The sequence below is a fragment of the Paraburkholderia nemoris genome (genome assembly GCF_905221015.1).
GTDB lineage: Bacteria > Pseudomonadota > Gammaproteobacteria > Burkholderiales > Burkholderiaceae > Paraburkholderia > Paraburkholderia nemoris.
The window spans coordinates 285475-343145 of record NZ_CAJNBO010000006.1 but is presented as its reverse complement, the minus strand read 5'-3'; the positions used below and the strand labels follow the sequence as shown (position 1 = coordinate 343145).

At 59.6% G+C, this 57671-nt stretch carries 49 protein-coding genes and 6 pseudogenes (1 of these 55 running past the window's edge); 22 read left to right on the top strand and 33 right to left on the bottom strand.

Features of this window, described 5'->3' with window-relative positions; genetic code table 11:
* Both KHO33_RS12285 and KHO33_RS12280 read right to left on the bottom strand, forming a co-directional pair.
* On the bottom strand, positions 1-369 hold the 5' portion of the coding sequence (locus KHO33_RS12285; protein WP_200567854.1) for a hypothetical protein. 135 nt of this gene lie to the left of the window's left edge; the window shows 369 of its 504 coding nt (coding positions 1-369); its start codon is at positions 367-369; its stop codon lies off the left edge, out of view.
* A 271-nt stretch (positions 370-640) separates the two neighbouring features.
* On the bottom strand, positions 641-1267 hold the full coding sequence (locus KHO33_RS12280; RefSeq protein WP_200567853.1) for a tyrosine-type recombinase/integrase: 627 nt from the start codon (positions 1265-1267) through the stop codon (positions 641-643).
* A gap of 64 nt (positions 1268-1331) precedes the next feature.
* Here KHO33_RS12280 and KHO33_RS12275 point away from each other — a divergent pair, with 64 nt between their 5' ends.
* The gene (locus tag KHO33_RS12275) at positions 1332-1721 is read left to right on the top strand and encodes a DUF6881 domain-containing protein (protein ID WP_200567852.1); all 390 of its coding nucleotides are present in this window, start codon (positions 1332-1334) and stop codon (positions 1719-1721) included.
* Between the two features lie 727 nt (positions 1722-2448).
* On the opposite strand, the gene KHO33_RS12270 is transcribed toward KHO33_RS12275, so the two are convergent.
* Complete coding sequence (locus tag KHO33_RS12270; RefSeq protein ID WP_266208853.1) at positions 2449-3120, bottom strand: DUF4336 domain-containing protein; 672 nt, start codon at positions 3118-3120, stop codon at positions 2449-2451.
* 314 nt (positions 3121-3434) lie between these two features.
* On the opposite strand from KHO33_RS12270, the gene KHO33_RS12265 reads away from it, so the two are divergent.
* Together KHO33_RS12265 and KHO33_RS12260 are read left to right on the top strand one after the other, a co-directional pair.
* Positions 3435-3932 (top strand): RidA family protein, encoded by a 498-nt coding sequence (locus KHO33_RS12265; protein WP_200567850.1) that lies wholly within the window; start codon positions 3435-3437, stop codon positions 3930-3932.
* 236 nt (positions 3933-4168) lie between these two features.
* Entirely contained in the window at positions 4169-5596 is a 1428-nt protein-coding gene (locus tag KHO33_RS12260) for a cytochrome P450 (protein ID WP_200567849.1), read from the top strand.
* 145 nt (positions 5597-5741) lie between these two features.
* Here KHO33_RS12260 and KHO33_RS12255 read toward each other — a convergent pair whose 3' ends face one another.
* The 5 genes and pseudogenes from KHO33_RS12255 to KHO33_RS42050 form a co-directional block, all read right to left on the bottom strand.
* Positions 5742-6008 (bottom strand): hypothetical protein, encoded by a 267-nt coding sequence (locus KHO33_RS12255; RefSeq protein WP_200567848.1) that lies wholly within the window; start codon positions 6006-6008, stop codon positions 5742-5744.
* Positions 6009-6409: 401 nt separating this feature from the next.
* Positions 6410-7357 carry a pseudouridine-5'-phosphate glycosidase gene (locus tag KHO33_RS12250; RefSeq protein ID WP_200567867.1) on the bottom strand — a complete coding sequence of 316 codons (948 nt, stop codon included), beginning with the start codon at positions 7355-7357 and terminating at the stop codon, positions 6410-6412.
* A gap of 106 nt (positions 7358-7463) precedes the next feature.
* Positions 7464-7664 (bottom strand): hypothetical protein, encoded by a 201-nt coding sequence (locus KHO33_RS12245; protein ID WP_200567847.1) that lies wholly within the window; start codon positions 7662-7664, stop codon positions 7464-7466.
* Positions 7665-7800: 136 nt separating this feature from the next.
* The gene (locus KHO33_RS12240; RefSeq protein ID WP_200567846.1) at positions 7801-9066 is read right to left on the bottom strand and encodes a leucine-rich repeat domain-containing protein; all 1266 of its coding nucleotides are present in this window, start codon (positions 9064-9066) and stop codon (positions 7801-7803) included.
* Positions 9067-9146: 80 nt separating this feature from the next.
* Positions 9147-9305: pseudogene (locus KHO33_RS42050) on the bottom strand (NAD(P)/FAD-dependent oxidoreductase); the annotation flags it as partial.
* 378 nt (positions 9306-9683) lie between these two features.
* Between KHO33_RS42050 and KHO33_RS12235 the strand changes: the two are divergent.
* Together KHO33_RS12235 and KHO33_RS12230 are read left to right on the top strand one after the other, a co-directional pair.
* Positions 9684-10649, top strand: coding sequence for a tetratricopeptide repeat protein (locus KHO33_RS12235; RefSeq protein WP_200567845.1), 966 nt, complete (start codon positions 9684-9686; stop codon positions 10647-10649).
* Positions 10650-11851: 1202 nt separating this feature from the next.
* Positions 11852-13531, top strand: coding sequence for an ABC-F family ATP-binding cassette domain-containing protein (locus KHO33_RS12230; RefSeq protein ID WP_200567844.1), 1680 nt, complete (start codon positions 11852-11854; stop codon positions 13529-13531).
* 176 nt (positions 13532-13707) lie between these two features.
* Here the strand turns inward: KHO33_RS12230 and KHO33_RS12225 are convergent, their stop codons facing one another.
* Positions 13708-14436: a formylglycine-generating enzyme family protein gene (locus KHO33_RS12225; RefSeq protein ID WP_234477152.1), complete on the bottom strand. Its 729-nt coding sequence runs from the start codon at positions 14434-14436 to the stop codon at positions 13708-13710.
* A 105-nt stretch (positions 14437-14541) separates the two neighbouring features.
* Here KHO33_RS12225 and KHO33_RS42045 point away from each other — a divergent pair.
* Positions 14542-14637: pseudogene (locus KHO33_RS42045) on the top strand (SDR family oxidoreductase); the annotation flags it as partial.
* A 73-nt stretch (positions 14638-14710) separates the two neighbouring features.
* Complete coding sequence (locus tag KHO33_RS12220; protein WP_200567843.1) at positions 14711-15502, top strand: SDR family NAD(P)-dependent oxidoreductase; 792 nt, start codon at positions 14711-14713, stop codon at positions 15500-15502.
* Positions 15503-15840: 338 nt separating this feature from the next.
* Here the strand turns inward: KHO33_RS12220 and xylB are convergent, their stop codons facing one another.
* From xylB to KHO33_RS12185, 7 genes are all read right to left on the bottom strand, one after another.
* Entirely contained in the window at positions 15841-17301 is a 1461-nt protein-coding gene (gene xylB, locus KHO33_RS12215; RefSeq protein WP_200567842.1) for a xylulokinase, read from the bottom strand.
* A 49-nt stretch (positions 17302-17350) separates the two neighbouring features.
* Positions 17351-18229: an AraC family transcriptional regulator gene (locus KHO33_RS12210; RefSeq protein ID WP_200567841.1), complete on the bottom strand. Its 879-nt coding sequence runs from the start codon at positions 18227-18229 to the stop codon at positions 17351-17353.
* A 44-nt stretch (positions 18230-18273) separates the two neighbouring features.
* Positions 18274-19449 carry an ABC transporter ATP-binding protein gene (locus KHO33_RS12205; RefSeq protein ID WP_200567840.1) on the bottom strand — a complete coding sequence of 392 codons (1176 nt, stop codon included), beginning with the start codon at positions 19447-19449 and terminating at the stop codon, positions 18274-18276.
* Positions 19450-19452: 3 nt separating this feature from the next.
* Positions 19453-20487, bottom strand: a complete 1035-nt coding sequence (locus tag KHO33_RS12200; RefSeq protein WP_200567839.1) for an NAD(P)-dependent alcohol dehydrogenase — start codon at positions 20485-20487, stop codon at positions 19453-19455.
* 10 nt (positions 20488-20497) lie between these two features.
* On the bottom strand, positions 20498-21310 hold the full coding sequence (locus KHO33_RS12195) for a carbohydrate ABC transporter permease (protein ID WP_054035632.1): 813 nt from the start codon (positions 21308-21310) through the stop codon (positions 20498-20500).
* Positions 21298-22176 carry a carbohydrate ABC transporter permease gene (locus KHO33_RS12190; RefSeq protein ID WP_200567838.1) on the bottom strand — a complete coding sequence of 293 codons (879 nt, stop codon included), beginning with the start codon at positions 22174-22176 and terminating at the stop codon, positions 21298-21300. The genes KHO33_RS12195 and KHO33_RS12190 overlap by 13 nt, the downstream gene beginning before the upstream one ends.
* Before the next feature lie 107 nt (positions 22177-22283).
* Positions 22284-23504, bottom strand: a complete 1221-nt coding sequence (locus KHO33_RS12185) for an ABC transporter substrate-binding protein (protein ID WP_200567865.1) — start codon at positions 23502-23504, stop codon at positions 22284-22286.
* Between the two features lie 387 nt (positions 23505-23891).
* Between KHO33_RS12185 and KHO33_RS12180 the strand changes: the two genes are divergently transcribed.
* Positions 23892-25712, top strand: a complete 1821-nt coding sequence (locus KHO33_RS12180; RefSeq protein WP_328822799.1) for a DUF4153 domain-containing protein — start codon at positions 23892-23894, stop codon at positions 25710-25712.
* Between the two features lie 179 nt (positions 25713-25891).
* Here the strand turns inward: KHO33_RS12180 and KHO33_RS42910 are convergent.
* The 3 pseudogenes from KHO33_RS42910 to KHO33_RS12170 all read right to left on the bottom strand — a co-directional run.
* A pseudogene (locus tag KHO33_RS42910) lies at positions 25892-26203 on the bottom strand (transposase); the annotation flags it as partial.
* Positions 26199-26429 (bottom strand): annotated as a pseudogene (locus KHO33_RS42905) (transposase); the annotation flags it as partial. The pseudogenes KHO33_RS42905 and KHO33_RS42910, both read right to left, overlap by 5 nt.
* Positions 26430-26724: 295 nt before the next feature.
* Positions 26725-28020 (bottom strand): annotated as a pseudogene (locus KHO33_RS12170) (collagen-like triple helix repeat-containing protein); the annotation flags it as partial.
* 1099 nt (positions 28021-29119) lie between these two features.
* On the opposite strand from KHO33_RS12170, the gene KHO33_RS12165 reads away from it, so the two are divergent.
* Both KHO33_RS12165 and KHO33_RS12160 read left to right on the top strand, forming a co-directional pair.
* On the top strand, positions 29120-29524 hold the full coding sequence (locus KHO33_RS12165) for a hypothetical protein (protein ID WP_200564997.1): 405 nt from the start codon (positions 29120-29122) through the stop codon (positions 29522-29524).
* 173 nt (positions 29525-29697) lie between these two features.
* Positions 29698-30276, top strand: coding sequence for a class I SAM-dependent methyltransferase (locus KHO33_RS12160; RefSeq protein WP_200564998.1), 579 nt, complete (start codon positions 29698-29700; stop codon positions 30274-30276).
* Positions 30277-30539: 263 nt separating this feature from the next.
* On the opposite strand, the gene KHO33_RS12155 is transcribed toward KHO33_RS12160, so the two are convergent.
* On the bottom strand, positions 30540-30992 hold the full coding sequence (locus tag KHO33_RS12155; RefSeq protein WP_200564999.1) for a cupin domain-containing protein: 453 nt from the start codon (positions 30990-30992) through the stop codon (positions 30540-30542).
* Between the two features lie 534 nt (positions 30993-31526).
* On the opposite strand from KHO33_RS12155, the gene KHO33_RS12150 reads away from it, so the two are divergent.
* Complete coding sequence (locus KHO33_RS12150; protein ID WP_236074667.1) at positions 31527-32228, top strand: SH3 domain-containing protein; 702 nt, start codon at positions 31527-31529, stop codon at positions 32226-32228.
* 200 nt (positions 32229-32428) lie between these two features.
* On the opposite strand, the gene KHO33_RS12145 is transcribed toward KHO33_RS12150, so the two are convergent.
* The 5 genes and pseudogenes from KHO33_RS12145 to KHO33_RS12125 form a co-directional block, all read right to left on the bottom strand.
* Positions 32429-33163 carry an LrgB family protein gene (locus KHO33_RS12145; RefSeq protein ID WP_054033403.1) on the bottom strand — a complete coding sequence of 245 codons (735 nt, stop codon included), beginning with the start codon at positions 33161-33163 and terminating at the stop codon, positions 32429-32431.
* A gap of 122 nt (positions 33164-33285) precedes the next feature.
* Positions 33286-33609 (bottom strand): annotated as a pseudogene (locus KHO33_RS12140) (CidA/LrgA family protein); the annotation flags it as partial.
* A 149-nt stretch (positions 33610-33758) separates the two neighbouring features.
* On the bottom strand, positions 33759-34109 hold the full coding sequence (locus KHO33_RS12135) for a DUF4148 domain-containing protein (RefSeq protein ID WP_200565001.1): 351 nt from the start codon (positions 34107-34109) through the stop codon (positions 33759-33761).
* 316 nt (positions 34110-34425) lie between these two features.
* Positions 34426-35091: a response regulator gene (locus KHO33_RS12130; RefSeq protein WP_200565002.1), complete on the bottom strand. Its 666-nt coding sequence runs from the start codon at positions 35089-35091 to the stop codon at positions 34426-34428.
* On the bottom strand, positions 35072-36742 hold the full coding sequence (locus KHO33_RS12125; RefSeq protein WP_200565003.1) for an MASE1 domain-containing protein: 1671 nt from the start codon (positions 36740-36742) through the stop codon (positions 35072-35074). The genes KHO33_RS12130 and KHO33_RS12125 overlap by 20 nt, the downstream gene beginning before the upstream one ends.
* Before the next feature lie 235 nt (positions 36743-36977).
* On the opposite strand from KHO33_RS12125, the gene KHO33_RS12120 reads away from it, so the two are divergent.
* Positions 36978-38006: an NHL repeat-containing protein gene (locus KHO33_RS12120; protein WP_200565004.1), complete on the top strand. Its 1029-nt coding sequence runs from the start codon at positions 36978-36980 to the stop codon at positions 38004-38006.
* 35 nt (positions 38007-38041) lie between these two features.
* Here KHO33_RS12120 and KHO33_RS42600 read toward each other — a convergent pair whose 3' ends face one another.
* A complete protein-coding gene (locus tag KHO33_RS42600; protein ID WP_267914229.1) occupies positions 38042-38491 on the bottom strand; it encodes a pseudouridine-5'-phosphate glycosidase in 450 nt (149 codons plus the stop codon).
* Between KHO33_RS42600 and KHO33_RS12110 the strand changes: the two genes are divergently transcribed.
* Entirely contained in the window at positions 38435-41188 is a 2754-nt protein-coding gene (locus KHO33_RS12110; RefSeq protein ID WP_200565005.1) for an MGH1-like glycoside hydrolase domain-containing protein, read from the top strand. The genes KHO33_RS42600 and KHO33_RS12110 overlap by 57 nt on opposite strands.
* A 44-nt stretch (positions 41189-41232) precedes the next feature.
* Here KHO33_RS12110 and KHO33_RS12105 read toward each other — a convergent pair whose 3' ends face one another.
* Together KHO33_RS12105 and KHO33_RS12100 are read right to left on the bottom strand one after the other, a co-directional pair.
* Complete coding sequence (locus tag KHO33_RS12105) at positions 41233-41652, bottom strand: c-type cytochrome (RefSeq protein ID WP_200565006.1); 420 nt, start codon at positions 41650-41652, stop codon at positions 41233-41235.
* Positions 41645-43237, bottom strand: coding sequence for a flavin monoamine oxidase family protein (locus tag KHO33_RS12100; protein WP_200565007.1), 1593 nt, complete (start codon positions 43235-43237; stop codon positions 41645-41647). Before KHO33_RS12100 ends, KHO33_RS12105 begins: the two co-directional genes overlap by 8 nt.
* A 106-nt stretch (positions 43238-43343) precedes the next feature.
* On the opposite strand from KHO33_RS12100, the gene KHO33_RS12095 reads away from it, so the two are divergent.
* The 6 genes from KHO33_RS12095 to KHO33_RS12070 all read left to right on the top strand — a co-directional run bounded on the left by KHO33_RS12095 (position 43344) and on the right by KHO33_RS12070 (position 47861).
* Positions 43344-44717, top strand: a complete 1374-nt coding sequence (locus tag KHO33_RS12095; protein ID WP_054034212.1) for a M14 family metallopeptidase — start codon at positions 43344-43346, stop codon at positions 44715-44717.
* A gap of 239 nt (positions 44718-44956) precedes the next feature.
* A complete protein-coding gene (locus tag KHO33_RS12090; RefSeq protein WP_200565008.1) occupies positions 44957-45400 on the top strand; it encodes a PH domain-containing protein in 444 nt (147 codons plus the stop codon).
* 267 nt (positions 45401-45667) lie between these two features.
* A complete protein-coding gene (locus tag KHO33_RS12085; protein WP_200565009.1) occupies positions 45668-45964 on the top strand; it encodes a hypothetical protein in 297 nt (98 codons plus the stop codon).
* A gap of 158 nt (positions 45965-46122) precedes the next feature.
* Positions 46123-46407: a hypothetical protein gene (locus tag KHO33_RS12080; protein ID WP_234480554.1), complete on the top strand. Its 285-nt coding sequence runs from the start codon at positions 46123-46125 to the stop codon at positions 46405-46407.
* Positions 46408-46414: 7 nt separating this feature from the next.
* Positions 46415-46684 (top strand): hypothetical protein, encoded by a 270-nt coding sequence (locus tag KHO33_RS12075; RefSeq protein ID WP_128575958.1) that lies wholly within the window; start codon positions 46415-46417, stop codon positions 46682-46684.
* Between the two features lie 448 nt (positions 46685-47132).
* Positions 47133-47861 (top strand): OmpW/AlkL family protein, encoded by a 729-nt coding sequence (locus KHO33_RS12070; RefSeq protein WP_200565010.1) that lies wholly within the window; start codon positions 47133-47135, stop codon positions 47859-47861.
* A gap of 63 nt (positions 47862-47924) precedes the next feature.
* Here KHO33_RS12070 and KHO33_RS12065 read toward each other — a convergent pair whose 3' ends face one another.
* Positions 47925-48131, bottom strand: a complete 207-nt coding sequence (locus tag KHO33_RS12065; RefSeq protein WP_200565011.1) for a hypothetical protein — start codon at positions 48129-48131, stop codon at positions 47925-47927.
* Positions 48132-48331: 200 nt separating this feature from the next.
* Entirely contained in the window at positions 48332-50764 is a 2433-nt protein-coding gene (locus tag KHO33_RS12060; protein WP_200565012.1) for a DNA-binding protein, read from the bottom strand.
* 76 nt (positions 50765-50840) lie between these two features.
* Here KHO33_RS12060 and KHO33_RS12055 point away from each other — a divergent pair, with 76 nt between their 5' ends.
* Positions 50841-51008, top strand: coding sequence for a hypothetical protein (locus KHO33_RS12055; protein WP_172737564.1), 168 nt, complete (start codon positions 50841-50843; stop codon positions 51006-51008).
* Positions 51009-51161: 153 nt separating this feature from the next.
* Here the strand turns inward: KHO33_RS12055 and KHO33_RS12050 are convergent, their stop codons facing one another.
* Both KHO33_RS12050 and KHO33_RS12045 read right to left on the bottom strand, forming a co-directional pair.
* On the bottom strand, positions 51162-51911 hold the full coding sequence (locus KHO33_RS12050; protein WP_234475231.1) for a maleate cis-trans isomerase family protein: 750 nt from the start codon (positions 51909-51911) through the stop codon (positions 51162-51164).
* A gap of 46 nt (positions 51912-51957) precedes the next feature.
* The gene (locus KHO33_RS12045) at positions 51958-53310 is read right to left on the bottom strand and encodes an MFS transporter (RefSeq protein WP_200565013.1); all 1353 of its coding nucleotides are present in this window, start codon (positions 53308-53310) and stop codon (positions 51958-51960) included.
* A gap of 294 nt (positions 53311-53604) precedes the next feature.
* Between KHO33_RS12045 and KHO33_RS12040 the strand changes: the two genes are divergently transcribed.
* A complete protein-coding gene (locus KHO33_RS12040; RefSeq protein WP_234480555.1) occupies positions 53605-54531 on the top strand; it encodes a LysR family transcriptional regulator in 927 nt (308 codons plus the stop codon).
* A gap of 132 nt (positions 54532-54663) precedes the next feature.
* Positions 54664-55623, top strand: coding sequence for a D-2-hydroxyacid dehydrogenase family protein (locus tag KHO33_RS12035; RefSeq protein WP_200565014.1), 960 nt, complete (start codon positions 54664-54666; stop codon positions 55621-55623).
* 9 nt (positions 55624-55632) lie between these two features.
* On the opposite strand, the gene KHO33_RS12030 is transcribed toward KHO33_RS12035, so the two are convergent.
* A complete protein-coding gene (locus KHO33_RS12030) occupies positions 55633-57402 on the bottom strand; it encodes an ABC transporter ATP-binding protein/permease (protein WP_200565015.1) in 1770 nt (589 codons plus the stop codon).
* Positions 57403-57671: the final 269 nt, after the last annotated feature.

Genomic DNA, 57671 nt, shown 5'->3' with positions numbered 1-57671 from the left:
CAGCGCATCGTCGTCGAAGGCGACGCCGTATGGGCAGTTCTTCCAGCCGCCGGTCACTTCGTAGGGCACCCGCTCGGTCCGCACCTGCGTGGAGGTCTGGCGGGTCAGCAGGTCGAGCGACAGGCTCACGATCGCGTAACCCGCAATGGCCCCCAGCGCGACGTTCGTGAGCAAGCGGGCCAGCGGCCCGTCTCGGCGCGACGGGACTTTGCGCAGCAGCCAGCAGGCCGCCGGCCCGCCGACCAACGCGCCGGCTACCTTCAGCGCGGTCGCGAGCGGGCCCGGTGTGTGATAGGCGCCGCGCACCAGCCAGCCCAGCGCGAACAGCGCGAGCAGCGGAATGAGCCAGATCGCGAGGATCTTAACCACGGGTCCCCATGCGCGGCGGGGCACCGACAGGGCGACGGGGCGGTGCAACCAGGGCATGCAATCAGTGCCGGGCGGCCGGATAGACGAAATCGGCGTCCGGGCTGAACGCGCAGGGTGTTGGATCGTAGCATTCTGTTTTCATAGGAGCGTGCTGCGACGGAATGTGCAGGACTGCAAGTTTCGACGGACCGATTGTCGGCGATCTACGCGACGTTGTCGACCGACTGAAAATGGCCGGACAGTGTCCCCTTACTGTCCGGCCGATGGTGGCTTAAGCCTCCGTCTGTTCTGCCATCTCCAGCGCATCGTCGACCTCGATACCGAGATATCGCACTGTACTTTCCAATTTCGTGTGACCAAGTAGCAGCTGTACCGCTCGCAAGTTTTTCGTGCGGCGGTAAATTAGCGACGCTTTCGTTCGCCGCATGGTGTGCGTCCCGTATGCCGTATCGTCAAGCCCGATCGACCCTATCCAGCGATGCACCAGGCGGGCGTATTGACGCGTCGAAAGGTGCGGCGAACCGTGAATGCGACTCGGGAACAAGAAATCGGAAGGCGACAGTCTCGCTAACTTGATCCAAGCTTCCGCGCTATCTCGGGTTAACTCGGTGATTTCGAACTGAACCGGCCGTTGCGTCTTCTGCTGCATGACCGTTGCCCGTGAAGCAACGCGCTGACCAAGGCAGATATCACGCACTCGCAGTTTGGTCAGATCGCACGCTCTCAACTTGCTGTCGATGGCCAGATTGAACATCGCAAGATCGCGCGTTCTTGCCGCCAGCTGCAGACGGATCCGGATCGCCCAGATCTCTTTCAGTTTCAGCGGTGGCTTCTGCCCCGTCAACTTGCCTTTATTCCAGGGCACACGCGCCCCACTGAGAACGGTAGTCGCGTCCATGACAATCTCCTTTCAAGTGAAGGGAGTGCCAGTCTGCGCCGATCACCGAGGACGATAACCGGCCATGAACGGACCTTCGACGCCACCGCACGAATCGTCGACAATGACGGTATCGAAACAAGCCGGAGCAGGCGCACGGGGAGAAAAGATGGGCGAGGCATCTCGGTCAATATTTATCGATGTTGCATGGAGACATGATTTCGAGGGGGAGCCAATTCGACTGGTCTCGCAGCTCGACAACGAACGTTATGAAGTTCGCAAACTAGAGTTCTTCCGCGACGGCCGGGTTGGATACGCTGACGATCACAAGTCGGCAATGGGAACTCAGCTTGGAAAGCTACCTGTCCCGCCATTGGCCGAGATAAATTCGGATAACCAGTTCGACGCACGCGTCATTGAGTCAACGCTCTTCAACCGCCGGTGGTCACAACACGCATCGGGTACTGAGGGATAAGGCGCAATTCGGCCACAAGCAGTCAATCGACGTCATCGCTCGAATCGTTGACGATGCAAGATCGGCTTCAGCCTGCACACATCTCTTGCTATCCACATTACTAATGCTACTTTCAATAAGTTCTATCAACAGGTTGCGTAATCTAGGGTTGCGATTGCCCAATGAGCCGTTCTTCTCGCCCGATCACCGCGCGTACCCTTCGGGTTATCTGGTTATGAAGCCAACCAGCGTCCGTGGGAACTCGCTTCCCAGCCTTCGTAATGCTTATAAAGATGGGCATACGCGCGACGACACCGACGCTCCCGTTCCAGTGGTCTGGCATGCTTCTGATGGTTGGTACGTGTCAGTTTGGGATTGGGCGCCTGGCCCGGGACCCGGTGACTTCGTGAAGCACTTCGTGGATGAGGACGCCGCAATTAACTTCATCGAGCAATATTTCTTTCAAAAGACCCCTGAATTCTCCGCGCGACTTGCTTACGAGGATCAACAGAAACCGATATAGAACCAGACTCGACGTGTGGTTTGTGTGGCAGCTGTGTTATCGATGCTCCCGCAAACACAGCGAGATGGACTGGAGAAGTTTGGCAATTCAGCGTGCCGGCCCTTTCTTTATATGACGTCAGCCGCACAGGATAGTTGAATGTCCGCTGTTTGGCGAAGCGAAGGTCCACTCCGGGTCGAAAGCTGCCGACCGCAACCTCGCGAGATTCGGGTGGCGACGCACGGTTCAGAGCCACGCCAAGCCCGCCCGGACCTGCGCGTGAGCGTTGTCCGTCAGCGGCTCGCCATGCGCCAGTACGACTTGCTCGAACGGCCAGGCGAGCAGCTGATCCACGCAGGCGCGAGCCCGCTTGCGGTCGCGATAGACCAGACGCAGGAGGGGATGCCAGCCGACGTGGCCGAGCACGCCACCCAGGCGCAAATAGTTGCGCGTTAGCCAATGCGGCGACGCTCGAAAGTTCTCAACCAGATCGCAGGTGATCAGTGTGCGCGTTGCCGGGTGATAGAACACCGTCTCGCCGAGCATGGAGCCTTCAATCGTCAGCAGTTCGAGATCGTCACGCCATTCGGGATGCGGCTGGTCCGTCAGCGTCGCGCCGAAACGCAGGTCCCGGCGCTTGCGTTGCAAGGCGGCTGGACCGTGCAGCAGTGCCTGTGGATACGTGGCCGCCGCTTCGGACGCGTACATGTGGTGAAACAGGTTTGGACAGACGATATGCGCGACTGGCCCGAGCGCGTCGATCTCACTGCGAAGCTGCTCCGGGAGCGCGACGGGCGAATGCAGCAGCAGCTTGCCCGATGACAGGCGAATCACAGTCATTCGCGTGCCAACGTGCAAACCGATGAAAGAATGATGAACCGAAGCGGTCCAAATATTCTTCGCCAATTCCTGAAGCACCGGGATCCTCCCGACAATGTGTAAATCTGAACATTCTCGACCGCTACTTTCGCTACCGTCAAACGAGTACTAACCCGAGTGATCAAGAGTCTGCACGCTACCATCACGGCGATTTGCTGCGTGCGCTGTTGGAGTCGGGCCTTCTGATCCCCGTCTGATGCGTTCTTTGCACCAGTGAGATTGCCCGCAGCCCCGTTCTTCGGGATCGGCTTAATGACGAGATAGATCCCCTGGTTTTCGTGATCGGCGCGTCACGACTTGAAAAGCCGACCACCAACATCTAACGTTCTTCGCAGGATCCCGAGGAGACAGCCATGGCAAGGATCGAAGCAAAGCTGGCGGAAATGGGATTGACGTTACCGCAGACGCTACAGATGCCTGCAAACGTAAACATGTCATTGCCCTTTGCATGGGTGCGCGTGAGCGGCACGCGGGCTTTTGTCTCAGGACACGTGCCGCTCAACCTCGACGGGACAATTGCGCAACCGGTCGGAAAAGTCGGCGCGGAGGTTTCGCCAGACGAAGGCTACGCAGCAGCACGCCTTGTGGCGCTTGCACAGTTGGCGAGTCTTCAGAAGGCGCTCGGGGACCTGGATCGCATTACGGCCTGGGTGCGCGTCTTTGCAATGGTCAACGTAGCGCCAGGGTTCGACCAGATGCCACGGATCGCAAATGGCTTCTCGGATTTGATCCTTGAACTATTCGGACCAGGCATTGGAATGCATGCGCGATCAGCCGTCGGCGTCGCGCTCCCTCTAAACGTACCCATCGAATGCGAAGCGGAGGTTGAGATTGACGGACGGCGCCTGTAATCCAGGATTGCCGCTGAGCCCAGACCCCATAAGCACGTGTAGGTGCCATCGTCTCGATGTGTGCAGACCTTTCCCATATTTAAGCGCCGAAACGTAGCCCCACGCGGCCAAAGCCGAATATTTTCAATGCTTGCATATACGGCCAGGACTTCATTTGCGAGCTATGACCTATCCTCAACAAGAGCGTTCTTCACGCCCATTGTCTTCGCGCGGTGGCATGCGAAGCGGAGGAAGATATGTCGGAGCTTCGACTGGGCGCGAACGAGATTCTTCGTACTGTCGCCGATCTACCATGCCCGCAAGGTCTGCCCTTCCTGGGAAATCTGTTCCAGATGCCACCGGCGAAACTTCACCTGGTTTTGGAGCAGTGGGCGAAGCGATTTGGTTCGCCATTCAGGGTTCAGCTCGGCACGATTCCTGTCACAGTGTGGACCCAGGCGGAACTGTTCCAGACCGTCATGCGCGAACGTCCGCACCTCTATCGACGTTTTGCGCCAATTGAATCCGTTATGGCGGAGCTTGGCGGAAACGGTCTATTCGCTGCGGAAGGCTTGGCTTGGGAGCCGCAGCGTCGGCTCGTCATGCGGGCACTGTCTTTTTCCAACGTTAAAGCGTTTTATCCGACGCTTGCGGCCATTACTGGGCGTTTTCTCGCTCGCCTGCAAGAGGCGGCGAGGGAACATAGAACGCTCGAAATGACAGAAGAGCTTAAACGCTACACGGTTGACGTGACCAGTACGCTGGCCTTCGGCGAGGACCCGCATACGCTCGAGCACGAACGGGGGGTAATTCAGGAACAGCTTGGCCTGATACCGCCGGCACTGATGAGGCGCGTCACCGCCCTCTTTCCCTATTGGCATTACGTCACGCTTCCTCAGGACCGACGACTCGCGCAGGCAATGACGGAGGTCCATAGCTACATTCAGAAAATGATTGAACGGGCACGCGAGCGCATGAGCCAGTCGCCTGATGCACCTCCGCACAACCTGCTGGAAGCGATGCTCGCGGCGCGCAACGAACCCGACTCGATGGTTACCGACGAACAGATCTCGGCGAACGTCCTGACGCTTCTGGTCGCAGGTGAAGACACGACGGCTAACGCAATTGCCTGGGGGTTGATGTACGTCGCTATGGATTCGCATCTGCAAAACCGGGTATTCGAACAGTCGCGAGTGGCGCTCGGCGAATCGAGGGTGTGTCCAAACTACGACGCGTTGAAGCACCTCGACCTATGCGAGGCGGTATGCAGTGAGGCACTGCGACTGCGGCCCGTTGCTCCAATACAGACGTTCGAGCCCTTGACTGACGTGTGCCTTGGCGGGGTTGCCATACCTGCAGGAACACGCATGTCCTTTCTCACGCGTCCAAGCATGCTGGACCCGCGGAATTTTGTGCGCCCGGAAATATTTGACCCTGACCGTTGGAAGCATCCGCGGGACCCATCGGAAGGTGCGCATGAACAGAAGGCATACCTGACATTCGGCGCGGGGCCGAGAGTGTGCCCGGGTCGTTACCTCGCAGCAGTCGAGATGAGGCTGGTTCTATCGATGTTAATGAGGAGCTTCAAGATTGAACTGGCAATCGACCCTGCTGAAATCGAAGAAGTTTCTGCATTCACGATGGTGCCGAACCAAATGCCTATACGACTTACGCCACGAGCGTGATTTGCCGGCTTGCCAGTTGCCGCACTCATGGCGAACTCCGAGCGTGATGCTGAAGACCTACTCCAGGTATCTCGACCACATCTGCATGCCGCCGTGAACGGTGATGCATGCGTCGATGTCGCGTGGCGTTAGAGCGTAGTACTCTTTACTTCGCAGCCTCAGCCGCAGGTAGCTGCTTTGACCCGGTGGTTTCAGGGCCGGGGGCGTGCTGGTTTGGCATTGCTCCACCCGCATGGTTGTCCGCCCGGTTCTCGGCATTCTTGGCGTTCATCGGGCCGACGACCGGTTTCTGGGCTGCGACTTCGCTATCTGTCGGCGCGAAGACATTGACCTCTTCTTGCGAGTAGGCGTTCGCAAGCGTGCTATACATGAATGCCGCGGCCACTATCGGCAACGCAATGACGAGTTGCATATCACCTCCACTCCACGTACATCGCCATAGCCTCCGTTGTTACATTGAGGCCACCAGTAAAAAAATAGCGCGGGAGTGGGTATCGGGCGATGCAGGACGGTGCGCGATAGATGCGTCGGCGACAAGGACGGTAGGTCCGTTATCCAGGATCGTGCTACAGCTATGTTATAGGTCTCCCGGTCGGCGATTGACAGCACAATCGCCAGGGATAGTCTGGCCTCGGCGGGTGATCACGAGGCTACTGTTCAAATTGGATTAGGAGGTGGAAAGCATAGCCTCCAACGGCCGCTTTGGAGAAAGCTGAAGGTTGGCGGAAAGATGCTATGTGGGACCACCCGAGTCGGATCCGTTTAGCTAAAACGGAATATCCAACCTGCGCAAAGGAACCGACGTTCAACCCACTACGCCGCGCCTGCCCCGCGCCCTGAATGTGCCAACGCCAGCGCCAGCCTTGCCCCGACCTCGGCATTGTGTTTCACGAGCGCGATGTTTGTTGCCAGGCTGCGTCCACTCGTCAGTGCCTTGATGCGAGCTAGCAGGAAGGGGGTCACGGCCTTGCCGGTGATTCCTTTCGCAGTGGCCTCGGCGAGCGCCTGCTGAGTCAGCGCGTCGATCTCTTCGAAGCTCATCTCTGCCGCTTCCGGCACCGGCGTGCTCAACACCACGCCGCCCACGAGGCCCAAGTCCCACTTGGTGCGGATGAAGCGTGCCTGCTGTGCCGCGTCGTCCAGCTTGAAGTCCGCGCGAAAGCCGCTGTCCCGCGTGTAGAACGCAGCGAAATTGTCTTGCTCGCAACTGAGCACCGGCACGCCGAGTGTTTCCAGGTATTCCAGCGTGAGCCCGATGTCCAGGATGGACTTCGCACCGGCACAGACCACCGCCACCGAGGTCTTTGCCAGTTCCTGCAGGTCGGCCGAAATGTCGAAGGTTTCGGGCGCGCCCCGGTGCACACCGCCAATGCCTCCGATAACGAAGACCTCGATGCCGGCGAGAGCGGCACATATCATCGTGCCAGCCACTGTCGTGGCGCCAAGCCCGCCATCGGCCAGCACTGCCGGCAAGTCGCGGCGGCTGACCTTGTGTACCTGGTCCGAGCGGCCGAGCAGTTCCAGTTCGTCATCCGAAAGGCCGATGCGGATTCTCCCGCCGATCAGTGCAATAGTCGCGGGTTCGGCGCCCAGGTCACGGATCAAGGCCTCCACTTCGCGCGCAGTGCGAACGTTCTCTGGATAGGGCATACCGTGGGCGATGATGGTCGATTCCAGCGCCACGAGCGGGCGGCCGGCGGCCTGTGCAGCGGCCACAGGTGCGCTGAAGGTCAACCACGAGTGTGCAAGGTCCGCAACCATGTCGACGTATCCGGTGATGTGATTCACTTAAGTATGCAACACAAGGCTGGTCCACGGGTCGCGCGCTGCAGCGGGACGCCTCGCCCACGAAGTTACGGATAGGTCCTCAGTCACCGTAATTTGGTACTTCTCGCAGAAACCACACAATCCCGTTGCCGTTTGCATCTACTTCCGGTCCAGGCATCGACTCACCGGTTTCGACATGCACGGTCTTTTTCAGAAAGTGGTTGAACCACTCGCCGCTGCGTGGGTGCTGCTGGACATCAAACTCGTCGGCCAACGATTCGTCACTTTGGTGAGGCAACATTGACGCGAGACCAGCACATCCATGCCATGGGCGAAGAACATCACAGCAGAACTGGAAGAACTCGGTAAATAAGGACCATCAAAATCTGGGATGCTGCTGTCTGAACTAGCGCACTTGTTGAAAAAATGTCGAATGATCACCACACGATTCGCGTTTTTGGAAGCGCAGCTTTGAGATCGTCGACGTTCCTGACCTGGGTGCCGTACAGAACGAGCTCTCGCAGGCCAGTGAGCCCTTTCAGCGCGTCGACGTCTTCGACAGGGGTGTTCGCAAGGTAGAGTTCCTGCAAACCGGTCAAACCTCGCAGTGGCTCGATGTTTCGAACCCTGGTGCGAAAGAGATTGAGCATTCGCAGGCTTTTCAGGTCTGTCAGCGCCTCGATGTTCTCGACCCGGGTGTCGGCGAGATTGAGCCTTTGCAGACCGGTGAGCCCCTTCAATGCATCGATGTTCGTCACTTGCGTGCGAGCGAGCACCAGCGTGTTCAGCTGGAGCATGCCCTGCGCCGCGTCAATATCATCGACCTTCGAGCCATCCAGCACGAGCGTCCTGAGCGAAGACATTCCTTTTAGTGCGTCGATGTCTCGCAGCGGCGTGTTCGCTAGATAGAGCGCTTGCAGACCGGAGAGCTTTTTCAACTCACTGATGCTGTCGACCTGGGTTTCGTTGAGGTCGAGCGTCTGCAAGGAGGAGAGCAGGCTGAGCGCGTCGACGTTCCGGACGTTCCTCGCGCCCCCGAGTTTGAGCGTTTCCAGATGAGGCAAATCTTCGAGCGGGTTGAGATCGCGAACCTGTGTATCCCGCAGGTCGAGTTCTCGCAGATCGCGCAGGTTCTTGAGCGCGTCGAGATTCGAGACGCGGGTATCCCAGAGGTTCAGCGATTGCAGACCGGTCAGCCCTTTTAGCGCAGCGATGTTTTCGACATCGGTGCGATGGAGCACAAGCCTTTTCAGCGAGTGCATTTCCTTCAGGGCGTCGATGTTCCAGACGGGCGTGTTCGTCAGGTCAAGCGATTCCAGATCGTCCAGTCCCTTCAGCGAATCGAGGTTATCGATCTGGGTGCCTCCCAGATTCAGTTCGATCTTGCGGTCGGAATTCTTTAGATGTGGCAAAGCGGCCGCGACCTGAGATGCCGTCATTGTCGGTTTCGCCCGCAACGCCAGGCATTCCGAGTCGGGCGTGGCTGTCGACGCGTCGCTGTCGTTGCAGGTGCCTTTGATGAATCCCAGTTCGCTCAGTGCCCGCTCATCCGGGCTCTTGTGGAACGGGTTGAAGATCAGCAGCAAAATGCCGAGCAACAGCACGATTGCGCCGCCGATGGCCCAAGGCTTGATGATTCGTGGCAAGGACGGGTTCGGACCTTCAGTGGTTGAGTTCGTGGTTGACGGCGGGGTTTCGGGCACGGCGGGCTCCCGTAGTACAGGCTTCCTCCTTTATACACGAAGAGCGGGCGCATTCCGCCTAGGCAACGTCACTCTTCGCGCTATGCGTGAGAGCCGGCGACACGTTCTGCCAGCTTGGCGTCGCAGCTCGGGTGAATGTGCACTTGCTTCTTGTCCGGGAACGTGTAGTTGTAGGCTTTGCGAAGGGCTAGCGAGGCCTCGTGGAATTTGGAGAGGGTCAGCTTCTGCTTGTTTGGATGCCCGCTTCTTATCACGTTGAGTGGGCGTTTGGGGGGAAATGGAGGTGCGGGAGCCCTCGGGAGCGTTTGTCGGCTGTTCGGCCGGATCCGACATTGGGATGTCCTTGGTCGCACGTCAGCAATGGAGAGGATTGCCGACGGTGACGGCATCAAGTAGCTGGACGGCAGCTTCCTGCATCCGCGAACTCACACTTTCGACCCATTTGGGACGGTCGAATATGCCGAGAACGGCCGTTCATCAAACAGCTTTCATATAATTTCGATATAAAATTGACAGAGGCATGCTGGCACTCTGGTTGGGTCGAGCACGACAGCATTATTTAACTTTGCGGCATTCGATTAGCACCGCGGTCAATAACAGAGGAAAGCGGAAGGACGATGAATGCGTTTCTAACAGCGGCACTACTCGCCCAAGGATTGCTCTTCACCGGTGTAGCCGCGGCCGACCCCCAAGTGAATCAGGCGTGCTCTACCGACGCCGGCCTTGCCGCCGCCGACTGCCTGAAGATCGAACAATATTCGAAGGCCATATCTCTTGCACCCAATGACGCGCGCCTCTATGTGGAAAGAGGCGAAGTGCGTTTTCGTGTGGGCGACAATGAACAGGCGGTAGACGACTTCACCAAGGCAATTCAATTGAAGCCAACCGATTACACTGTCTATTGGAAGCGGGGCCAAACCTTCGAGGAATTAGGCCGACTTAGTGCTGCCATAGCCGACTATACCGTCGTAGTAAACGCAAGGCCCGATGCTATTCGGCCGATCCTTTTCCGTGCAGATGACCTTGTAGATATGGGGCGTGACGACGAAGCAGCGAAAGACTATGCAGTCGCAAATCGCATCAATCCCGACGAGCCCCACTTGCTGTATGGAAGACTCCGATTCTTGTACTATCAGCAGAACTATCACCGCTCGCTCGATGACGCCGATCACTGGCTCAGCATAGCTCATCAGGGGAAGTTTTCGCCGGGCGGCGAATCAGAGTATTACGTCGTAATCTGGCGGCATATGGCTTTTTCACAGCTAGGAATTGACGATCGTGGTGACCTGCTTAATGCTGCGAAGCACCTAGATCGCAAAAACTGGCCGTATCCAATCATTGCTTTATATCTCGGCGAAATCAGCGAATCCGAACTTTTCACAACGATTAAAACGGGAGATAAGAAGAACTTGCGCAACCAGTTATGCGAGGCGTATGCATATGCGGGCGAGGCTCATCTAAATAGAAAAGATGCAGATGGCGGCCGACGGCTATTCGTTTCGGCCGTCTCTGAATGTCCAGTGGCATTCGTTGAGCGTGTCCTAGCCGATCGGGAGATTAAGCGCTTGGCTCAGGTACAATAATTTTCCACCGCTAGGGGAAACGTGGCGTTACAAGTACCGCCACGTTTCAATTTATTGTCGACAATTGGGACGTGGAACTCGAGCGTCTCAAACTGGCCGTCAGAAGCATTTCGCCGGCGGCTGCGTTTCAAAATACTTCGACCGAACACCAGTCGGGCACGAACCCTTCGAAGATAAAAAAATCGTCGATGTATGCGAGACCGAGCTTTTCCAGAGACCTCATGCACGAGTCTGCTGCATCTCCGCCGAAAAACGGACCAAGCGAAATCAGATTGCTAGATTCGTCAAAATAGGTCCGCAAATTGAATTCGACCATGACCGTCGAGAGATCGACATTCTTGGCCGTGAGTGCGGCTCGTCGGACAACGATTCCGAAATCTCGCGATACCTTCATCTGTAGATGGCCGGAGCAAATGTGTAGCCACGATTGTTAACGATCTACGTGCCGGTGTCGACTGGCCGTTGGTGGCCGAATCCAGCTCCCTATGGCGCTGTCGCTGCACCAGTCGAGTCAATGGTGACACAAAAGTACAGTCGATCCGTCGTTCCTGCACAGCTTTCCAACCATGCCGTTGCGGCAGCTGTGATTGTCCGACGACAGAAGTCGGCAGCCTCCGCTATCGTAAGATGCTCGAGACTCGTAGTTCCCTGCGGCGCGTTCCCGTGGCCGACCCGCCCATCCGAAGACTGAATCCATCCCTCCCAGCCCAAAATCTGGATCTGGTGGTTCGCACAGTGGTCGATCGCAGCGATAGCCGCATTTAGTGGAAGTACGATTTCCCGCTGCGAAATCGATTGCAGCGCGAGTTCGCGCGGCAGAGCTTGCAACTGCATCATTCGGTGCGCTCTTTCGGTTTGGACTTGCCGACATTGTCAGCAATCCAGCCGACGAAGTCGAGCGTCCGGTTTTGGCCGGAAGTACGCGTTCTCACGAGCCGCTTGAAAGCTGTCATCGAGAATTCCAACATCCTCACGACTGCACCTTCATCGAACTGGCGCTATCGGCCAGGAACCGTCACTCACCGTCTGTTCGCTGGCCCCGCAGCCGGAACGCCCGGATCGCCCAGTGCGCCAGTGCCCGCCTCGCTTTGCGGCCGGTGGGCGCCGTAAAGCGCAAGCGGTTCTCCACTCGTTCGGCCAGAAAAGAGCAGCCCTGCACGTCCGGTGGGCTATCATGCCTATCCTCTCCGAAGTAGCTCCTTATGATTTCCGTCCGTAATGTCACGCTGCGCCGTGGCGTCAATGTCGTACTCGATAGCGCGTCTGTCACCTTCACCCCTGGCGAAAAGATTGGCCTTGTCGGCCGCAATGGCGCCGGCAAGTCATCCTTCTTCGGCCTTCTCAACGGCACGCTGCACGAAGACAGCGGCGAGTTCTCGATTCCCGCTGCATGGAAAATGGGCCAGGTCGCGCAGGAGATGCCGGAGACCGAGCAGAGTGCGACCGACTTCGTCATCGAGGGTGACACCATCCTGCTGGCAGCGCAGGCCGAAGTAACCGCCGCTGAGGCCAGCGACGATGGCATGCGCATGGCGCACGCCTACATGGCCCTGCACGACGCCGGTGCACACGATGCTCCCGCACGCGCCCAGGCGCTAATCCAAGGCCTGGGCTTCAGTGCTGCGCAGCTTGGCCAGCCGGTCAACAGCTTCTCCGGCGGCTGGCGCATGCGCCTGCAGCTGGCGCGCGCGCTCATGTGTCCGTCCGACTTGCTGTTGCTCGACGAACCGACCAATCACCTCGACCTCGACGCGCTGGTCTGGCTGGAAGCGTGGCTCAAGCGCTACGAGGGAACCATGGTCGTGATCAGCCACGACCGCGAATTCCTCGACGCGGTGACGCAGGTGACCGTGCACGTCGACAACGCCAAGCTGGTGCGTTATGGCGGCAACTACAGCAAGTTCGAAGAGATGCGCGCCGAGCAACTGCTGTTGCAGCAGGCCGCGATGGCGAGGCAGGCGGACAAGATCGCCCATTTGCAGAAATTCATCGACCGTTTCAAGGCCAAGGCCTCGAAGGCGAAGCAGGCGCAGAGCCGGGTCAAGGCGCTCGAACGCATGGAGAAGATCGCACCGGTGCTTGCCGACGCGGAGTTCACCTTCGAGTTCAAGGAGCCGCTCAACGTCCCGAACCCGCTGTTGTCGATGCTGGACGCGAGCTTCGGCTACCCCGCGCCGACCGACGCAGCGCCGGACACGCCGCCGACGGTCATCGTGCGGGGCATCAACCGCTCCGTGCTGGCCGGGCAGCGCATCGGCATTCTCGGTGCCAACGGCCAGGGCAAGTCGACGCTGGTGAAGACCGTGGCGCACGAGCTGGCGCCGATTGCCGGCGAAATCAGCGAGGGCAAAGGCCTGAACATCGGCTACTTCGCACAGCAGGAACTCGACGTGCTGCGTCCCCTCGACACGCCGCTGGAACACATGATCCGCCTTGCGAAGGACACGCCGGCGCACCTGCGTGCCCCCGGCCAGAGCGGCACCGAACAATCGCTTCGTACCTTCCTCGGCACCTTCAACTTCAGTGGTGACATGGTCCATCAGGCGGTCGGCACGATGAGCGGCGGCGAAAAGGCGCGGCTCGTGTTGTGCATGATCGTGTGGCAGCGCCCCAACCTGCTGCTGCTCGACGAGCCTACCAACCACCTCGACCTGGCCACACGCGAAGCGCTAGGCATGGCACTCAACGAATTCGAAGGCACAGTGTTGCTGGTCAGTCACGACCGGTCCCTGCTGCGCGCGGTCTGTGACGAGTTCTGGCTCGTCACCAAGGGTGGCGTCGAGCCCTTCGACGGCGATTTGGACGATTACCAGCAGTTCCTGCGCGAGGAAGCCCGTCGTATGCGCGAGCAGGCTGCCGGGGAGCAGAAGGTCGTCGCCTGAACTAAGCCCCTGGCAGTTCCAGTTTGGAAGCTGCCATAGCGCTCGCATCGAGTCGAAGGGTCGCTTAGGGCCGCGTGCCGCCGATCGCCGTCAGGCAGCACGCGGCCACTTTTGGTCGTTCAACCGCGCGCTCAGGCGGACGTTCGAATGTCCGCTGCGCTTGCTTGGATGCGCGATTACCCGCAACGAGCGTCAAGCGATCGGGCAACCCGAAAGCCAAGATCATCGATTGCAAATGTCGGATGGCTACGACGTCGATTTGTAGCAAGGCAGCCTCTTTCAGCATCAGCCCAACCACCGCCACGAAAGACGCGATACGAACCATAGACTTCCGGGTCGTATAGATCGGCGCACCACTCCCAAACGTTGCCTAGCGTGTCGGCAAGCCCCCAGTCATTTGCTTGCTTCTGACCCACCTCCTGCGTGTGGCCGCCGGAGTTTTCTCTATACCAAGCTATATCGCCGAGTTCGCCGTATCTCGGACCATTTGTTCCGGCGCGGCATGCGTACTCCCATTCAGCTTCGGTGGGCAGGCGATAGCCGTTACTTTCTGGGACAGGAGAAGCTCCGGTTTCATCGCCGTGAAACGCATAAAAGTCGAGAAGGCCGGCAGCCTTCGAGAGCATGTTGCAGAACCGGACGGCGTCAATCCAGGACACGTTGACTACTGGACATTGCGCGGCGACATATGACGATGGCCATTGTCCGGTTGCCGCCGCATACTGCGCCTGAGTGACGGGATAGCGGCCGATCTCAAAAGGCGGTAGGTCGACGGACCATCTACGGCCAATTCTATCGTCCCTCAATGCAATGGTTCCTGCGGGAACCCGTATCGTTTGTATATCGAGTATTTCAGACAGATGTTCCATTTTCTTCGTGACGATAAAACCTGCTTGCAGCGGCAAAGGCCTCCAATGTAGTGTCTCACAAGGCTTGCCTCGCATTAACGGAAACAGCATGAATGGGTATCCAGATCCGCCAAAACGAAAGATGCGTTGGATCAAAAGCGCGCGCTTTCGGTGCTGTATCTCGCGTCGGACGATTCGTCTTTTGTGACCGGCACCGCACCATTGGTCAATGGTGGTGCATCGATTACACGTACGTGAACTTCCTGGCGGCGTCCGACGTACAGGAACCGATGTCGCTATTTTTACTTCATCCACTGAAAGGAAATCACTCATGGACCTGAATCTGACAGGCAAACTAGCCCTGGTGAGCGGGAGCACTGCAGGCATCGGTTTCGCTATCGCCAGCACGTTGGCGCAGGAAGGCGCTCGCGTGATCGTGAACGGGCGCACCCAGTCATCCGTGGATGACGTGGTCGCGCAACTGAAAGCGGAGACCGGCAGCGACGTGCAGGGATTTGCGGGCGATCTCAGTACGGCCGCTTCAGCCGAAGAGCTCGCGCGACGCTATCCGGACGTGGAAATTCTGGTCAATAACCTGGGCATCTTCGAGCCCAAGCCGTTTGAAGAGATCCCCGACGCGGACTGGCAGCGGTTCTTCGACGTCAATGTCTTGAGTGGGGTACGCCTCGCTCGCTTGTTTTTGCCTGCGATGAGGCGGGCCAACTGGGGGCGCATCATTTTCATTTCAAGCGAAAGCGCAGTGCAGATTCCAACTGAAATGATCCACTACGGGATGACGAAAACCGCGCAGCTGGCGGTTTCGCGCGGACTAGCCGAAGCCGTTGCCGGCACCGGCATCACAGTCAATAGCGTGCTGCCGGGGCCGACGAAATCGCGGGGAGTAGGTGAATTCGTGGAGACCCTTGCAAAGGCCGACGGCAAATCGTTTGAAGCGTTCGAGAAGGAGTTCTTCGAGAAGGTCCGTCCTACATCGCTCATCAAGCGATTCAGTTCGCCGCAGGAAATCGCGTCGCTCGTGGCCTATATCGCCAGCCCGCTTTCGTCAGCCACGACGGGAGCAGCGTTGCGGGCCGACGGAGGCGTTATAAAGAGCACCTTCTAGACCCACGCCGGCATTGAGCCGGCTCCTCCACACGCTTTTCCCGATCAATGCTCCGACGCGACCGGCCCGGCTGAAGCGCTTCTTTTGTGCTTGGATTCAACCGGTCGACGCAATACATTGATAGAACTGTTCGGCCGGTGTCTGGAAGTATAGTGTTTTTCGTAGTCGCTCGTTAAGTCGCCGACACCGCAGCCAGACTCTGGCCGTTCTTCACCAGTCGGACTGCTTCCAGTTTGAATTCGAGCGTGTACTGCGCCCGCTTTGCCTTGACCGTCATCGTTTCTTCTCCTTGCTTGAGTTTACACACTCAGCAAGGGATTCGTTTTTCGGGGGCAAGGTCATCTAGAAAACTCATCCGCAAGCGCCCCATATATCCTGCGATACCGCGCAAGCCGATCCCCGATCACAGTCCGCTGCCCTGCATCCGGCTCACATACCTCAATCGTTGCCGGAGCCGCACACACCTCCGCAACGTTCTCCTCCGTCACAGCCAACCGCGCAAGGCGCGCCGCGCCCAAAGCGGCGCCGACATCTCCACCATCATGACGGCGCATCGCAACCCCAGTCGCCGTTGCGCAAAGCTTCGCCCAGAACCGGCTACGCGACCCACCACCAATAAAAGACGCCGTCTCCAACGTCGTCCCAGCACCTTGTAGCGCCGCGTAACCATCGGCCATCGCAAAAGCCACACCTTCCATCACGCTATACGCAAGCTCGGCCTCACCATGAGCACCCGTTAGTCCCCAAAACACGCCCTTAGCATTCGCGTCATTGTGAGGCGTACGCTCGCCGCTCAGATACGGCAGAAACAACGGCGCGTCCCGCGCATCCGCTTTCTCAGCCAAGCCCGCAAGCTCGGCGACGTCCCTTTTAAGCACATCCGACAACCAGGCGAGACTCGAAGCCGCCGACAGGATCACACTCATCTGATGCCAGCGGTCCGGCAAGCAATGGCAAAACGCGTGCACCGCCTGTGCAGGATTCGGCGCAAACCTGTCCGTCCCGGCAAACAGCACACCAGACGTACCCAACGACAGAAACGCGCTACCGGCCTCGGCAACACCCATACCAATCGCACTGGCCGCGTTATCACCCGCACCGCCACACAGCAGCACAGGACCAGCAATGCCCCATTCGCGCCGCAAAGTATCGTTCAACTGTGCCGCAGCCTCGCTACCTTCCACCAGCCGCGGCATATGCTCACGAGAAAGGCCGGTCGCAGACAGCATCCTGTCCGACCAGTCACGCTTCGCGACGTCGAGCCACAGCGTGCCCGATGCATCGGACATGTCGGAGACGAACTCGCCCGTTAGCCGCCACGCCACGTAGTCCTTCGGCAACAGGACCTTATGCGCTGCGCGGAACACAGCCGGTTCGTATTTAGACAGCCAGAGCAGTTTCGGCGCGGTGAAACCCGGCATCGCCAGGTTGCCGGTAATCGAGCGCGACTCTGGAACCAGCGCTTCGAGCTCCACACATTCGGCAAACGCCCGGGTGTCGTTCCACAGGATCGCCGGGCGTAACACCTGTCCGGCGCGATCGAGCAGGGTCGCGCCATGCATCTGTCCGGATAACCCAATCCCGCGTAGCGCCGAAAAGCCCGCGGGATTCGACGCCCGTACCTGCGCGATGGCATCCAGTGTGGCGTGCCACCACGCCTGCGGACTCTGTTCGGACCAGTGAGGATGAATTTTCTCGACTTCAAGCCGTGCACTGCCGGTGGCGATCGTGTGCGATTCGTCGTCTGTGAGTAACGCTTTTACCTCGGAGGTCCCAAGGTCGATTCCAAGGAAAGTCAAGAGTGTCGTCCTGGTTCTTGCGGCGGGCTCGTCTTGCAGAAGCAAAACGTCAAGCCGCGATCATGTGTTCGTTAAGCTGATGCAGCGCGCGAAACTTCGATGGCGGCATCGCCTTCGTTGAAAGGAATTGACGATTGAAGTTCGACAGATTGTTAAAGCCAACGCGGTAGCAGATCTCTGTCACGCTAAGCGTCGAACACATCAGCAGTTCACACGCTTCGTTGATCCGCAGCCGGTTCTGGTACTGCACAAACGTACACCCGGTATGTCGCCGGAAAAAGCGTGTGAACGTGCTGACGCTCATGCCGGCAAGCTCGGCGACATCCGCCTCGCGCAAGGTGCCCGGAAGGTTCTGCTGAATGTACGAGAGCACCTGGTTGATCGTGGACTGCATGTAACGATGTGCGTTGACGTCGTATGCGGGTCCCGCCAGCAGGGTGCGCTCGGTGCACGACGACAACCTGTCGAAGATCGCCATCAACAATTCGACGCGGCGGCAACCGTGTGAAACCGCAAGCTCCAGCATCATGGGCGCAATGGCCAGGCCCACTGCATCCGGAAACTGGATGCCGCGTGCCGCATCGTCGACAAGGCCTACGATCGAGTGCAATTCGGTGAACGCGGTCGCCATGCGTTCAACCGCGTCACGCGAAAACTGGAGAACCACGTCGCGTGACGGCACGGTGTCGCGCTCGCCGACTTCGCTAATCCAGTTGTGCGGCAAATTCGGTCCGGTGATCACCAGGTTGCCCGGTGCGAAGTCTCCGATGAAATCGCCGACAAAAAACTTGCCGGTCGACGCCCGGATGACGTGAATCTCATACTCCGGATGAAAGTGCCATTTCGCCACCGTATGCGGATAGTCGTGCACCCAGGCACGGAACGACTCGTCCCTTCGTGTGTACACCAACTCCAGATCTGGATTCATACCGCTTCTCCTTCCCGGCCGTCTCGACGCCGCGTCTTCTTGTGTTAATGCAAAGCCGCTCCCTGTACGCCCACGCCTTGATGTGGCGGGCTGGCGAGTGTTGTTCTGCTGCCTTGAGAAACGGGCAATGAAACGTTTTGCTCCGTCTGGGCGTCAAAAACGTGCAGGTCAGCGGTTTTGAACTGAAACGTTACCACGCTATCCAATTCGGGAAGCTCATGCGCCGGCACCAGGGCGGCCAGGCGTTCACCGGCGAATTCGAACGTGACCAGCGCCTCCGCGCCCAGCAGTTCGATCAGCTCCACTTTGCCGCGAAGCCTTAGCGAGCCCGCCTCGTCGTCCGCAGACGCCACCTTCAGATAGTTCGGCCGGATCGCCAGCTTCACTGCCTGACCGGCCTGCAGTCCTGCGAAACGCGGCCCGGCGAGCGCCCAGCGCTGGTTCTGCACCTGCACGAAGCAGGTTTCACCCGTTCGCTCGATCGTTCCGGATAGGAAATTCATGGCGGGTGTGCCAATGAACCCTGCGGCGAACAGCGTATGCGGGAAATGGTAGAGATCAGATGGCGTGCCGCCCTGCTCAATCCGCCCGCCTCGCATCAAGATCACGCGGTCGGCGAGCGTCATGGCCTCGAGCTGGTCGTGCGTCACATACACCGTCGTGGTCTTCAGGCGCAGATGTAGCCGCTTGATATCGCCTCGTAACTGGGCCCGCAGTTTTGCGTCGAGGTTGGACAGCGGCTCATCGAAGAGGAATACCTCGGGTGTCTTGATCATCGCCCGGGCGATCGCAGCGCGCTGCTGCTGGCCGCCCGACATGGCGCGCGGTTTGCGATCGAGCAACGCGTCGAGGTTCAGCATCGCAGCGACTTCGCGCACGCGACGATCGATCTCCGCAGCCGGTACCTTCAATCGACGCAAACCAAACGCGACGTTGTCATACACGGTCATGTGCGGATACAGAGCGTAGTTCTGGAACACCATCGCGACGTTGCGCTCGCGTGCCGGCAAGTTGTTCACGATGGTGTCACCGATCGCAAGGTCACCGCCGGTGATATCTTCGAGACCCGCAATCATGCGAAGCATCGTGGACTTGCCACATCCGGACGGGCCGAGCAGCACCACGAACTCGCCGTTGGTAATTTCCATATCGAGTGGGTGCAGCACCGGCGGCCCGCCGTCGTAACGTTTCGTGAGACCTCTGCAGACGATTTTGGCCATGGCTCAGTCCATCTCGATCTGGATTTTGACATCGTTCGGGCGGCCTGCTGCGGCCTCTTCGAACGCCTTGAGGCCATCGGCGAACGCGAACTTGCGCGAGATGAACGGCTTTACATCGATAATGCCGGAGCTTATCAGCGCCAGCGCGCGCGGGAACACATTCGCGTAGCGGAACACCGATTCGAGACGCGCTTCCTTCGCCTGCATGGCGACAACGTCGAGCGGCACGCGGTCGACCGGCATGCCGACGAGGACCGCGCAGCCACCTGGGCAGAGCAGATCGAACAGATCATCGTAGACCTTCGCGCTGCCGCTCGCTTCGAATACGACGTCGGCACCCCAGCCCGTGGTGACTTCACGAACGACATCGACGAGCCGTTGCGCGCGCACATCCACGGTTGTCACTGCCGGATTGCCGGCAAAGAGCGCCAGTTTTTCCTTGACCATGTCGGCCAGAATGACGCGCGATGCGCCGCTCGCCAGTGCCGCCAGGGCGGTCATCGCGCCAATCGTCCCAGCACCGATCACAACAGCGACATCGCCGGGTTTCATCGCAGCTTTCTTGGCGGCCTGCAGCCCGATCGATAGCGGCTCGACAATCGCGCCCTCCGCGAAGGACACATTGTCGGGAAGCCGGAAGGTGAATGCCGCCGGATGCACGACATAAGGCGTCAGGCAACCGTGAATGGGCGGCGTTGCCCAGAAGCGCACGGCAGGGTCCAGGTTGTACAGGCCGCGCATGGTCGCCGGTGAGTCGAATTGCGGAATGCCCGGCTCCATGCAAACGCGGTCGCCCACACGCAGATGCGTGACCTCGTTGCCCGTTTCGACCACCGTGCCGGACGCTTCGTGACCGAGCACCATCGGTGCGTCGACCTTGAACGGTCCGATGCGTCCGTGTGTGTAGTAATGAATGTCGCTACCGCAAACGCCAACCGTATGAATCTTGATTTTGACGTCGCGAGGACCGACTTCGAGCGGCAAGTCGATATCGCGCAGCGCGAGTTGACGCGCTTCTTCGAGTACGAGGGCTTTCAAAACGATCTCCTTACTTGCCTTTGAGCATTGAATTCAACAGCCGGCCCAGGACGCCGACGAAAATAATCGGAGGAAGCGCGAGCAGGACCGTGGACGCGTTGATCACGCCCCACGGCACCTCCTGCCCGAGCGAAGTGAACGCGGAGGCAACCACCGGCAGCGTCGCGCTTCTTGACGACGTCAAGGCGAGTGCGATCATCAGTTCATTCCAGACCAGCACGAAGCTGAACACGATGCCTCCCATCAGCGTGGTGGCGCTGATCGGCAAAGCAATGCGCCAGAACACGCCGTACGGGCTGTAACCATCCAAGGTGGCGGCTTCTTCGACTTCGCGCGGCAGACGCTGGAATACCGGAATGGACAACCAGGTGATGGTCGACAGCGTGACCAGCAGATAAGTCACCACCATCGACAGCTTCGTGTCGTATAGCCCAAGGTCGACCCAGATCGCGATCAAGGGAATAGCGACCGCGACTGGCGGCAGGAACCGCAGCGACAATAAAAAGAACTGAATGTCGCGCTTGCCCGGCACGTGATAGCGGGCGATCACATAAGCCGCGGGTACGCCGAGCAGCGCGCCCAGCAAGACAGCGCAACCGACGATAGAAAGGCTGTTGGCGAGTCCGATGAGAACCTCGGGGCTCGACACGACCTGCCGGTAGTTGTCGAGTGTCGGCGTAAAGATGAAGCGCGGCGTCGGCGTGACGATGTCGAGCAGGTTTTTCAGCGAATTGAGAAACGCCCAGAAGATCGGAAACACGGCCACGATGGCGAGCGCCGCGCCGAACGACCATGCGGCGCTGCGCGAAATCAGTCTTCCCATTTGTTCACCCGCTTCCAGATGAAAGTGAAAATCAGCGTGGTCGCGACCATCATCAACACCGCCATGCTAGACGCGTAGGAAACCTTGCCGGACAACCCAATGCCTTGCGAATACGCGTACATATCGAGGGTTTCAGTCGTGATTCCAGGGCCGCCTTTGGTCATCACGTAGACCAGATCGAACGAGCGCAACGATTCGACCATCTTGATGAACACGAGGCTCATGATCGGCACCTTGAGCATCGGCAGCGCGATATACGCGTAAACCTGCCACGTGCGCGCATAGTCCAGCCGGGCGGCCTCGAGCGGTTCGGGCGGCAGCGTCTCGAGCAGTTTCAATACGACGACCGCGAAGAACAGCCCCCACTGCCAGATGTCGACGAGCGCCACCGCGTACAGCGCCAGGTGCGGATCGGATAGAAACGCCGTGTTGTCGATGCCCAGCAGACCCAGAAACCAGCTAAGAATGCCCGTGAGCGGCGAATACATGAACTTCCAGATGAAGGCCGCTGACACGCGCGGTAGAAGCACCGGCACGATCAGCAACAGCGAAATGACGCTACGCATCCGGCCATGGATCTGCTCGAACAGATAGATCGCGATCAAAACGCCGACCGCGACTGCGCCGACCACCGTGACAAATTCCCAGATCGCCGACACCTCGATGGAATTGAGGAATCGTCTGTCCGAGAACAGCCGGGAAAAATTGCGCAGCCAGACGTACTCGCTGTCCGGGTAGCGCAGCACGCGATTCTTCAGCGCGAGGTTGATTGCCGCGACGGTAGGAACCAGACCGAGGAGCGCCATCACGGCAAGAGGCGGTCCAATAAATACGAACGGAAGGCTGGTTTTGCCCCGATTGAACATTGACTTCTCCAACAGCGTAGAGTCCGCGAACCTGGTGTTCGCGTGAGACCTCGATTGGATCTGCGTTGCCCCCTGGTGCGCAAAGCGTGCAGCAAGGGGCGCCCACGCTACTTCTTCGCGCCGTGTTCCATCGCGTCCTGAGCGTACTGAACGGCGTCGTTCAACGTCGCCTGAACGTCCGGCTGCGTACCCGTGAACACTTCCTCCAGCGCGATACCGAGGTTGTCGCCGATGTCCGGCCACTGCGGGCTCGACCAGATCGTGACCTTCGTCACCGGGTTGGTATCGTTCAGGCCGGCGAGAATCTGCGGCTTGACGTGCTTCTGGAAGTAATCGCTCTTGATCGTGCTCGAGCGGTTGTAGTCGCTAAAAATGTTGTCGCGAAGGCGGGCTTGCTCTTGATCTTTGCCCGTCGCCCAGGCAATGAACTTGCCTGCGGCCTGACGCGTGCATTCGTCCTTGGCGCCGACAGAAGAGATCGCGAGGCCGTGACCATAAGCAGCGGACGGCAACGGTGCAGGCGGCCTGACGTATCCCACCTTGTCCGCGACACTAGATTTGGTGGGATCTTCCATCCAGTCGGCGAACGGCGTCGATTCGATCATGAACGCGACCTTGCCGGAGCGGAACGCTTCGAGCGCATTGCTCCAGTCGTACGTTGCCGCGCCTGGGGGCGCGTATTTGAAGAGGTCCCGATACAGCAGCGTGGCCTTCACCGCGGCCGGCGAATTGAAATCCGGCGCCTGGCTCTTGTCGGTCCATGTGCCGCCCTCGGCGAGCATGAACGGCGCCCAGCGCCACACGTTCATGCCCGAGCCGCGCTGTCCGCGTGCAACCCAGCCGTACATGTTGGGCGGGGCGTTGAGCTTCTTGATGTCCGCAACCAGTTCGTCGAGGGTTTTCGGCACCGGGAGATGCGCTTTCTCGAGAAGGTCACGACGGTAGAACAGGAAGTCGCCGCCGCCGATCAGCGGGGCGAAATAGGCGACGCCTTTATAGCTTGCCACCGCGCGGCGGCCTGGCAGGAAGTCGTCGTAGTCTGCGTCTTTCGGGTAGTACTTCAGCAGGGGTACGACCCAACCCGCCGATGCGAACTCGGCGACGTTCGCCTCATCGACGTAATAGATCTGATAGGAACCGGCACCCGTTGACGCGTCGAGCCGTGATTTCGAACGACGGTCGTTCTCACCAAAGTAATTGATTTCAATCTTGGTGCCACTGCGCTTTTCATAGTCGGGCAGCGACTTCTCCATGACAGTCAGGCCGAGGCTCTTCTGGGCCAGCACCTTGAGCACGGGCACGTTGCAGGACTGTGCCGTCGCCAGCATCGGAAAACTTGCGCTCAGGAACGCGCAAGCTGTCAGTAATTGAATGGGTTTCACGCTCGTCTCCGCTTTTGGAATGTTCTTTGGTATCGCCATACGGGCGCTGCGATTGGGAGCAGAGCGAGCGTACGGTGAGGAGAACTGTAGTGGTCGCGGCCAATGCCCAGCCACTGCAAAAGGCGGAACCCGCTGATACTTTTTGCTCGCACTTTGGGTGCGGCGCACAAAATGTGTCAGTGAGCGAGGCGGATCCGTGGGAGGTCCACTCCCCGGTACTGAGGCCTAGATCGGTCGCATATAATGGCTTTGAACTCGAACACGGCGTTTGCGTGCGAGGTCAGGCCGGCGCGGCCGTAAAAGAAAATATATTCGAGAGCACGGGGGTTGGGGATGCACAATAATCAGCGGGGGACGCTGCCGGCCGCTCCAGGTCGGGATCTCTTTGCGCCACGGATTCTCATCGGCATTTTCCAGGGATTAGTACTGTATGTGCTCCTGAACGCTGCGCATAATCGCAGCGGCATCGCAACTATCCCGCTTCTGTTTTTCCCGCTGCTTCTTGTTACCCTATTCATCCCGCCGGTGTTCATCATGGGCCTGCAACGAATGAGGGGGACTCGGCTCGCGATGTGGGCCGTCGTGCTCGCCGCAGTGGTGGCAATGCTTGGCTATCACGACGCGTGGCGATCCGCAGGCGCTGAACTTGTTGGAGTGCAAGCCTTCGGCCACACCGGGGTCCCGCTGCCGTCAATGGCAGTGACCTTCTACAGCGGCGAGATTGTATTTATCGCTTATTGCCTCATTCTCGCCGGCGAGGCTGCAAGGTCATGGTTTGCCCCGTACGAGTCGTACTTCGAACTCAGCTGGAAACTTGGGCTGCAGGTCTGCCTGTCAGGGTTGTTCGTCTGTGCGCTCTTTCTTGTGCTCTGGTTGGGCGCCGCGCTCTTCCTGCTGCTGAAGTTGCATTTTCTCGAGCAACTCCTGCGCGAATCGTGGTTCAACATTCCCGTGAGCGCGATGGCGTTTGCCTCAGCCCTGCACATCACCGATGTGAGGCCAGACATCATCCGGGGCTCGCGCACGCTTGCCCTGTCGCTGCTCTCGTGGCTGCTCCTGATCCTCGTTGTGATTGTTGGCGGATTCCTCGCATCCCTGCCGTTCACCGGACTCGGATTGCTATGGGCCACGCGGTCTGCTACGTGGATCCTGCTTGGCGTCGCGGCGTTAAAAATCGTTCTCGTGAACGCTGTGTTCAAGGGCGGCCCGGGCTCCGATCCCGCACCGCGAGTACTGCGTGTCTGCATGAGAATTTCATGTCTGATGCTTCCCGTGCTGGTGATACTTGCAACTTACGCGCTCGCGCTGCGGATCGAGCAGTATGGGTTCACGCCGCACCGCATTTTGGCCTGTGCAGGCACGTTCGTGGCTTACTTCTATGCCATCGGCTATGCGTGGGCGGCGCTTGCTCGCACCGACACCCTCGCGAGAATCGCGCCCGTGAACGTGATCACGGCGTGGGTATCAGTCGCTGTCCTCGTTGCTGTATTCACGCCGTTGGCTGATCCGGCACGTCTGTCGGCGAACAGCCAGGTCGACCGTCTCCTCGCGAGCAAGGTTGCGCCCGAGAAATTCGATTACAGCTTTTTGCGGTACAGATCCGCGAGATACGGATTGCAGGCACTCGCGCGCCTGCAGGGGGAGACTAACGTAGCGAATGCCGCGACCGTTCGTGAACTGAGCACGCAGGCCGCACGTCAGCCCGCTCAAGGTGTTTTGGGCGCAGCCAATCCGGATGCCGCGACACTCGCCCTTAACATCGTGTCGCGCACGCCCGGACAGCCGGTTCCGGCGTCATTTCTCTCGAAGGACTGGAAGCAGGTCAAGCAGAAGTGGATGCTCCCCGCTTGCTTGAACTTTGGCGCAGTGAAGTGCGATGCTTACCTCGTCGACCTGACCGGCGGTCACAAATCTAACGTTGTGCTCTTCCCGAACAGCGGGAATATTGGCTACGTGTTTGACCAGGCCGGCGATGGAGATTGGCAACTGGTGGGCAAGTTTTCGATCGCACCGGACTGCGCTGCCGTTCGTGATGCCTTGACGAAGGGGACTTTTCAGCTCGTTGAACCGCGGCTTCGAGACATTCAGGTCAATGGTCAACGCGTCGAAGTAGAGGCGATGCCGACGCGCAGCGCGGTGTGCTCGAGACAGTAGGTACTGGCGTACGAGTGGCCCGCGAACGTCCACGCTATGGCGCGCGACGGTCCTTTGTAGGCCGATTCTGTTGAAAAAGTCGTGTTTTGGTTGGGGGCGCAGAAGTTGGCGACACGTTTTCGAGTTGTGGCGCTTAGCGAAGTGGCGAACCTGAACCAGGCAGCGATCCCCGTTGCTGGTCATGTAGCTGCCTGATTCATCTGCTTGCTTGCTGGCATGAGCCACTTGGCCGTTCTTCGCAGATTTTGCGCGGTTGCTGCCATCAGGAACTCATCATGAGCACCGCTTGGACCGCGCAGTCGCAGGCGATCCAGCTTCAGGATGCGCTTGAGGTGAGCGAAGAGCATTTCCACTTTCTTTCGCTGCCGGCGAGACTGCTTGTATTCTGGGATTGTCGCGATGCGCCTCGCTTCATCGCGGGCAGCTTCATGGGTGCTGCGCGTGATTTTGCGAAACGACATATTCGGACAGCATTGATTCTTCATCGAACACAAGGTTCAGATGCACCTCTTCGCATAGACGTCGTTCGGACCGAACGCCAAAGCAGTAACCCACGATCAACATGCGAATCATGAGTTCCGGGTCAATCGATGGACGACCCATTGGGCTGTAGAACGGTGCGAGGTGCTGGCGCAGATCTCGTAGATCAAGAAAGCGATCGATGCCTCTCAGCAGGTGTGATTGCGGGACGTGGTGGTCGAGGTTGAACGAGTAGAAAGCTTGTCCTGTCCGCTATCCAGTCGACCCATCATGACGATTCACTCCCGTCGTTTGATGCCTTCCGGGATACCTAACATTCCGCATCGCCGCCGACTTTTTCAACAGAATCGGCCGACTTCTGCCGATCGCATCAGGCTCTGTGTGGCCTATCAACGACCTTCGGCTACAGGCAACCATTTCTGTCCCGCGCGCCAATAGTTCGATGGCTAGCAAAGCCATGATGGCCCAGTGCTACGCGGATCGGCGGCCCGGTTGCCCGGTCCGCCGTTTTCCCCGATGCGTGGTTCCTTCGTTACTTCCTTGATGTCAGCCCACCGAGCACGGCGCCGGATGACCCGGGCGTTCCTCCGCTGGCGCCGCCAAGCGCACTCGTCAGGGCGTTGACGAGGCCGGTCACGGGCGCGAGCAGGTTGGCCGCGCCGGACCCACCTGAACCGCCTGAGGCGTGTAGCGCGCCCGTCGACGATGATGCTACTGACGTCGCTGGTACTAGCGGGTTGTTGGCGCTGCCTGTCGCGCCGTTCAGCGCGACGCTTGCCGAGATGGCGCCGGTGAGCGGCGCTAATGGATTGCCGGGTCCTCCGACCACGCTGGTCAGCGAAGATGTCAGCGAAGTCAGGGTGCCGGCCAGAGGTGCGAGTGGATTGGTCGAGCCGCCAATACTGCCAAGTCCGCCCGTCAGCGTGCCGGGCAGCGAAGTGAGGATGTTGGTGAGCGGTGCCAGCGGATTGCCGGACGAACTGCCGCCCGGATTGAGGATGCTGGTCAGGCCGCCGAGCGGATTACCGCTGCCCGAGCCGCCTGTGGTCAGCAGGCCGCCGACCGAGGTAACCGTATTGCCCAACTGGGTCACGACGTTACCCAGGTTCTTGCCGATCGGATTACCCGTGGCGCTGCCGATCTGGCCGCCCGCAGTGTCGAGGCCGTGGCCGATGGTCGACAGCAGTCCATTGAGCGGCTTACCCAAACCTGTCGTGTCGCCGACGGTCTGGGTGGTCTGCGCGAGCGTCGCGGTGATTGGCGTGATTGCAGTGCTGAGGGTCTGCGTGAGCTGCTGCACCGGGCCGTTAGTGAGCGTCGAGCCGAGTTGCGTGCCCAGGCTGCTGACGGCGGTGCCCACGGTGGAGATCGTGCTACCGAGCGGGGTTGTCAGCGGGCTGAGCGGAGCAGTCGGACCGCTGCCGAGGCTGGTCACGAGCTGTCCGGCGCTATTGACGGCCTGGCCGGCGTCATAGACCAGGTTGCCGCTGCTGGCGAGGGTGGTACCGAGAGGGTCGGTCGAGCTCCCTAGCTGGCCGAGACCGTTGAAAGCGCCCGTGCCGAGTGCGGACACTCCGGCGCCGAGATTCGAAACCACACTGCCGAGCGCTGTGGCGGTAGCGGTGTTGCCGCCAGGGATCGGCGTGAGACCGATCTGGCTGCCGATGGCCGAGACAGTCTGGCCGGCCGCAGTGACGACATTGCCGGTGTTCTGCACCACGACGCCGAGTGGGTTCGCGCTCGACGGCGTGGGTGTCGGCGTGGGCGTGGGCGTGGGCGTGGGCGTGGGCGTGGGCGTGGGCGTGGGCGTCGGCGTCGGCGTCGGCGTCGGCGTCGGCGTCGGCGTGGGCGTGGGCGTGGGCGTGGGCGTGGGCGTGGGCGTCGGCGTCGGCGTGGGCGTGGGCGTGGGCGTGGGCGTGGGCGTCGGCGTTGGCGTTGGCGTTGGCGTTGGCGTTGGCGTTGGCGTTGGCGTTGGCGTTGGCGTCGGCGTTGGCGTCGGCGTTGGCGTCGGCGTTGGCGTTGGCGTTGGCGTTGGCGTTGGCGTTGGCGTTGGCGTTGGCGTTGGCGTCGGCGTTGGCGTCGGCGTCGGCGTCGGCGTGCCGTTACCTGAGCCGGACCCCGATCCGGAACCTGTACCGGACCCCGCCCCTCCTCCCGAACCACTGCCGGACCCGCCGCCTGTACCTGTGATGGCGCCGCTTCCCGAACCATTGCCAAGCGTTGGCGACTTCGTGGTCAATGTCGATCCACAACCTTGAAGAACCATCAGTGACGACACGCACATGGCGATCGTCGTCATTTTGAAATTGCGATTCATGCTTGCACCCCCCGGTGATGAAAATCCTGGGGTTGTGACTGCAAAGGTCATACCATATGGGGAGTGCACCGTGCGGTGCATAAGAAAGGTCGGCAAATCAAGGGCGCGCAGGCGATCGATTCCCGCGCGTCGCGATCTTGAATGCCAGTGTGGTGCGGAACATTGTCTTCCGAACCTCGAACGTAACGTAACGTAACGTGCGGAGCGGTTTTCACACATCTGCGTTTCCGCCGAGGCAGCTGTTCTTCAATAATGAACAGTCGTTTAAAAGCCGATTGCGATCGAAGGTTGATGGTCGACGACTTTGCCTGACGACGACCGGCTCAGTTCGTTTACGATTGTTCGACGCCTGCTCGCATGCGTCATGCGTGCGCTCACGCGGCAGCAGACAAGGGCAGGCGTCGAACAACCCTTAACGGTTTATGCCTTTCGCATATTTTCTGCGATCTGCGATCGATCGAGGTCTGCATCGGACCGGATTCGGCCACAACCGGTCGTTCGACGCCGCCATCAAAATCGGTGACAATCGACCACGACGGAAGTTTGCGAAGCAACCTCGCCCTCACAACATTACAGCTACGACCAGCCAACACTTGAGTTAGCAATCGCCATGGCGAAACCTATATTGACGGTATCGCTGAAGGGTCCATTTCCGGAAGCTTTTCGCTTTGTCGAGGCGTTGCTCCAGCCTCTTGGACTTCTGCTTACCAATCCCGAAAGTGGGCGAGTAACGCACTGGGGCGATGATGGCGAACCGATCGCGATACCCCGGAACAAGATTGTTGATGAAGCGTCTGCGGGGCTGGTGAAGAACGTTCAGTTTTGGAAGACCAGTAGCCATGATCTATTTGTGTCTTGGGTCGACACGTCGCCGGGGTGGCAGTTTTCCTTTCACTTGGATGGCGTCACTCCAGAGTTGAAGATGGCGTTGGCGACCATACTCTCGAATTCAGTCCTGGTCGATCGAAGGGTGCACTACCAAGACGAGTGCGCCTTTAGGATCGATTTCGACTAACGGCCACTTTCAGACACTCGACGTCAAACGCTAATTCGCTGACAATCTGCCCGCTAACGCGAATGTTGAAAGGACTTAACCGGCCGGTCCGAAACGGTCGGCATCGGTCTCCGTGCGGCGCTTATGCGGGCAACGGGAATCGTTTCAAAAACTCCCTCTAGGATATGCTCCCCATGTTCCCCGATCCTTGGCTAGACCGGTGGCTGGTATTGATCAAGGCGCGCTCCGGCGAACGGCCCGTCCTTGAGATTGGCTGTGGCTACGGCGACGATACCGCTAGCTTAGCGAAAGCCGGTTTGCGCGTGATCGGCTTTGACACGTCACGCACCTCGGTAACGTCGACCAGGATCAGAGTACCCTCTGCGCGCATCGAGCGACGAGACGTTCGTGATCCGCTTCCCGAAGATGCCACGGACCTCGGCGTTGTGTTGGCGAGTCTGTCGCTTCACTACTTTACCTGGGCAGAAACCGTGTCGATCGTGGATCGCGTGCGATTGGCGCTACGACTGGGTGGGGTGCTGGTATGCCGACTGAACTCCACCGAGGATACAAATTTTGGCGCGGATGGATGCGAGGAAATCGAACCGAACTATTTTCTGGTGAACGGACAGCCGAAGCGCTTCTTTGACGAAATCGCGGTGCGTCGACTCTTTGCGGATGGTTGGAACACGATCGCGTTAGAGCACATCACGACCGACAAATACCAAAAACCCAAAACCGCTTGGGAAGTAATTCTTGAGCGGGTGCGGTGATCCGTTGCAGAACGGGCATCGGGTGTTCTGAGTGGCTCTATATATCTCCGCGTCGAATGAAGGGTAGCTCCTGCGTAGGTGAATACGCGGGCGTTCTCCACAGCTTTCGAATGACCGCTATCGAGAAATGTACAGGTCAGCTCAGGGTCGAACTGGGCCGCATGCCTTCAAACGGTACGTGCAGTTTCCAATGCTCGCGTGTCCTGTCCAGCCACAACATGGTGACGCGTCATGGCGCAACTGCTCCCTTGCACTCGGCTCAATCAGAGCGGTGAAGGCAGAACGCTCGACCAGTCAGGTAAGGCATCAAGATCCGGCCGCATCGTGACGCTCTCCTGTTCGTTGGGATCGGTTCGGGCGATTACCGCGACGCAAGGCTCATCCGCGCTCGCGTTGTACGGAACATGCGGCATCCCTGCGGGGATGTAGAAGAAATCTCCGGCCCGAACCACCGCATGGTGTTCCAATCGTTCGCCATACCAGCACCCCGAGATGCCGCTCAGCTGATAGATGGCCGTCTCATGCTCCGCATGGAGATGCGCTTTGGCGCGGGCAGCCGGCGGAATCGTTGCTAGCTGAAGATGCACATGCTTCGATCCCACACTTTCAGCTGAGATACCTACCGCATAGGTCAGCCCCTGCTTCCCCTCGAACTGTGGGCCAGCTTGCACCAGTTGACAGGTTGGAGTGCCAGGCTTGTGTGTGCTGATGTTCATTGCTTCTCCAAACAATGAGCGCCGACGTCGGCGAGATGGCGTGCGTACGACCGCAGAATACACCCGCCCACTGTTTGAAAACGGTCATCCTTTATCGGCAGATGGCGGCTAGGTCCGGACGCTCGACATCTCCATCAAGATCGTCGACACAATCCGCGCAAATGCACAAATGCACGTGTGACAGGAATATCGGTTCGCCAGTACACAGAAGATGTTCGTTGGGCGATGTAAAAGATAAGGCGTTACCGGGGGGCATATCGGGCAAAAGCCCACCCCAAATCGCGCGCAGATCGCCCCACTCTGCGCAGCTCCCAGAACTGGCTCCTTGCTCAGCTCGATGCATGATCGGCAAAGCATGAAAGTTGCTAAACGGTAAGAACGCTGACAATCCGTAATTGCACAGACAGTCGGATGCAATTCGAACGTCCCCAGGCTTGTCCAAGCAATGTGGCCCTGCTATCGAGGCGCCGCTATGGCGGCGACGAAACGAATAGCGCACCCCATGCATGGGCCGCTCTTTCCGAGGGAGGAATCGTGCAAAAGAAAATCGTCATTCGAGCCATCGCGGGAGGCGTTTTCCTGATGGCGCTGTCCAGCGCGGCGTTCGCTCAATCGCCGGCGTATACGAATCAGCCCGTGTACGTTTATGCGGGTCCGTCCGGGGAGTACCCGGTGGTCGCGCAAGTGCCGCCGAGCGCGCAGCTTACGGTGTACGGCTGCGTTTCCGATTACAGTTGGTGCGACGTCGAAGCGCCCGGACTGCGCGGCTGGGTCTACGGCGAATATCTCGACTATCCGTATCAAGGTACCGAGGTGCCGATCATGACTTACGGCTTGCAGATCGGGCTGCCGGTCGTGGCGTTCTCGTTCGGAACTTACTGGGATCACTACTATCGCGGCCAGCCTTGGTATCACGACCGGGACCGGTGGGTGAATCATCCGCCGCCGCATGGTGGTCCGCCGGCGGCGGGCGCTCCGGCGATGAACCCGAGGCCGGTCATGCACGGCGGCCCGCAGCCGCAGCAGCCGCCGCAGCAGCAACCCCAGCCGGGCTACGCTCATGGGCCGACGCAGCCGCAGCCGGGATATCCGCACGGGCCTGCGCAGCCGCCCGGGCAAATGACGGGCGGTCATCAGGGACAGGCTGCCGTGCACCCGGGCGGCCCGTCCGGTGAGCACGGCGGCGAGGCGCGCGGCGGCAATGAAGACCGCAATCATCCGCAGGATAACCATTAGCGATTGAACGTTTTTCGCCCGCCACCGCTTCGCGTTCGCATGGCAACGCGCCTCGCGCCCATGCTGCCCAATTCGACGGATGATCGTCGGCGTGATCGTGAAGCGGGTCCGGGCTCTTTCGCATCGATATCCGCGGCGACGGTGGTTTCACCTATCGGTTGCGTCGGCCACATCAGACGCTTGCCGCCATTTCTGTCGCGTCAAAAAAAACCGCTCAGGATTGGATAAATAATCGGCAGGACAAAGGACGTCAGAATGCCGTTCAGGCCCATCCCGAGGCCTGCAAACGCGCCGGCTTCTTCACTCATCTGCAACGCACGAGCAGTGCCGATTCCATGCGACGCGACGCCCAGTGCGAAGCCACCCAGGTCATGCCTCGACACGTGAATCAACCTCAAAAGGCCACTGCCAATCACCGCGCCAGTGATGCCGGTCATGATCACAATGACGGCCGTCAGCGACGGCAACCCGCCGATTTTCTCGGAGATACGGATAGCAATTCCTGCCGTCACGCTCTTCGGAGCAATCGTGGCAAGTATTTGACCCGTGGCCCCCAGGAGCCTTGGGATCAAAATGGCTGATGAGATGCCCGTTGCACAGCCCGCCACAAGTGCGCCAGCCAACTGCGGGGCCAGCCGGCGCAATTTAGGCAATTGTCGGTGCATCGGTATAGCGAGCGCGACGATAGCAGGTCCAAGCAAAAAATGAATGGGCTGGGCGCTTTGCATGTAGGTGACATACGATGTGTTCGATTCACGCAAGGCAAATATCAAAAGCGCTACTGCAATTAACACAGGATTCGCGAGCGCACTTTTTCCTAGCGAACCGTGGACGACCTGCGCGATTGCGTACGCGAGGAACGTGAGGGTCAGCCAAAGAAGCGGTGTTGTTCCGAGAAATGCCCACGCGGACGCGATGTTCTGATGAGCGTTCACGGTGTATCAACCTTCTCGATGTCGGCAGCCGCACGCGCTGTGTTTCCGTCGGCATGGAGCGGCGATGCAAACGGTGTTGCCGGGGCTGCGAGCGATGCAGCGCGCGCGGGCCATAAAACGCACAAGCCTTGGCCGACAAGCGCGGTAACGACGATTGTCAGCGCCGTACACACAACAACGGACACGGCTATCGGGAACAGGTCATGAGCCACGCGGCCGGCAAAGACCATGATGCCGACGCCTGCTGGAACGAACAAAAGAGGCAGAAACCTGAGCAGGGCAAGAGCGTCGCTCTCAATGGCGGATGAAAAGCCGGGGCGCAGACTCAGTGAGGCTAACAACAGGATCATTCCTATAACCGCGCCGGGAATCGGCAGGTTCCCGGCGTAGGCTATTAATTCGCCAAGGCACTGGTAGGCGAGAAGGACAGTGAACGTCTTGATCATCGGGTCACCTTCGATTCCGACTCGCACACGTTGAGCCACCAGCGAAGCACGACGAAGCGGGTGAAAGCCGTCATGCCAGAACGTATTCACCCGTTGGCAATAGTCATCATTGCGGTGAGCGAACAGCGTCGGGCATCCCGTGCATCCGCTCACTGCCCACCGTAGAGCGCGTTCAAGCGGTCCAGCGTGCCGTCCTGCTGGGCGCGCTGCAATTCCTGTTTGACCTCCGCGCGAGTCTTGCCATGGAGGGCACCGCTATCGCTACTGCCCATGGACATACCGCCGACAGCGTCCGTCGTCATAGCTGCGTTGCTGTCGGTGGCCGTCTTGGATGTGTCGGTGTTGTCACCCGCATAGGCGAGCGTGGTGCACAACGTCAAAGCGGCAATGGGGATCAAAGTCAGAGCTTTCATCATATTCTCCAGCATGGTGCATGACATGCCCGACGCCAATCGAATCACGCGGTTTGCGCCGGGATTTCGTGCCGCTTCGAAAAGCATCAAAGGTTCTCGCAAAGACTCGGCACGCTCTTGCAATACCCGGGAAGAATTGCCTTTATTCCCGAGCCATCTTCCTTTCTTGTATCGCGACCGCTCCAGGATAGGACCGGGGTATCCAGCCTGGATCTATTTTCATCACCTGCAACCTGGCGGCGATCCTCGTGGAGTTACTGGGTTTGAACTGCCCACCCCGTCCACGGGTTGCGGCATGCCAGCAGGTACCACTGCACTGTATGCGCTGACCGCATGCGCATGAATAAGGCACTTTTCCTAAACGAGACTAGGGGATTGCCTTATTCAATGACTGGGCACCGCTCTATTGGCTCTCGATCCACTGAATCGCAAAGCGCATCAGCTCGTTGCCGCTCCGGATATTCAACTTTTCTTTGATGTTGGCCCGGTGTGCCTCGATGGTCTTGACGCTCCGATTCAGTTTCGCGGCGATTTCGCGGGTACCGAAGCCGAGTCCGATCAGATGCAGAACCTCGAATTCCCGTACCGAAAGGCTTGCAATTGGGCCGGCCGGCGTTTTTCTGGGACCCGCAAGGGCTCGCGCCAGCTTTTCATGCATGGCGGCGCTCAAATAAATATTGCCTGCCAGCACTTCGCGGATGGCGCTCACGACATGTTCTGTGGCCTCGAGTTTCATCAGATACCCGTTTGCCCCGGCCCGTAGTGCGCGTTCGGCAAACAGGCTTTCGTCATGCATGCTGAGGACGAGGATTGCCAGATTTGGGTAGCGATGGCGGAGAGTCTTGACAAGATCCAGGCCAGAGTCCGATTGCAGACTGATGTCCACAATGGCCATGTCGGGCTGGCAGGCCATTTCCGCGAGGGCTTCTTCGGCGCTGCCGGCCGCACAGCAGACGTGCAGATCCTCTTGCAGATTCAGCAGGTGCGTCATCCCCTCCCGGATGATGGGGTGGTCATCCACGATCAGGATTTGAATCGCGCGGCCTGGGCTAGACGGCTTCCCGTGCATGGTCTGGGCGCTCCGGTATCGGATAGCTGATGGCGACCGTGGTGCCACCCAAAGCATTGCGAGTCACGGCGCAAGAGCCGCCCAGAAGGCTCGCCCGGTGACGCAGGTTTTGGAGTCCCAGTCCTGAGGCACGCTCCATTTGTTCCGGGCCGACGCCCACCCCGTCGTCACTGATTGAAAGCGTCTGCACACCGCCTACGCGATCCAGGTCGATCCAGATGTGGCGGCCTTCGCTATATTTCAGCGCGTTGTTGACTGCTTCCTGTGCCGCACGATACAGGTTGATCTGAGTAGGCTGATCCAGTAAGTCTACATCTGGCTGGATCCGGAGCATGCAGTCTATGCCGTCAAGCGTACGAGCCGTTTCCGCCAGCGCATGTAGTGCGGCCGCAAGGCCACCATATTCAATGGCGACCGGGTCCAGGCCATGGGCAATCCTGCGGGTCATCAAGGACGACTGCTTCACCAAGCCGACGATGGTAGCGGCGTCGGCGGCGGCTGGGTGGCCCTGCGTCTGCAGTTTCTGATTCAAGGCGGCGCAGTACAGACCGAGGCTGGTGAGGTGTTGACCAAGTCCATCATGCAATTCCCGGCCGAAGAGTCTTTGCTGCTGATCGCCGATCTGGATCAGTTCTTCTTCCAACAGACGGCGTTGCGCGATCTCCTCCGTTAGTTCGCTGTTTGTCTTCTCCAGGTCTTCGGTTCGCTCCTCTACGCGCCGTTCCAATTCGATGTAGGAGGCCTGCAGCAGGCGATGGACGCGCTGCTCCTGAGCACGTGCCGCCACCAGCAGCAGTCCGGTTACCGCCACGACGTTCGCGAAGGTGCACCACCTCACGAGGCTATCCACCGGAGAATTAGCGGCGAAGGGGCCCGTGCCGTGGGTGGTACCCCAGATAGCCACGACTGAGACCATCAAGGTCGCGAGACTGGTGCCCAGGTGATCGAAGCGCAGAGCCGCCCAGATAATGAACGGAAAGATCGCCAAGGCTGCAGGATAGTAGCCGTGTCCGGCAAGTTGCGGGGCGCCGAAGATGAGGTAGCTCACCCAGACGGTCGCAATGGTCAGCCCGCACGCCTCCACGGCCAACTCCGCCGAGCGGATGGGGTTCGGATACACGAGCAGGCTGAGCAGGGGCGGAGCCACCACCAGCACGCCCATCATGTCACCGAGCCACCACTTCAGAAAGGCTGCACCGTACTCGGCGGCCGGCATCAGGCCCCCTCCGAATACGGCGGTCGCGCCGATCAGCGCACTCACTGCCGTGCTGAGCACCGCAGCGAGAGCAATGAGGGCTAACACGTCCTTGATGCGGTCGAGGGTGATCTGGAATTGGGCTACGCGGTTCAACAGTATTGCTGCCGTCAAGGCTGCAACTATCGCGCCAACACTAATCACAGCGGCCACTGGCAAGGGCACGCCCACCGACACGTTGGCGAGGAGGGAGCCAATGGCGATTCCCGGGGCAACTTCGAAGCCCAGAGCGAGCAGTGCAACAAGGGCGATGCCACTGGAGGGCCACACCAGAGACACTGCGCCGCCCACTATCGCATAAGCAAGTCCTACTTTTGCGCCTGCGTAGTAAGCCAATGCCACAAGCCCGGTGAGCAGGAAGAGCCTAAACCTGGAATCGCACCGAATAATGGCCATGGTTCGCTTCACCCCTCATGCGAGCGATGCCCCACACGTCCCGGCTCAGCCCGCAAGCAGCATGCGACATGGGGCCGTAACACGTTAGCACACAGGACTACCGTTCGATATTGATGGGTGCGCGCTCGCATCGCCCGCCAAAACACAGGTTCCAACTGGCGGAACTCAGTTCGGACTCCGCCCGGGGTCTATGCTTGATTGGCGCATTCGCACTATATGACCAAGGAGGCGTGTCATGAAACCCGCGCTATGTGTCGCCGTCGTCAGTATGCTGTTCGGGGCCCAACTGGCGCACGCCGCCTGCCCCACCGACGCCGTCTTCCTCGTTCTCAGTGATCAGATTCGCGGTTACTCCTTACGCGCCAACGGAGCAACGGAGCCCTGCCAGGTGCTGCAAGGGACGCTCACCACCCTCATGACCGCTGGAGCGACGGTGATCGACAAGAAGGACTCTTTTCACGTCGCGCAGTTTCTTACCAGCAGCACCGTCGACATCTTTTCGCGGAAGGCCGAGGGCAATGAGGCGCCCAGTCGGTCGTTCATGTTGACGATGACAAATGACCTGCTCAGCATCGCGGTGGATTCCCACCTCAACGACTTCGTCCTGACCGTTCGCCCCGCGGAGGCGGGGGTGCTGATCGCTCCCGCCAACAGCTCTGGGCCTCTAACCAATCCGGTTCACATCACCGATCCGAATATCGTCCAGTACGTGAGCATTGCGATTGATAGCGACGACAATCTGCTGATCGCGGGTTATGACATACGGGGGGCGGCGATCATCGACACGTTTGGCACGCGTCGGAACATGACCGCGCCGCCGCTTCTGCGCAGCCTCACGGGTAGCAAAACCGGGCTGCTGCCGGGGGCCGGACTTTTTGCAAGGAACAACATGACGATCGCTGTCGATCCGCGTACGGACGAGTTATTCGTCTACAACCAGACCGCGGACGTGACGCAGATCCAGGTGAGCGTTTTCGCCGCCAAGGCGAACGGCGATGTGCCGCCGCTACGGACAATCAGCGGTCCAGCCACGGGAATCACTGGCTCTGGCTTGCCGGGAAACAAGATCGCCATCTCCTCGGACGGGCGGCTCTTTGATGCCGAGCCGAACCTGCGCATTCTCGCGTTCGCGCCGGGGGCAAGGGGCAATGTGGCGCCGTCTCAGGTCATCGAGGACTCCACCCCCGGTCCAGTCACCCTGGGCGGGATCGCGGTCCGGTCGAGAGGAGGCCGGCAACATGATAGAAATGACGATGATCAATGAAACGGACGAAATTGGAAAATCCGTTAATCAGCTAACTAACGAGACGGTCGGAGATGTCGGTTATCGTCGTTCGCTGCGGGTGCCAACGCCAGCGCCAGCCTTGCCCCCACCTCGGCATTGTGTTTCACGAGCGCGATGTTGGTTGCCAGGCTGCGCCCGCTCGTCAGTGGTTTGATGCGGGCTAGCAGGAAGGGGGGCACGGCCTTGCCGGCAATTCCTTTCGCAGTGGCCTCGGCGAGCGCCTGCTGAGTCAGCGTGTCGATCTCTTCGGAGCTCATCGCTGCAGCGCGATGGCGCCTATCATTAAGGCACCGTAGAGAGGATATTGAGCGCCTGATGTGCATCGCGCACACGGTGCTCGTGATGGAAAGGGAACAACATTCACGCACTGAGCGCGTTGGATGGTCGATTTCGGGTTGGGAGGTTCCATGCCACCGCTGCGCGCAATCAATCCGCTCCAGTCGAAGGAAGGTGCCCGTCTCCATGGTCCGGAACTCGACCGCTGGCGCCGCTGGGGGCCTTATCTAAGCGACCGGCAATGGGGCACCGTTCGCGAAGACTACAGCGAAGACGGCACCGCATGGGACTACTTTCCGCACGACCATGCGCGCAGCCGCATGTACCGCTGGGGTGAGGACGGCATTGCCGGATTCGGCAACGACCCGCTCGACTGGTGCGTATCGCTTGCGCTCTGGAACGGGCACGATCCGATCATCAAGGAACGGCTCTTCGGGTTGACGAACGAGCAAGGCAATCACGGCGAGGACGTGAAGGAGCTTTACTTCTATCTCGACGGCACGCCAACGCATTCGTACATGAAGATGCTGTACAAGTATCCTCACGACGCGTACCCGTACCAGGATCTGATCGATGAAAATCTGCGGCGCGGCGCCGATCAGCCCGAATATGAAATTCTCGATACGGGCGTGTTCGACGATAACCGCTACTTCGACGTCTGCGTCGAGTATGCGAAGCACACGCCCGACGATATCGTGATGCGCGTTAGCGTCGAAAACCGCGCGGATCAGCCCGCGGCGCTTCATCTGTTGCCGCAATTCTGGGCGCGCAACCGATGGGCGTGGTCGGGCAAGCCCGGCAAGCCGTCACTCACGCTGGAGCCGAATACTGAGGAAGGCGCGCGTGTCGTCGCGCACAATCCCGCGCACGGAACGATGATCGTGACGGCGTCGGCACAGCAGCCGATCGAGTGGCTCTTCTGTGAAAACGAAACGAATGTGCGCCGAATATTCGGCATCGACGGAACGGGACCGTTCAAGGACGGCTTCAATGACTACCTCGTTGACGGCGACGAGCAGGCAATCCGGCGCGACAGGGGCACCCGCGCCGCCGCGCATGTGTACCTACAGTTCGCGCCTCATGAGCGCTCGGTGCTGTATCTGCGCTGGCGTCCAGAATCGTCCCCGGCTGCGGCTTCGAATACCGTGCCGCTCGACATAAACGAGCTCTTTGCGCGCCGGCAAGCGGAGGCCGACGAATTCTATGCGGCGCTTCAGCACGACATCCCCGGCGCCGATGCACGGCTCGTGCAGCGTCAGGCGCTCGCCGGCATGCTGTGGTCGAAGCAGTACTACCAGTTCGACGTGACGCGCTGGCACGACGGCGACCCCGGCCAACCGAAGCCACCGAGAGCACGGCGGCGCGGCCGCAACGCGGACTGGCGGCACATGTGCAATGGCGACATCGTGTCGATGCCGGACAAGTGGGAGTATCCATGGTACGCGTCGTGGGACCTCGCGTTTCATGCGGTCGCGTTCGCCATGATCGATCCCGACTTCGCGAAGAAGCAATTGCTGCTACTCGTGAAGGAGCGTTATATGCATCCGAACGGGCAATTGCCCGCCTACGAGTGGGCGTTCGGCGATGCGAATCCGCCCGTTCATGCGTGGGCAACATGGCGTGTATATGAACTCGACCGCGAGGTAACGGGCGTTGGCGATCATGAGTTTCTTGAAGTCATGTTCCACAAGCTGCTGCTCAATTTCTCGTGGTGGGTCAACCGCAAGGACGCCGATGACCGCAACATCTTTCAGGGCGGCTTTCTTGGGCTCGACAATGTCGGCATCTTCGACCGGTCTTCGCCGCTGCCGACCGGCGGTCGCATCGATCAGGCCGATGGCACTGCATGGATGGCCTCGTACGCGCTTGACCTGATGCAGATCGGCCTCGAACTGGCGATGACGAACAACGCGTACGTCGAAATCGCGGTGAAGTTCTTCGAGCACTTTCTGTATATCGCGGAAGCGGTCAGTTGCAGCGAAGGCTGCAGAACAGGGTTATGGGACGGACAAGACGAATTCTTCTACGACGTACTGCACCTTCCGGACGGTACCCGTGTGCCAATGCGCATTCGTTCAATCGTCGGACTGATTCCGCTGTTCGCCGTTCACGTGCTCGAGGATCGGGTGTACGGTCATCTGCCGGGATTGCGCGAACGGCTTGCGTGGTTTCTCGATCATCGGCCCAATCTGGCAAAGCTGGTGTCGCGCTGGACCGAACCCGGCACGGGTAACACCACGCTGCTGTCGCTGCTGCGCGGACAGCGGATGACAGCGCTGTTGCGCCGAGCGCTCGATGAAAACGAATTTCTCTCCACGCACGGCGTGCGGGCGCTTTCCCGTGTGCATCGGGATGCACCGTACGTCTTCGACCATGATGGCGTGAACCTCCGCGTTCAATACCAGCCGGCCGAATCGGACTCGCGTGTTTTTGGCGGCAATTCGAACTGGCGCGGGCCGATCTGGATACCCGTCAACTACCTGCTGATCGAGTCGCTGCATGAGTTCTATCGCTACTACGGCGATGAGTTTCGCATCGAATATCCGACGGGATCGGGCAACCGTGCTTCGCTGAGCGAGATTGCCGACGACCTTGCACGGCGGGTCACCACGCTCTTTCTCAAAGATGCACAAGGCGTGCGGCCCGTGATGGCCGCTTATCCGATGCTGCAAGCCGACCCGCGTTCGCAGGATCTCGTACTGTTCCATGAGTACTTTCACGGCGACACTGGACGCGGGGTCGGCGCTTCGCATCAAACCGGCTGGAGCGGGCTCGTCGCGCTGCTGCTCCAGCCGCGCATGATGAAGCTGTCCCATGTAGCGCCTGATGTAGCACCTGATGTTGCGTCGATGGCAGAAGACACCGCACCAGCCATGGCTCGGTAGCGTTTCGGCTGCTGAAGAGCTAACGTCAGCCGTGCCACATGAACTCAGCGCAAACTTCTAACCTGGCTCGGCGTGACATCTCCGGCAAATCGATTGCCGAAATGGGTTCTCGTGTAGTTGACGACAGCCGCGACCTGTTCGTCATTCATCTCATCGCCAAACGATGGCATGCCCTTTCGGCCGTGCAGCACGTTGACGATGACGTAGGGTGCTGCTTCGACTGCCGGGTTCTCAGCGAGCGCCGGGTAGTGACCCGCGCCCTGTGCGCCTTTTCCATCCGGCATATGGCATCCCGCGCAGGTAGCGTTGTAAAGCGCTTCACCGCTTTTTTCGGTGAAGCGGTAGCCCGGCGAAATCGTGAAGGTGCTTGGTGCGTCCTGTGCCACGACCTGAGCCGACACCTTCGCGACTCCCGTCAGCAAGGCCATCAGCATCACGCTGAGGATTAGCGTCGGCCTATCCATTGACGATTCTCCGATGCAAGCGAGTGATCGCATCCAGCGACGACAGCACGGCGCCTTCCTGCCATGCCGGGATATGGGAAGCGTGCTCTCCGGCAAGGACGATCCGTCCGTCGATCTGACAGAGATTCGCGTAGTGCGCGTCTCTCAACGCATCCGTCCATGCGGCGAAGCAGCCGTTCGTGAACGGTGATCGGCTCCAACTCATCGCGAAGCCGTTCTGGTACTCGCGTGGGTATTGCGGATGAATCTGGCTGCCCTGGCTCAATGCCACCGCGATCCGTTCCGCAGGAGGCAGTGCACCCATCTCATAGCTGGCGGGCCCCCACATGTAGGCGCCGAGCAGCACCGCAGGACCGGCCGATCCGTAACCTGTTGCCGGATAGCCGATCGTCGAGATCGGCAGGTCCGTATACGTAATGCCGCCGTAGATCTGCTCGTCTTCTTCCCAGAATCGCCGGCCGAATTGCAAGCCGATTTTCACCGATGTCTCGTAGGGCACCGCATCGATCGCGGCGCGCATGGCCGGCCCGACCGCAATGTCGATCTGACTCAGAATCGAGAGCGGGATGGTGCACACCAGCCAATCCGCGTGCGCGCTCCGTTCGGTTCGGTTGGTCGTATCGGTGTAGCGCACTGTGACGCCTTGCTCGCCCTGCAAGATGGCCGTGACCTTTGCGTTGAACACTACAGCGCTCGCGACCTGCGAATAGAGCGCGTGGGCAATCCTGTCCATGCCGCCGACTGGCTGAAAAATGCTGCTCTGGAAGTCCTGTTCGTTTCCAGACGAGAGCCAATGCCACAAACGCGATGCAAGCAAGCGGTCGCGCGGGAGCAGATTCGACGGCACGGCATGGGGCATCAGGCCGCCGCCGTCCGCGGTCGCGAATCCACGGCGTTCACTGCTCCGCCGGCCCGACTGGTAGCTCCCATCCCGGCCGAGCGCACCCCATTGGCGCAGGGATTCGAGTAGCAGATGCGCATCTTCGGCTGACAACGCATCATCGAGTGCATCCTTGCGGATTGCTTTGGAAAGCAGCTCGGCGACATAGCCTTGATAGTCGCTCTGCACCGCCCTGAATCGTTGCGGCTTGCCATCGAAAGCCTCTGCCGAATGCAGGTAGGCGTTGTAATTGACCTGGATGAACGGCTCGAGCGGCACCTTCAGGCGTTTGGCATAGTCGAGTACGCCCTGGTGGTGATACGGAATGCGCCACGGCCCTGGGTTCAGATAAAGCCCGTCAGCGAAATCGCAGGACTGGCTGGCGCCGCCGAGTTCGGTATAACGATCGCCGCCCCTGACAGTCCAGGCCCGGCCACCCGCGCGGTTGTTGTACTCGAGCACCTGCACGTGGTAGCCCGCATTCCTCAACTCAAAGGCCGCGACGAGGCCGGCCATGCCCGCGCCGAGCACGAGAACTCGCGTTCCTTTGGGCGCACCATCGAGTCTGACCGGTCCGGCGTAGGTCGAGGTAGCGGCGGACCCCAACGTGCCCATGCCTTGCATCATGGCCGCCGCGCCGAGGTTCTTGCCGATCAGCGTCAGCAGGTGCCGGCGGCTCATCGCATTGGTGGTCTGTCTCGACATAAGGACGTGGTGCCCCACTGAAATTTGAACGACACGTGGACTTGAAATGACTGCCGCTGTACCGTCTTTAAGATTACGAAGGCAGACAACTGAAGGGAGAATGAAAGTGTCGAACTACCATGCCAGAATTACCGGAAGCGACTATGCGGCGATGGCCGACCTCGTGACAAAGTATAAGGTCACGGTCGCCCGGCATACTGTCGAGAAAGTCGCACAAGGCTACCGCGTCGACGCGCACGCCAGCGACGAACAAATTCGTGCGCTTGAAGCTGCGGGTTACAAGGTTGAACGTCTTGAGGATGCGCAAATCCAGGGTGTGGCGCGACAGAAGGAGAAACGCACAAGCACAGTCGGCGCATTGACGCGTGAAGCGTTGTCGGTCGCCGCTGGCACGGGATACCTCGATGTCGCGCATATTGAAGCGGCCCTGGCTGCCGAATCAGAGGCGCCGAATGACGCGTTCACCACGTTGATCAAGCTGCCGAACGAGACATGGGAGAAGCGTGTTTGTCACGCGCTCAAGATTGGCAAAGGCAGCGGCGCGGGCCGCGTCGGAATCTATTTCCTTGGCGGCGTTCACGCCCGCGAATGGGGTAGCCCCGACATTCTCGTCAACTTTGTGCAACTGCTCGCCAACGCATACCGGACAAATACGGATATCACCATAGGCAGCAGGACCTTTACCGCAGCGCAGATCAAATCCGTGGTGGAGAAGAAGGACGTTTACGTCTTTCCGCAAGCCAATCCCGACGGACGCAACTACAGCATGCTGACCGAGCCGATGTGGCGCAAGAATCGCCGGCCTGCGCCCGCGGGACATACGCAATCCCAATGTGTCGGTGTCGACGTCAACCGCAATTACGATTTTCTCTGGGACTTTCCAAAGTACTTCGATCCGAAGTCGCCGATTGCAAACTCCACGGATCCGTGCGATCACGATGTCTACATTGGCCCCGCGGCAACCTCCGAGCCGGAGACAAAGAACGCTGTCTGGATGTTCGACAACTTTCCGCACATTCGCTATTTTGTCGACCTGCATAGCTACTCGGAAGACATTCTGTACAACTGGGGTGACGATGTCGATCAAAGCGCCGATCCAGCGATGAATTTCCAGAACCCCGCGTATGACGGCAAGCGCGGCATCGCTAACGACAAGGCGTACCGGGAGTACATCGCTGCCGAGGACAAAAAGATCGCAGTCAATCTGGCGAATGAGATGCGTGATGCGATCAAGGCATCGCGTGGCCGGACCTACAAGACGGAACAGTCGATGAGTCTCTATCCGACTGCCGGCACATCGGATGACTATGCGTTTAGCCGTCACCTGGTCGACGCAAAAAAAGCGAAGGTGTTTTCGTACACGATCGAGTGGGGCAGTCCGCAAAATCCGACCCCATTCCATCCCCCGTATCCGGAAATGAAGCAGATCATCGACGAGGTCACATCGGGACTTTTGGCGTTTTGCATCTCGGCGCAGTGACTATCGCCCCCCAGCGCATGGCAGTCGCGGACGATACTCGTCGTAAAGGCTATACTCGCACATCATAGGTATCAAGAATTCGCTGACGCGCAACCGAATCAGGCAGCGCTGCCTTTTTCGACGGACAAATGGTCCGCGCGTCAGAAAAAGGGACATGTGCGATGGCCAATCAGGTAATTTTCAGTGGCGCTCCGTCGCAGGCATGCAACCTTGCCGCGATCCTGAAGGGGAGCGCGGTCATGGCAATGATTGGCGCCATACATGTCTGCGCGTCTAACTCGTTCCCGCTTCAGTGGCATGTGCTGCTCGCACAAGCTGGTGCGGTTTTGATCGGTGTCGGCTTGCCGTTCGCCAAGACCGCGTTCACCCGGATCGTCATCGATACCGCGCGGATTACCTGGACACAAGGTATTCTGCATCGCCGTGTATCCATTCTCGAGATTTCCCGGATTCAGTGCGTCACGTCGATCCATCCATGGTGGCAGCGCCCGTTCGGCGCAGGCACGATCATTCTGACGACCAACGATGCAACTCGTCCCGTGAGGCGTCTGCCGGGCATCAGGGGCGCTGACCAGGTCGGCAGGAAGCTTGCCGAGGCCGTTGCCATGCACCAGGAGCGCGGCATTTCAGCAAACACATATGATCCGAACGCCGCTGCGTACTCTCAGGCGCAGAGTGTTTGAACAGGCGGCATCGGTTCGCGACTGACAGGTCTTGTGGACCTGTCCCATACTGACCGCTCTGCCTCACGCAATGTGCGTGCTCCGGGGGAACGTCGCACCACCGCCATCGGGGGCATTGCTTGGGCTTTTTGTAGCACGTTCGCTGATCAGCCAGGCGCATCCAGACCGCTACATCTGTGTGTATAACTTTGAATGGCGCCCTGCTATTCTGTTCGAATTGCACGCTGCCCTATCCGCAGGCGGCGAATTTCCTGATCGAGCGTCGTCGTGAGATCGTCAGGCCTCAGGGTGCGCAGGTTCAGCTCGGCGGCTCAGGAGCGCGCGTTCCGGTGGGACTACGCACCGCGCTTCTCCGGACAGCGCAGGCTCGCCATCACAAACTTCACCGCGTTGTGGGTCGTAACCGGCGAGCTGCTGTCCGATCACGTCCTTCGCGACTTCCCCGAACCGTTCGTGCTATTGCGCAAGTCCTCCGCCCCCAAAGACCTGCTGGCGGAGATCAGCCGGTACGTGAGCGCTCAGCGGACGATGACAGTGCATACATCTTTCGCCGACGATTGCTGACCACCGCCTACACATGTGCGTTGCGACAGCGTCTCGCCTGACCAAGAATGAATATGACAGCAACGCTGACGGGCATTCGTCGAGTGTACCCGGAGCGGTTGGTCGTCGTGATGAGCTGAACCGGCCTTGGCTCGTGCGAAACGCGAAAAACGAATCGCATGAATGGAAAACTCAACGTAGATAAAGGAACCAACATGAAATCACCACTGATAGTCGCATCCACTGTCGTGCTGTTTGTCATGACCGGCGCTGCGCATTCGCAAGGCACACCGCAAACCTCTCAACCCGCCCCTCAAGAAAACGCCGCGACACAAACCTCTGACCCGAGTGCGGGGATGGAAGCATACGGCGGTACGCCCGACACACGGGTACAAGGCGGTGCAAAACAGGTCAGACCGTGCCGGATGGACCCACAATGCAACGTCTTCTTCGGAGGGAGCTAACCAAGAAATGAAAGTACAACCCTCGGCTGTAACAGTCGTGCTATTCCTGCTCATCGTGGCCGGCGCTGCCGACGCTCAGGAAATGCAACCGTCAGACGCCGCTAGCCATTCATCCAGTCAACAGCCAATCAATTCATCGCAACGGGCGATGCCGATGGACGGCGACGGTACGTGGGACTATGGAGCCCAACCGGGCGGACGCAATGGTTACGGCAAAACCCGAGACGGTCAACCGTGCGTGGTGGGCCTGTCATGCGATATCTATCAGGGTAGCTAGCCTGGGTGGCTGTGTCGCGATGAGCCAACTCGCTATTTGCAATAGCGCTGATAGTCGGCAAGGCGATCGGAAGTTGTGATGCGGCGTTTGATCTCGCCAGTAAGGCAAGGGAAGCAAATCGACATCAACATCTTCGCCATCCTCCTTGCGTATAGCGTTTCTCCTACGGTTAAATAACCCCACCTCGGCGCGTTGATTTTAATGCGTCGAGGCACAGTGAATTTCTTCCAAAAAAGGCAACCGGAAGCCCGCTCTAACCAGCGGGCTTTTGGCTTTCTTACTCCCGCCGAACGTAGTCACACGTATTCAATATCTGAATCGGCTGCGTGCTCAATCCTTACCAAATTTCAGAGGTCACATTCGACAGAAGAGATCGCGAATAGCACGGACGTACGCATAGAATCCTCCCTGCCTATCAGCAAAAAACAGTAAAGACAGAGGAGATAAGATGAAGCGAATAAAGACATTCGGCGTGGCTGCCGCATTGTTAGTGAGTACGGCCGCCCACGCGCAAAGCGCCGGAGATTTCGTCGCAGGCTTCGGCTGGTTTCATCTCGCGCCGCAGGACTCGAGCAAACCGTTGACGGTAAACGCACTTGGCACGAGCGTAACCGAGACCGGCACGGGCGCGACAGTGGATGATTCGGACACCTTCGGTCTGACGGGCACCTATTTCATCACCGATCATATTGCCGCGACCGCCGTGCTCGGCGTACCGCCGAAGTTCCATTTAACCGGCACCGGGTCGCTCGCCGCGCTTGGGCAGATCGGCTCCGCTTACGAATGGAGCCCGACGCTGCTCCTGAAGTATTACTTCAACGATGCAAAGAGCCGCTTCCGTCCTTACGTTGGCGCGGGCGCATCGTACGTCTGGTACAGCGGAGTTAAATTGAGTTCGGCGATATCGAGCGGCAGTTTTTTGTATTCGCAAACCTATGGAACGGCGCTGGAGGGAACGACAACCGCGAAGTTGAGCAACTCGTTTGCACCGGTCATCAATGCCGGCTTTGCCTATAACATCGACAAGCACTGGTCGGTCGATGTCTCGCTGTCGTATATGCAGTTGTCGACGCGTGCCACGCTGACTACCCAGTCCAAGGTAGGAACGGTGACCAGTAGCACGAAGCTCAAGCTTGACCCGATCATTTCTTATGTTTCTATCGGGTATCGTTTCTAACCGTGCTCCGCATTGCGCCGATGCAATGCGGAACCCAGCGTGATAAGTGCCTTCAACCAGCCGTTAGTCGATGACGTTCACTTCAACGGCTTTGGGATCGGTCAGTTCGAATGTACGAATCCGGCCCGCGCGGACGTCGAGCACCAGCCGGTCTATCGATTCGACTTCGAGCATTTCCCTTTCGACGTTGTCGTCCGCGGCGGTCGCAATCTTTCCCTGCCAGCCGCGGCGGTGATATAGCAACATAATCACGGCGCTGGCGCGCCGCATAAAGAACCGTTCCATTCCCCGCGTCCGTCAGTCTTGAAGACTTGTTTCTCAATTCCGGACGCACCATAGCACGCTGGTATCGCCGACTGCGGGGCCGCAAAGAACGTGAAAGAAAATCGATGTTTGACCGGAGGCGGTCAATGCACCGCCTCCGGTCAGCGTAGTGACGCCGTTGTCTCTTGATCTGGAACACGCGTAAATCAGCGCTCTACCTTCGACATAACCGCCGTCGTCGGGTCATACCGATAACCCTTCTGCGAAAGCCGCTCGGCCATCGTCGCCCCGATCAGCTTTTGCTGCGTGTCCCGGGAGACCAACTCACTATCGGGCTTGAGCCGCTCAAGTTCAGATGAGAGCTTGCGGATCAGCGCCACTTCGCCTGTGCTGCGCGAGTCGATGAACAATAGCTTTTCGTTTGCCGAAGCGAGTCGATCCTTCAGGTCTTTGGCATGCTCGACCCACTGCTCAGCAATCGTGCGCAGCTCGTTAAAGGCCTTCTCATGCGCTTTGGCCTGAGCCGATATCTGCCGTTGTAACTCCGCGACTTCTTCCGCCTTCGCTGAGTCGCCAGCTTGAAGGGCAAGTTGATGGCTGCGTCGCGCTTCTTCCGCGCGAGCCTTCTCGGCTTCTCCGAGACGCTGCGCCAACGTCGCTGCGTGTTGTTCGGCGGCCTCGGCCCGCTCCTTCGCGGTGGACGCATCCTGCGAAACCTGAGCCAGCTCAGCGATCGCAGCCGCCTTCGCCTCGGTCATGGCGCTGACCTGCTCCCGCGCCGCCTCGAGTTCTCGGGTGACGTGTTGCAGTTCGTCGTACTGAATCGACGCTGCCCCGCTCCGCTCTGCGCTTGTCTGGCGCTCAGCAGCGAGCGCGGTGCGCGCCTCATTGAGTTCAGCCTCGATCGCGGCGACCCGCGCAAGGCTCTCGCTTACCTGTGCCGTAGCAGCTTCTGCGCGTGATGAAGCCGCACTGGATTCCTGCGACCAACGTTCCGCTTCGGTGGACTTCGCCTGCTCGACTTCTGCGAGACGCTGCTGCAACGTCACCGCATGCTGTTCCGCGAACTCAGCCCGCTCCTTCGCAGCAGACGCGTCGTGCGAAACCTGGACCAGCTCAGCAGTCGCGGCCGCGTTCGCCTCGGTCATGGCGCTGACCTGCTCCCGCGCCGCCACAAGTTCTTGCGTGACACGTTGCAGTTCGTCGCGCTGAATCGAAACTTCCCCGCTCCGCGCTTCGCTTGTGCGGCGCTCTGCTTCGAGCGCGATGCGCGCCTCTTCGAGTTCCCGACCAACACGCTGCAGTTCGTTGAGTTGAACCGACGCTTCCTCGCTCCGCGCTGCGCTCGCCTGGCGTTCTGCTGCAAGCGCGGCATGCGTCTCATCCCGTTCAGCCTCCAGCGCGGCGACCCGCGCGAGGCTCTCATTCGCCTGCGCCGTAGCAGTTTCTGCACGCAACGAATGCGCGCTGGATTCCTGCGCCCATCGCTCAGCTTCGAACGACTTCGCCTGCTCGACTTCCGCGAGGCGCTGCTGCAACGTCGCCGCATGCTGCTCGGCGGCCTCCGCCCGCGCCTTCGCGGCAGACGCATCCTGCGAGACCCGAGCCAGGTCATCCCTCGCGACAAACGCGTCGTGCGAAACCTGAGCCAGCTCAGCGCTCACAGCCGCCTGCGCCTCACTCATCGCGCTGACCTGCTCCCGCGCCGCCGCCAGTTCCCGGCCAACGCGCTGCAGTTCGTCAAACTGAATCAACGCCTCTTCGCTCCGCGCCGCGCTCGTCTGGCGCTCAGCTTCGAGCGCAAAGCGCGCCTCATCCCGCTCAGCCTCCAGTCCTGCGACCCGCGCGAGACCCTCGTTCATCTGCGCCGTGGCCGCTTCTGCGCGCGCCGAAGCCTCGCTCGCCTCCTGCAACGCTCGATCCGCCTCAGCCGACTTCGCCTGGCAGTCGTAGCCCATCGCGGTCACCTCCTGCCGCGCCTCGTCGACCTCCTGCTTCATCTGGGCGATCTGATCGTTGTGGCTGGCGGCAGCAGCGGCCAACTCCTCGCGCGCGTGACGTTCCTGGTCGAGTTCCACTTTCGTGTGCTCCAGCGCGGCCTCTTCCACCGACACACGCTGCGCCAGCTCTTCGGCCCGCGCCTCGGCAGCCTCGGCGCGACCCGTCGCCGCCGCGAGTTCCGCCGCGAGACGCGCGGACGTATCCTCGGCGGTGCTCAGCGCGCTCGTCAGCGCACTATGCCGCTCACGCCCGGTTTCGACTTCTGCCACCGTCCTCTGATACTCGGCAAGCGCCTCATCCCGTTCCGTGCGCGCAGTATCGAGGTGCTGATTCACGGCACTCAGGTGCTGACTGACCGCCCGGTCAGCTTCGCCTTGGGCGGCCATCCAGAGCCGCTCAGCGGCACTCGTCATGGTTTCAGCAATATGCTCCGGCAACCCGGCCTGGATCTGCACGTGGGGCGTGAGGGGCTGTCGCGCTTCGCGCCAGCGCTGCAAAGCTGCCGCAATGGCAACGATCGAACCACCAGGAATCTCCGGCCAAATGGTCACCGGAGACACCTTCCGGCCTTCTTCGACCATGCGATCCGCGATTCCGGCGACGAGTTCGTCCGTGATTGTGTCTGCGTCCGTAGACATAAGCGCCTCAAAGCTCATTTTGGCCTGACGAAAAATTGAGTCCCCAACACGTTACTCCAACCCGGCAATAATCCCGATGAAAGGATTGCCGGTTGGCTCATACCGCGCGATTCGCCGTTCACTGAAAAGCGGCGACGCGGTGACCGACGTCATCCGCGCGGTAAAGCGTGAGATCGATATTATGGGCGATATCCCGGCAGCTTCGGACGAGCTGGTGCGTGGGGTCAAACTGGCCAATGTTTAAGGCGATCTGTTCGACGTTTTTCCTATTTCTTATTCGCCGAGATGCAGCGCGGCGTATTCCAGCTTCCGGTTGCCCGAATGTTCGGCTCGACGAGACCTGGATGATGTACAACGCCGCATTCGAAAAAATCGGCTGAGTGTCAGCCGTAGGCGATCACACGCCGGACAGCAACGCCCCTGCACCAGGCACGATCGGCTCGAGCCCAAGATGATCCAGCATGCGCCGAACAGTGCATACCGCAGTCGAAACAGTGCGGATTCCCAGCATGTCTTCAATGCGCTGAATCGCCGGCAACGAAGGCATCTGGACGCAAGCGGACGCCACCACAACATCCGCGCCTTGCGTGTTCAGGCCGCGAACGTCGTCGACCAGTTGCATCGGGTCGCGCAAACCAACTTCGAGGTTGTCGGGAATCTCAAAGCACATGGAATCGATGACCTCAATGCCTTCGTTCTCGATATAAGCGACGACAAGGTCAGTCAAGGGCCGCATGTACGGCGCCATCAGCGAAATCCGGCGAGCGCCCATGATCTTCAGACCTTCTACCAACGCGCCCGCGGAGGTCATGACGGGCGCAAGGCAATGATTGGCGCGCGCAACTTCCAGCAGTTCGCGTTCGGTTTGCCGATGATATCCGGGCCCCATCGCCATGATCGCGACCAGGCACGCCGTGCTCATGACATCGACACGCGCGTCGGCGAGTTCCGCCGCGCAGCGCAGGCCTTCCTTGTTCATCGCGACCAATTCTTCCTTTGTGACCTTGTGCATTCTCATCCGGCTCGAATGGAATGTGAACCGCTCGGGGCGGATCGCTTCACGGGCACGCAACATGGCGGGAATTTCAGTTTCCATGGTCGTATTCGAGCTTGGAACGATCTGTCCGATACGAAAATTTTGAGGCATCTTTCTCTCCAAAAATATAATCAGGTATCCAAATTTCTGAACTGACTCAGTCAGGCATACCCGTGCCACGCGTTTCCGGCAAAAACCACGGAACCACAATACCGAGCAGATAAACCGAGCCGAGTGCCAATGCGGCCTGAGACACACCACCGAATGATTTGATCATGCTGCCCGCGATGATCGGGAACACCCAAGCGATCAGACGCGCTGCATTGAACACGAAACTAATCGCGGTGGAACGCACGCTGGAACCAAAGAGTTCGCATGGGTAGATCGCCATCCAGACATAGGCACAGCCCAAGGTGAAGAAGCCATTGATCGGCGCCACGATCATCATCGCTTCGACGCTTGTCGTCAGCTTGTACGTGACGATCGTTGTCAGCAGTGCGCCGACGAAAGTGAGTGAGAGGAACGCCCGCCGGCCGATTGCATCCACTACGAAGCCCGCGATCATGTAGGCCACAATCGCGCCGACGGTGTACGCAATCGATACCTTCGAGCCCCATGACAAGGCATCGGGGATACCTTCAGCTTTAGCGAGCGCCACGGTATAAGTCGGCAGCCAGCTGGAAATGGCCCACCAGCCAACGGTCGTGACAATCGACAGCACAAGCAGAAGCAGCGTGCGGCGCAGCGCTTCAGGTTCGCTGAACAGTTGCGTGAGCGTGAAGGGGCGCTTATCGGATGCAGGTGCGTCGCCCGCAACCGGCTGCGTGCTCGTCGCGCTCCAGCGTTTTTCGCGCACCGCGCGTTGCCATTTCTCCGACTCGTTGACCCCACGGCGGATGTACAACACAAACAGCGCGGGCACGGCGCCAAGCACGAACATCAGCCGCCAGGTTTCGGCGCCGAGCGGATGCGCCGACGAAAGCGCGTACCACACCACCGCCGCGATCAGCGTGCCCCAGCCGAAGCCCGATTGCAGGAAACCCGCCCCTTTCGCACGTGCCCGCTCAGGCCAGGTTTCCGACAGCAGCGCGACGCCCGTGCTCCATTCGCTGCCCATGGCGAGGCCGGTCAGGAAACGCAGCCCACACAACACCCAGAAGGTTTGCGAGAACGCGGTCAAACCGGAAAACACCGCATAGAGGAAGACGGACCAGAGCATCATCCGCTTGCGTCCGACATAGTCCGCGAGAATCCCGCCGATCAGACCGCCCGCCCCCCAGCCAAGCAGCGTGATGCCGATGACCAGACCCGCGTATGTCGTGGGCGACGCGGCTTGTGCCGGCGACAGCACCGAATGCAGCATCGGCCCAAGCACGACGACGAGCGCCAGGGCCTCATAGCCGTCGAAAATCCAGCCGAGAAAGCTGGCCTTCAGCACACGCCAGTGCATTGCCGTGAGCCCCTCGTACCAGCGAGTTCGCGCGCTCAAGGCAAGGTGTTTGTGTTCCATCTTTCGTCTCCTTCATGTTTTCAACCGATTTTTCCTGCGTGCCGGCCGTCCACCGGCTTGTGCTTCTGGAAAGGCTGACGGGCCGGCGTCCAGGACAACCGCGCCGCCTCGACATAGAATCGCGAGGCACAGTGCCCGGTCTCGCGCCTCGACCGATCATCCTGCGAGGATTGAGCCCTATGGAACATAGGATGCCGGTCGCCAGACGGATTGAAAACTTCTCAATGTTCAATAGAGGCATCGCCAACCGCGATGGGTGCGAGGCGGCCGGATAGCCAACCCGAAGGAGTAAGGATGCGTGTTTCAGCAGATCGGCCGTTGCGCCTCGACATGGAGTCCCTGCGCATTTTTGTGGCCGTCATTGAGGAGGGCAGCATTGCCGCGGCGGCGGCCCGCACGCACATCGTGGCGTCTGCCGTCAGTAAGCGCGTATCGGATCTCGAAGAGGACGCCGGCACGCCGCTGTTATATCGGCACAGCCGCGGTGTGCAACCCACGCCGGCCGGCGAGGCGCTCTATCATCACGCGAAGCGGCTGAGCGAGCACTTGCAGCAAATTTCGGACGAATTGTCTGAGTATTCGGCGGGCTTGAGGGGCCATACCCGCATTTATGTGAACTTTACGGCCATGGTTCAGTATCTGCCGGGTGTGTTGCGCACCTTTCTACGCACCAATCCGAAAGTACGGATCGATATGGCCGAGAAGTCGAGCGATGAAGTGGTGCAGGCAATCGCAAGCGGTGTCGCCGATCTCGGCATCTGCGCGGCTACCAGGGATGCCCTCGGCGATCTGCAGTGGCGTCCCTACAGTGTCGACAAGCTGGTTGTGATCGTGCCGACGGATCATCGGCTCGCCGAGCGCGCGAGCGTGACCTTCGCGGAGGTTCTGGAGGACGACTTCGTCAGCATGCCGTATGGCACGTCCATTTCGAAGTTGTGTCGCGCCGCCGCTGAGCGTGCCGGTATTCGGCTACGCGTGCGTATCGAGGTAACCAGCTTCGAGGGCGTGCGCAACATGGTCAGCGCGGGCCTCGGCATCGGCGTGCTCCCCAAGGGAAGCGTGACGCCTTATATGCAGTCGGTGCCGTTTCGCGTCGTTGAGCTTGATGAACCGTGGTCGCAGCGCCCGCTGGTGATCATCGCCCGCAACTTTGAGACGCTCCCGCTTCCTGCGCGCATGCTGGTCGACCACCTCGACAAGCACCGGGACAACGAGTCATGAGGACTGTCACAAGTCGATAGTGAGCCATCGCGGCTCGCGATGGGTGGCGTCGTTACATATTGATTTACCTGACGCGCCGGGATTCTTAGCATTCGGGTAGGAGCAATGTCTACAACGCATGGAGCAAGCAACATGAACCTCAAACTCCCGATCAAGGTCGCCGTCCTCGACGACTATCAGAACGTCGCGCTGAGCGTGGCAGACTGGTCGCCGCTTAAGGACCTGGCAGACGTGACCGTGTTCAACGATCACGTCGCCGATACTGGGAGCCTGGTTCAACGACTGCAGCCGTTCGACGTCGTATGCGTGATGCGAGAACGCACACCGCTGTCCCGTGAGGTCATCGAAAACCTGCCTAACTTAAAGCTGATTGCTTCGACCGGCCCGGGGAATGTGTCGATCGATCAGGAGGCGGCTACGGAACGCGGCATCGAAATTCGTCATACGGGCTATTCGTCCACGCCGACGATCGAGATGACGTGGGCGCTGATTCTCGCGATGGCCCGCAATATTCCGCTCGAGACTCAATCAGTGCGTCAGGGAGGCTGGCAGCTTTCGCTTGGCGAGCAACTCGCGGGCAAGACGCTCGGCGTGCTTGGTCTTGGCCATATCGGTTCGGCTGTCGGCGTCATCGGGCGCGCATTCAGAATGAACGTCATCGCGTGGAGTGAGAACCTTACCGAGGAACGCGCAGCGGAAAAAGGCGTGCAGCGAGTCAGCAAGGATGTGCTGTTCTCTACCTCCGATTTCCTGTCGATTCACTTGCGGTTTAGCGAGCGAACCCGGGCATTGGTCGGCGCGACGGAACTCGCGCAGATGAAACCCACCAGCCGGCTGATCAATACGTCGCGAGGCGCGATCGTCGACAATACCGCCCTGCTTCGGGCTCTCACGACCGGTCAGATTGCCGGCGCGGCACTGGACGTGTACGAGGTCGAACCGCTCGAGAATCCGCACCCGCTGCGCGAATTGCCTAACGTGCTCGCGACGCCTCATATCGGCTATGTGTCCAAGGAGCTGTATCGCACCTTCTATGGCGATACGGTGCAGAACATCGTTAAGTGGCTCGAGGAAACCGGACGTTCTGCGTAACGGTAGCGGTCACGACGGCCGTGTATATCCCGCGGTGTGCTCATGCTCGTCCGCACGCGCAATATCGAGCGTCTCCTGATGGAATGTCGTAAGCGACTCGCGGTGCGTGACACTGACAATCGCCGCTTTCGGCAATCGCTCGATCAACAGGCCATACAGATACGCTTCGTTCTCGGTATCGAGCGCGCTCGTTGCTTCGTCGAGAAACACATAGTCAGGCTTGTGCATCAGCACACGCGCGACTGCCAGCCGCTGTTGCTCGCCGGGAGAAAGAATGCTCCACCAGTGCTGAGATTCGTGCAATCGGTCGACGTAGTCTTCAAGCCGGCACAGATGCAGCGCCTCGCAACATTCCTCGTCGCTGAAATTGGCGGCCGCTGTGGGATAGGCGAGCGCAGTCTTCAAGGTGCCAACCGGCAAATAGCTCTGCTGCGGGACGAACATCATGCGTGCGTTCACAGGCGCATCGACTGAGCCGTTTCCGAATGGCCAGAGACCCGCCAGCGCACGCAATAGCGTGCTCTTGCCCGAGCCTGACGGCCCACGCACGAGCCAGCGTGAACCTGGCTTGACGGCAATGTCGCGCACACGCGCGAGCGTCTCGCCGTTGGGCAGCGCAAGCGTGAGCTTGTGCGTAGCGAGCCGATCCTCGTCGACGTAGTGCAGATTGATGCCGCCATGCTCGGTGGCTGGCGACACCGACTCCTTCAGACGAGGTAGCTGCATGACGCGCTTGAACTCGCGCAGACGATTGACGGTTGCGCGCCATTGGACAAGCGTGTCGTAATTGTTGATGAACCACGAAAGCGAATCGCTAACCGAACTGAATGCGTCGCCGATTTGCATCAGTGTGCCGAAACTCATCAACCCTGCGAAGTAACGCGGCGATGCCACGACGATCGGAAAGATCTCGGCGATCTGGGCGTAGAAATTGAGCACGAAGCTGTAGCGCCGCGTGTACTTCATCACGCGCCACCAGTTTTCGCGAATCCTGCCGAACAGGTCCTGGGCTGTCGATTCCTCGACACGCATGCCGTCGTAGAACGCAATCTGCTCGGCGTTTTCGCGCAGACGGATCAGGCCAAACCGGAAATCCGCCTCGACACGCTGCAACTGGTAGTTGATTGAGACCAGCGGATGACCGACCTTATTGGTCAGGAGCGAGCCGACAATCGCATAGGCGATGGCTGCCCACAGCATGTAGCCGGGAATCTGGACGGGCGTGCCGCCAATCTCGATTGCCAGCACGCCCGCCGTGCTCCATAAGACGGTCGAGAACCAGACGAGCGTTTCGAGCGTCGAAAGCAGATCAAGTGTGAGCGAAAGTGTGGTGTTGGCGAATGACGCTAGGTCGACAGCGACCCGTTGGTCAGGATTGTCGGCAAGCCGGTCGCGCTCGATGCGATAGAACGTGCCATCGCCCAGCCATTCCTGCAGATAACGTGTGGTCAGCCACTGGCGCCATCGGAAGCCAAGCATCTGGCGCAGATAGCGGTTATAGACGGAAATCCCGACGAACGCGAACGCAAGCGCACTGAAAAGCAGCATCAGCTGCGGGAATTCATGAACCTTTCTGGCTTCCAGTGCATTGTAGAAATCACGGTTCCACGTATTCAGGCGGGCGTTGATGCCGACCAGAACCAGGTCCATGACGATGATCGTGATCAGCAGACTCCACGCGGTCTTGCGTTCCTCAGAGACCCAGTACGGTCTGATCAGGCTCCAGGCTGAGACACGGTCCGCTTGCCCGGACGCAGGGCCGGAAGATTGGTCGCTCATGAACGCCCCTTAACGCGCAGTGAATACGGACCGAGTGCACGGGGTGATTGTAGGGTGTGACTTGTCCGGCCGTCGATGCGGCTTTAATCTTCGCCAGTCACGGCTTCGATATGATCGATTTCGACATCCGTGACGAAGACCAGTACCCGGCAGGTGCTAGTGCGGGCCCGGTTCGCCGACAAGTCATGGTTACTCGACGGAGCAATGATAAGTCGGGTGTTTATGCTGCTGGCCAAGGCACGGCGTGGCACGCAGCTTTCGAGCACGAT

Coding starts and splice junctions, on each gene's coding strand:
- KHO33_RS12195 (WP_054035632.1), bottom strand. CDS start 21,310: ATGGGAAGACTGATTTCGCGCAGCGCCGCATGGTCGTTCGGCGCGGCG.
- KHO33_RS12045 (WP_200565013.1), bottom strand. CDS start 53,310: ATGGAACACAAACACCTTGCCTTGAGCGCGCGAACTCGCTGGTACGAG.
- KHO33_RS12105 (WP_200565006.1), bottom strand. CDS start 41,652: ATGGATAGGCCGACGCTAATCCTCAGCGTGATGCTGATGGCCTTGCTG.
- KHO33_RS12130 (WP_200565002.1), bottom strand. CDS start 35,091: ATGCACGGGAAGCCGTCTAGCCCAGGCCGCGCGATTCAAATCCTGATC.
- KHO33_RS12050 (WP_234475231.1), bottom strand. CDS start 51,911: ATGCCTCAAAATTTTCGTATCGGACAGATCGTTCCAAGCTCGAATACG.
- KHO33_RS12135 (WP_200565001.1), bottom strand. CDS start 34,109: ATGCTTTTCGAAGCGGCACGAAATCCCGGCGCAAACCGCGTGATTCGA.
- KHO33_RS12090 (WP_200565008.1), top strand. CDS start 44,957: ATGGCAATGATTGGCGCCATACATGTCTGCGCGTCTAACTCGTTCCCG.
- KHO33_RS12165 (WP_200564997.1), top strand. CDS start 29,120: ATGGCGAAACCTATATTGACGGTATCGCTGAAGGGTCCATTTCCGGAA.
- KHO33_RS12160 (WP_200564998.1), top strand. CDS start 29,698: ATGTTCCCCGATCCTTGGCTAGACCGGTGGCTGGTATTGATCAAGGCG.
- KHO33_RS12275 (WP_200567852.1), top strand. CDS start 1,332: ATGAACGGACCTTCGACGCCACCGCACGAATCGTCGACAATGACGGTA.
- KHO33_RS12075 (WP_128575958.1), top strand. CDS start 46,415: ATGAAAGTACAACCCTCGGCTGTAACAGTCGTGCTATTCCTGCTCATC.
- KHO33_RS12235 (WP_200567845.1), top strand. CDS start 9,684: ATGAATGCGTTTCTAACAGCGGCACTACTCGCCCAAGGATTGCTCTTC.
- KHO33_RS12210 (WP_200567841.1), bottom strand. CDS start 18,229: ATGAATCCAGATCTGGAGTTGGTGTACACACGAAGGGACGAGTCGTTC.
- KHO33_RS12030 (WP_200565015.1), bottom strand. CDS start 57,402: ATGAGCGACCAATCTTCCGGCCCTGCGTCCGGGCAAGCGGACCGTGTC.
- KHO33_RS42600 (WP_267914229.1), bottom strand. CDS start 38,491: ATGGAGACGGGCACCTTCCTTCGACTGGAGCGGATTGATTGCGCGCAG.
- KHO33_RS12230 (WP_200567844.1), top strand. CDS start 11,852: ATGATTTCCGTCCGTAATGTCACGCTGCGCCGTGGCGTCAATGTCGTA.
- KHO33_RS12100 (WP_200565007.1), bottom strand. CDS start 43,237: ATGTCGAGACAGACCACCAATGCGATGAGCCGCCGGCACCTGCTGACG.
- KHO33_RS12180 (WP_328822799.1), top strand. CDS start 23,892: ATGCACAATAATCAGCGGGGGACGCTGCCGGCCGCTCCAGGTCGGGAT.
- KHO33_RS12040 (WP_234480555.1), top strand. CDS start 53,605: ATGCGTGTTTCAGCAGATCGGCCGTTGCGCCTCGACATGGAGTCCCTG.
- KHO33_RS12260 (WP_200567849.1), top strand. CDS start 4,169: ATGTCGGAGCTTCGACTGGGCGCGAACGAGATTCTTCGTACTGTCGCC.
- KHO33_RS12220 (WP_200567843.1), top strand. CDS start 14,711: ATGGACCTGAATCTGACAGGCAAACTAGCCCTGGTGAGCGGGAGCACT.
- KHO33_RS12065 (WP_200565011.1), bottom strand. CDS start 48,131: ATGCGGCGCGCCAGCGCCGTGATTATGTTGCTATATCACCGCCGCGGC.
- KHO33_RS12280 (WP_200567853.1), bottom strand. CDS start 1,267: ATGGACGCGACTACCGTTCTCAGTGGGGCGCGTGTGCCCTGGAATAAA.
- KHO33_RS12185 (WP_200567865.1), bottom strand. CDS start 23,504: ATGCTGGCGACGGCACAGTCCTGCAACGTGCCCGTGCTCAAGGTGCTG.
- KHO33_RS12055 (WP_172737564.1), top strand. CDS start 50,841: ATGAAAGGATTGCCGGTTGGCTCATACCGCGCGATTCGCCGTTCACTG.
- KHO33_RS12070 (WP_200565010.1), top strand. CDS start 47,133: ATGAAGCGAATAAAGACATTCGGCGTGGCTGCCGCATTGTTAGTGAGT.
- KHO33_RS12060 (WP_200565012.1), bottom strand. CDS start 50,764: ATGTCTACGGACGCAGACACAATCACGGACGAACTCGTCGCCGGAATC.
- KHO33_RS12125 (WP_200565003.1), bottom strand. CDS start 36,742: ATGGCCATTATTCGGTGCGATTCCAGGTTTAGGCTCTTCCTGCTCACC.
- KHO33_RS12245 (WP_200567847.1), bottom strand. CDS start 7,664: ATGTTGCCTCACCAAAGTGACGAATCGTTGGCCGACGAGTTTGATGTC.
- KHO33_RS12080 (WP_234480554.1), top strand. CDS start 46,123: ATGAATGGAAAACTCAACGTAGATAAAGGAACCAACATGAAATCACCA.
- KHO33_RS12250 (WP_200567867.1), bottom strand. CDS start 7,357: ATGGTTGCGGACCTTGCACACTCGTGGTTGACCTTCAGCGCACCTGTG.
- KHO33_RS12255 (WP_200567848.1), bottom strand. CDS start 6,008: ATGCAACTCGTCATTGCGTTGCCGATAGTGGCCGCGGCATTCATGTAT.
- KHO33_RS12120 (WP_200565004.1), top strand. CDS start 36,978: ATGAAACCCGCGCTATGTGTCGCCGTCGTCAGTATGCTGTTCGGGGCC.
- KHO33_RS12035 (WP_200565014.1), top strand. CDS start 54,664: ATGAACCTCAAACTCCCGATCAAGGTCGCCGTCCTCGACGACTATCAG.
- KHO33_RS12155 (WP_200564999.1), bottom strand. CDS start 30,992: ATGAACATCAGCACACACAAGCCTGGCACTCCAACCTGTCAACTGGTG.
- KHO33_RS12265 (WP_200567850.1), top strand. CDS start 3,435: ATGGCAAGGATCGAAGCAAAGCTGGCGGAAATGGGATTGACGTTACCG.
- KHO33_RS12205 (WP_200567840.1), bottom strand. CDS start 19,449: ATGGCCAAAATCGTCTGCAGAGGTCTCACGAAACGTTACGACGGCGGG.
- KHO33_RS12190 (WP_200567838.1), bottom strand. CDS start 22,176: ATGTTCAATCGGGGCAAAACCAGCCTTCCGTTCGTATTTATTGGACCG.
- KHO33_RS12110 (WP_200565005.1), top strand. CDS start 38,435: ATGCCACCGCTGCGCGCAATCAATCCGCTCCAGTCGAAGGAAGGTGCC.